At 61.8% G+C, this 56,340-nt stretch carries 54 protein-coding genes, 1 tRNA gene and 1 pseudogene (2 of these 56 running past the window's edge); 36 read left to right on the top strand and 20 right to left on the bottom strand.

From position 1 onward, the window contains the following. A protein-coding gene (locus tag Q7C33_RS15535) for a hypothetical protein (protein ID WP_323155041.1) crosses the window boundary here: on the top strand, positions 1–288 show its 3' portion. Its footprint begins 105 nt before the window's first position; only the last 288 of its 393 coding nucleotides appear in the window; its start codon lies off the left edge, out of view; its stop codon occupies positions 286–288. Between the two features lie 40 nt (positions 289–328). On the opposite strand, the gene Q7C33_RS15530 is transcribed toward Q7C33_RS15535, so the two are convergent. Further along, on the bottom strand, positions 329–553 hold the full coding sequence (locus Q7C33_RS15530) for a YgdI/YgdR family lipoprotein (RefSeq protein WP_030138722.1): 225 nt from the start codon (positions 551–553) through the stop codon (positions 329–331). Between the two features lie 221 nt (positions 554–774). On the opposite strand from Q7C33_RS15530, the gene Q7C33_RS15525 reads away from it, so the two are divergent. The 3 genes from Q7C33_RS15525 (at position 775) to Q7C33_RS15515 (ending at position 7,082) form a co-directional block, all read left to right on the top strand. Next, positions 775–2,427 (top strand): VRR-NUC domain-containing protein, encoded by a 1,653-nt coding sequence (locus Q7C33_RS15525; RefSeq protein WP_407683722.1) that lies wholly within the window; start codon positions 775–777, stop codon positions 2,425–2,427. Next, positions 2,424–4,811, top strand: coding sequence for an ATP-dependent DNA helicase (locus tag Q7C33_RS15520; protein ID WP_407683721.1), 2,388 nt, complete (start codon positions 2,424–2,426; stop codon positions 4,809–4,811). The genes Q7C33_RS15525 and Q7C33_RS15520 overlap by 4 nt, the downstream gene beginning before the upstream one ends. Positions 4,812–5,147: 336 nt before the next feature. Further along, the gene (locus tag Q7C33_RS15515; protein WP_407683720.1) at positions 5,148–7,082 is read left to right on the top strand and encodes a hybrid sensor histidine kinase/response regulator; all 1,935 of its coding nucleotides are present in this window, start codon (positions 5,148–5,150) and stop codon (positions 7,080–7,082) included. A 14-nt stretch (positions 7,083–7,096) separates the two neighbouring features. Here Q7C33_RS15515 and Q7C33_RS15510 read toward each other — a convergent pair whose 3' ends face one another. From Q7C33_RS15510 to Q7C33_RS15500, 3 genes are all read right to left on the bottom strand, one after another. Continuing rightward, a complete protein-coding gene (locus Q7C33_RS15510) occupies positions 7,097–7,327 on the bottom strand; it encodes a hypothetical protein (protein WP_030138726.1) in 231 nt (76 codons plus the stop codon). 70 nt (positions 7,328–7,397) lie between these two features. Continuing rightward, entirely contained in the window at positions 7,398–8,729 is a 1,332-nt protein-coding gene (locus Q7C33_RS15505; RefSeq protein ID WP_407683719.1) for an OprD family porin, read from the bottom strand. A 35-nt stretch (positions 8,730–8,764) separates the two neighbouring features. Then, positions 8,765–9,172, bottom strand: a complete 408-nt coding sequence (locus Q7C33_RS15500; protein WP_407683718.1) for a helix-turn-helix domain-containing protein — start codon at positions 9,170–9,172, stop codon at positions 8,765–8,767. 267 nt (positions 9,173–9,439) lie between these two features. Here Q7C33_RS15500 and Q7C33_RS15495 point away from each other — a divergent pair, with 267 nt between their 5' ends. Continuing rightward, complete coding sequence (locus Q7C33_RS15495; RefSeq protein WP_407683717.1) at positions 9,440–10,429, top strand: MBL fold metallo-hydrolase; 990 nt, start codon at positions 9,440–9,442, stop codon at positions 10,427–10,429. A gap of 137 nt (positions 10,430–10,566) precedes the next feature. Continuing rightward, a complete protein-coding gene (locus Q7C33_RS15490; RefSeq protein ID WP_217861936.1) occupies positions 10,567–11,346 on the top strand; it encodes an EAL domain-containing protein in 780 nt (259 codons plus the stop codon). A gap of 122 nt (positions 11,347–11,468) precedes the next feature. On the opposite strand, the gene Q7C33_RS15485 is transcribed toward Q7C33_RS15490, so the two are convergent. Beyond that, the gene (locus Q7C33_RS15485) at positions 11,469–13,187 is read right to left on the bottom strand and encodes an amidase (RefSeq protein ID WP_407683716.1); all 1,719 of its coding nucleotides are present in this window, start codon (positions 13,185–13,187) and stop codon (positions 11,469–11,471) included. A gap of 376 nt (positions 13,188–13,563) precedes the next feature. Between Q7C33_RS15485 and Q7C33_RS15480 the strand changes: the two genes are divergently transcribed. The 9 genes from Q7C33_RS15480 (at position 13,564) to Q7C33_RS15440 (ending at position 22,165) form a co-directional block, all read left to right on the top strand. Then, positions 13,564–14,568, top strand: a complete 1,005-nt coding sequence (locus Q7C33_RS15480; RefSeq protein ID WP_323155033.1) for an ArsJ-associated glyceraldehyde-3-phosphate dehydrogenase — start codon at positions 13,564–13,566, stop codon at positions 14,566–14,568. A gap of 9 nt (positions 14,569–14,577) precedes the next feature. Beyond that, positions 14,578–15,798 carry an organoarsenical effux MFS transporter ArsJ gene (gene arsJ / locus Q7C33_RS15475; RefSeq protein ID WP_407683715.1) on the top strand — a complete coding sequence of 407 codons (1,221 nt, stop codon included), beginning with the start codon at positions 14,578–14,580 and terminating at the stop codon, positions 15,796–15,798. Between the two features lie 70 nt (positions 15,799–15,868). Continuing rightward, positions 15,869–16,546 carry a thermostable hemolysin gene (locus Q7C33_RS15470; protein WP_198797314.1) on the top strand — a complete coding sequence of 226 codons (678 nt, stop codon included), beginning with the start codon at positions 15,869–15,871 and terminating at the stop codon, positions 16,544–16,546. Then, positions 16,536–18,011, top strand: a complete 1,476-nt coding sequence (locus tag Q7C33_RS15465) for an AMP-binding protein (protein ID WP_217861940.1) — start codon at positions 16,536–16,538, stop codon at positions 18,009–18,011. The genes Q7C33_RS15470 and Q7C33_RS15465 overlap by 11 nt, the downstream gene beginning before the upstream one ends. Positions 18,012–18,013: 2 nt before the next feature. Continuing rightward, positions 18,014–18,688, top strand: a complete 675-nt coding sequence (locus Q7C33_RS15460; RefSeq protein WP_407683714.1) for a TenA family transcriptional regulator — start codon at positions 18,014–18,016, stop codon at positions 18,686–18,688. Beyond that, a complete protein-coding gene (locus Q7C33_RS15455; protein WP_030138737.1) occupies positions 18,675–19,484 on the top strand; it encodes an SDR family oxidoreductase in 810 nt (269 codons plus the stop codon). Before Q7C33_RS15460 ends, Q7C33_RS15455 begins: the two co-directional genes overlap by 14 nt. Beyond that, the gene (locus tag Q7C33_RS15450; protein WP_407683713.1) at positions 19,481–20,125 is read left to right on the top strand and encodes a tetratricopeptide repeat protein; all 645 of its coding nucleotides are present in this window, start codon (positions 19,481–19,483) and stop codon (positions 20,123–20,125) included. The genes Q7C33_RS15455 and Q7C33_RS15450 overlap by 4 nt, the downstream gene beginning before the upstream one ends. A gap of 13 nt (positions 20,126–20,138) precedes the next feature. Continuing rightward, the gene (locus tag Q7C33_RS15445) at positions 20,139–20,801 is read left to right on the top strand and encodes a response regulator (RefSeq protein ID WP_030138739.1); all 663 of its coding nucleotides are present in this window, start codon (positions 20,139–20,141) and stop codon (positions 20,799–20,801) included. Further along, a complete protein-coding gene (locus tag Q7C33_RS15440; RefSeq protein ID WP_407683712.1) occupies positions 20,798–22,165 on the top strand; it encodes a sensor histidine kinase in 1,368 nt (455 codons plus the stop codon). Before Q7C33_RS15445 ends, Q7C33_RS15440 begins: the two co-directional genes overlap by 4 nt. A gap of 23 nt (positions 22,166–22,188) precedes the next feature. Here the strand turns inward: Q7C33_RS15440 and Q7C33_RS15435 are convergent, their stop codons facing one another. The 4 genes from Q7C33_RS15435 to Q7C33_RS15420 form a co-directional block, all read right to left on the bottom strand. Further along, positions 22,189–22,614 (bottom strand): DUF6691 family protein, encoded by a 426-nt coding sequence (locus Q7C33_RS15435; RefSeq protein ID WP_323155028.1) that lies wholly within the window; start codon positions 22,612–22,614, stop codon positions 22,189–22,191. A 2-nt stretch (positions 22,615–22,616) separates the two neighbouring features. Continuing rightward, on the bottom strand, positions 22,617–23,051 hold the full coding sequence (locus Q7C33_RS15430) for a YeeE/YedE family protein (protein ID WP_198797320.1): 435 nt from the start codon (positions 23,049–23,051) through the stop codon (positions 22,617–22,619). 239 nt (positions 23,052–23,290) lie between these two features. Further along, positions 23,291–24,214: a universal stress protein gene (locus Q7C33_RS15425; protein ID WP_407683711.1), complete on the bottom strand. Its 924-nt coding sequence runs from the start codon at positions 24,212–24,214 to the stop codon at positions 23,291–23,293. 171 nt (positions 24,215–24,385) lie between these two features. After that, entirely contained in the window at positions 24,386–24,652 is a 267-nt protein-coding gene (locus Q7C33_RS15420) for a hypothetical protein (RefSeq protein ID WP_323155026.1), read from the bottom strand. A 49-nt stretch (positions 24,653–24,701) separates the two neighbouring features. On the opposite strand from Q7C33_RS15420, the gene Q7C33_RS15415 reads away from it, so the two are divergent. Continuing rightward, the gene (locus Q7C33_RS15415; protein WP_407683710.1) at positions 24,702–25,952 is read left to right on the top strand and encodes an MgtC/SapB family protein; all 1,251 of its coding nucleotides are present in this window, start codon (positions 24,702–24,704) and stop codon (positions 25,950–25,952) included. 176 nt (positions 25,953–26,128) lie between these two features. Here Q7C33_RS15415 and Q7C33_RS15410 read toward each other — a convergent pair whose 3' ends face one another. Next, positions 26,129–26,692 carry a GNAT family N-acetyltransferase gene (locus Q7C33_RS15410; protein ID WP_407683709.1) on the bottom strand — a complete coding sequence of 188 codons (564 nt, stop codon included), beginning with the start codon at positions 26,690–26,692 and terminating at the stop codon, positions 26,129–26,131. A gap of 218 nt (positions 26,693–26,910) precedes the next feature. Here Q7C33_RS15410 and Q7C33_RS15405 point away from each other — a divergent pair, with 218 nt between their 5' ends. Together Q7C33_RS15405 and Q7C33_RS15400 are read left to right on the top strand one after the other, a co-directional pair. Continuing rightward, positions 26,911–27,804 (top strand): universal stress protein, encoded by an 894-nt coding sequence (locus Q7C33_RS15405; protein ID WP_407683708.1) that lies wholly within the window; start codon positions 26,911–26,913, stop codon positions 27,802–27,804. 83 nt (positions 27,805–27,887) lie between these two features. Next, positions 27,888–28,778, top strand: coding sequence for a universal stress protein (locus Q7C33_RS15400; protein ID WP_030138747.1), 891 nt, complete (start codon positions 27,888–27,890; stop codon positions 28,776–28,778). Between the two features lie 123 nt (positions 28,779–28,901). On the opposite strand, the pseudogene Q7C33_RS15395 reads toward Q7C33_RS15400, so the two are convergent. Continuing rightward, positions 28,902–29,021, bottom strand: a pseudogene (locus Q7C33_RS15395) (Crp/Fnr family transcriptional regulator); the annotation flags it as partial. Between the two features lie 284 nt (positions 29,022–29,305). Between Q7C33_RS15395 and Q7C33_RS15390 the strand changes: the two are divergent. The 7 genes from Q7C33_RS15390 (at position 29,306) to Q7C33_RS15360 (ending at position 36,101) form a co-directional block, all read left to right on the top strand. Then, positions 29,306–30,037 carry a GntR family transcriptional regulator gene (locus Q7C33_RS15390; protein WP_030138748.1) on the top strand — a complete coding sequence of 244 codons (732 nt, stop codon included), beginning with the start codon at positions 29,306–29,308 and terminating at the stop codon, positions 30,035–30,037. A 134-nt stretch (positions 30,038–30,171) separates the two neighbouring features. Beyond that, the gene (locus tag Q7C33_RS15385; RefSeq protein WP_198797326.1) at positions 30,172–31,461 is read left to right on the top strand and encodes an MFS transporter; all 1,290 of its coding nucleotides are present in this window, start codon (positions 30,172–30,174) and stop codon (positions 31,459–31,461) included. A gap of 30 nt (positions 31,462–31,491) precedes the next feature. After that, entirely contained in the window at positions 31,492–32,322 is an 831-nt protein-coding gene (locus Q7C33_RS15380; protein ID WP_407683707.1) for an amidohydrolase family protein, read from the top strand. A 187-nt stretch (positions 32,323–32,509) separates the two neighbouring features. After that, on the top strand, positions 32,510–34,693 hold the full coding sequence (locus Q7C33_RS15375) for a PAS domain-containing sensor histidine kinase (protein WP_407683706.1): 2,184 nt from the start codon (positions 32,510–32,512) through the stop codon (positions 34,691–34,693). Further along, positions 34,690–35,076 carry a response regulator gene (locus Q7C33_RS15370; protein ID WP_407683705.1) on the top strand — a complete coding sequence of 129 codons (387 nt, stop codon included), beginning with the start codon at positions 34,690–34,692 and terminating at the stop codon, positions 35,074–35,076. The genes Q7C33_RS15375 and Q7C33_RS15370 overlap by 4 nt, the downstream gene beginning before the upstream one ends. After that, the gene (locus tag Q7C33_RS15365) at positions 35,073–35,516 is read left to right on the top strand and encodes an HIT family protein (protein ID WP_323155023.1); all 444 of its coding nucleotides are present in this window, start codon (positions 35,073–35,075) and stop codon (positions 35,514–35,516) included. The genes Q7C33_RS15370 and Q7C33_RS15365 overlap by 4 nt, the downstream gene beginning before the upstream one ends. A gap of 69 nt (positions 35,517–35,585) precedes the next feature. Continuing rightward, entirely contained in the window at positions 35,586–36,101 is a 516-nt protein-coding gene (locus tag Q7C33_RS15360) for a hypothetical protein (RefSeq protein WP_198797330.1), read from the top strand. An 18-nt stretch (positions 36,102–36,119) separates the two neighbouring features. Here the strand turns inward: Q7C33_RS15360 and Q7C33_RS15355 are convergent, their stop codons facing one another. Next, positions 36,120–36,989 (bottom strand): AraC family transcriptional regulator, encoded by an 870-nt coding sequence (locus Q7C33_RS15355; protein WP_407683704.1) that lies wholly within the window; start codon positions 36,987–36,989, stop codon positions 36,120–36,122. Positions 36,990–37,239: 250 nt separating this feature from the next. Between Q7C33_RS15355 and Q7C33_RS15350 the strand changes: the two genes are divergently transcribed. Beyond that, a complete protein-coding gene (locus Q7C33_RS15350) occupies positions 37,240–38,403 on the top strand; it encodes a (R)-mandelonitrile lyase (protein WP_407683703.1) in 1,164 nt (387 codons plus the stop codon). On the opposite strand, the gene Q7C33_RS15345 is transcribed toward Q7C33_RS15350, so the two are convergent. The 4 genes from Q7C33_RS15345 to Q7C33_RS15330 all read right to left on the bottom strand — a co-directional run bounded on the left by Q7C33_RS15345 (position 38,391) and on the right by Q7C33_RS15330 (position 41,193). Beyond that, a complete protein-coding gene (locus Q7C33_RS15345; protein WP_030138757.1) occupies positions 38,391–39,284 on the bottom strand; it encodes a LysR family transcriptional regulator in 894 nt (297 codons plus the stop codon). The genes Q7C33_RS15350 and Q7C33_RS15345 overlap by 13 nt on opposite strands. Positions 39,285–39,368: 84 nt before the next feature. Beyond that, positions 39,369–39,662, bottom strand: a complete 294-nt coding sequence (locus Q7C33_RS15340; RefSeq protein WP_030138758.1) for a hypothetical protein — start codon at positions 39,660–39,662, stop codon at positions 39,369–39,371. Between the two features lie 30 nt (positions 39,663–39,692). After that, complete coding sequence (locus tag Q7C33_RS15335) at positions 39,693–40,721, bottom strand: alpha/beta hydrolase (protein ID WP_407683702.1); 1,029 nt, start codon at positions 40,719–40,721, stop codon at positions 39,693–39,695. A gap of 25 nt (positions 40,722–40,746) precedes the next feature. Next, complete coding sequence (locus Q7C33_RS15330) at positions 40,747–41,193, bottom strand: cyclophilin-like fold protein (RefSeq protein WP_407683701.1); 447 nt, start codon at positions 41,191–41,193, stop codon at positions 40,747–40,749. Positions 41,194–41,320: 127 nt separating this feature from the next. Between Q7C33_RS15330 and Q7C33_RS15325 the strand changes: the two genes are divergently transcribed. The 5 genes from Q7C33_RS15325 (at position 41,321) to Q7C33_RS15305 (ending at position 47,617) form a co-directional block, all read left to right on the top strand. Continuing rightward, on the top strand, positions 41,321–42,250 hold the full coding sequence (locus Q7C33_RS15325) for a LysR family transcriptional regulator (RefSeq protein WP_051065912.1): 930 nt from the start codon (positions 41,321–41,323) through the stop codon (positions 42,248–42,250). Between the two features lie 240 nt (positions 42,251–42,490). After that, positions 42,491–42,973, top strand: coding sequence for a formate dehydrogenase subunit gamma (locus Q7C33_RS15320; protein ID WP_030138762.1), 483 nt, complete (start codon positions 42,491–42,493; stop codon positions 42,971–42,973). Continuing rightward, a complete protein-coding gene (locus Q7C33_RS15315; protein ID WP_407683700.1) occupies positions 42,967–44,526 on the top strand; it encodes a formate dehydrogenase beta subunit in 1,560 nt (519 codons plus the stop codon). Before Q7C33_RS15320 ends, Q7C33_RS15315 begins: the two co-directional genes overlap by 7 nt. After that, complete coding sequence (gene fdhF, locus Q7C33_RS15310) at positions 44,523–47,399, top strand: formate dehydrogenase subunit alpha (protein WP_407683699.1); 2,877 nt, start codon at positions 44,523–44,525, stop codon at positions 47,397–47,399. Before Q7C33_RS15315 ends, fdhF begins: the two co-directional genes overlap by 4 nt. Then, complete coding sequence (locus tag Q7C33_RS15305) at positions 47,396–47,617, top strand: formate dehydrogenase subunit delta (protein ID WP_030138765.1); 222 nt, start codon at positions 47,396–47,398, stop codon at positions 47,615–47,617. The genes fdhF and Q7C33_RS15305 overlap by 4 nt, the downstream gene beginning before the upstream one ends. A gap of 211 nt (positions 47,618–47,828) precedes the next feature. Here Q7C33_RS15305 and Q7C33_RS15300 read toward each other — a convergent pair whose 3' ends face one another. Further along, positions 47,829–48,149: an isochorismate lyase gene (locus tag Q7C33_RS15300; protein WP_217859355.1), complete on the bottom strand. Its 321-nt coding sequence runs from the start codon at positions 48,147–48,149 to the stop codon at positions 47,829–47,831. 379 nt (positions 48,150–48,528) lie between these two features. Beyond that, on the bottom strand, positions 48,529–48,810 hold the full coding sequence (locus Q7C33_RS15295; protein ID WP_030138768.1) for a hypothetical protein: 282 nt from the start codon (positions 48,808–48,810) through the stop codon (positions 48,529–48,531). Between the two features lie 529 nt (positions 48,811–49,339). On the opposite strand from Q7C33_RS15295, the gene Q7C33_RS15290 reads away from it, so the two are divergent. Together Q7C33_RS15290 and Q7C33_RS15285 are read left to right on the top strand one after the other, a co-directional pair. Beyond that, positions 49,340–49,414 (top strand) — tRNA-Lys (locus Q7C33_RS15290). A 24-nt stretch (positions 49,415–49,438) separates the two neighbouring features. After that, positions 49,439–51,751, top strand: a complete 2,313-nt coding sequence (locus tag Q7C33_RS15285) for a hypothetical protein (protein WP_407683698.1) — start codon at positions 49,439–49,441, stop codon at positions 51,749–51,751. Positions 51,752–51,815: 64 nt separating this feature from the next. Here Q7C33_RS15285 and Q7C33_RS15280 read toward each other — a convergent pair whose 3' ends face one another. After that, a complete protein-coding gene (locus tag Q7C33_RS15280) occupies positions 51,816–52,955 on the bottom strand; it encodes an epoxide hydrolase family protein (protein WP_407683697.1) in 1,140 nt (379 codons plus the stop codon). Positions 52,956–53,061: 106 nt separating this feature from the next. On the opposite strand from Q7C33_RS15280, the gene Q7C33_RS15275 reads away from it, so the two are divergent. Both Q7C33_RS15275 and Q7C33_RS15270 read left to right on the top strand, forming a co-directional pair. Then, positions 53,062–53,739 (top strand): hypothetical protein, encoded by a 678-nt coding sequence (locus tag Q7C33_RS15275; protein ID WP_407683696.1) that lies wholly within the window; start codon positions 53,062–53,064, stop codon positions 53,737–53,739. A gap of 35 nt (positions 53,740–53,774) precedes the next feature. Next, positions 53,775–54,392 (top strand): hypothetical protein, encoded by a 618-nt coding sequence (locus tag Q7C33_RS15270; protein WP_407683695.1) that lies wholly within the window; start codon positions 53,775–53,777, stop codon positions 54,390–54,392. On the opposite strand, the gene Q7C33_RS15265 is transcribed toward Q7C33_RS15270, so the two are convergent. Next, positions 54,389–55,633: an acyl-CoA dehydrogenase family protein gene (locus Q7C33_RS15265; protein ID WP_407683694.1), complete on the bottom strand. Its 1,245-nt coding sequence runs from the start codon at positions 55,631–55,633 to the stop codon at positions 54,389–54,391. The genes Q7C33_RS15270 and Q7C33_RS15265 overlap by 4 nt on opposite strands. A 382-nt stretch (positions 55,634–56,015) precedes the next feature. Between Q7C33_RS15265 and sfnG the strand changes: the two genes are divergently transcribed. Beyond that, positions 56,016–56,340 carry the start of a dimethylsulfone monooxygenase SfnG gene (sfnG, locus tag Q7C33_RS15260; protein WP_407683693.1) on the top strand. Its footprint extends 773 nt past the window's final position, so the window shows 325 of its 1,098 coding nt (coding positions 1–325); the start codon lies at positions 56,016–56,018; the stop codon falls past the right edge of the window.

The raw sequence follows: 56,340 nt of genomic DNA, 5'->3' as shown, positions 1-56,340 counted from the left end.
TCGGATCAATTGCCGGCCGGACAGGTTGATAAATCCGTTGAGACGCCTTCCGGAAAGTCATATTTCAAGGTGCCCCCAGTAGGATCATGGGGCGCAGTGATCCCGAGCGATGCAATGAAGCCGCCCATGACCGGAAATATAAGCATCGACCAATCAGCCCAGCAGGACCATGAGCGCTGCCGGCGCACGCAGAACCAGGCACTGCGTCGAAACGGCGGCTGGGGAGGATGGGCAGGATGCCCGAGCATCAGTATCGAGCCGGAGATCAGTACCGGTTTTACCCGGTGAACCCCAGGCCAGCCCTATCGTCGAGAGGGTGCGGATTCCATCAGTCTCCCTTGCGTATGGTGGCCACTTCGTCGGCGCGGACCCGGACTTTCTTGCCCGAAATGTCTTCGAACTCGTAGAAGCCATCGGCGGTGCGGGTATTGGGCGTGTCCTCGGTCAAATACTGGGTACCGTTCTGCAGCGTCACCACGGTGGGTGTCGCACAGCCGGCCAAAGCCAGGAACGCCATGGCAGCCAGGGGCAGGCCCAGAAACCTGATGTTCATAATCCATAACCTCTTGATCAGAAGGGCGTGGCCGGTCTGATTCGACCGGGCCATCACTGAGTTAACCGCCATTTGTCCCGCTTGCCGTAGGAAAGTTCATCGCCGCTTGAGGGATTTCACCTTTAATACTAGGAGACCGCTCATCTTTTGCAGTTGCCTGGGCCCTCGGTAGCTGATATCTGTACGCATAACCAGTATCCAGCTTTTGTGGCCCCGCTCCCGTGACAGCCAACCCCCTCGACGATCCCTTCTATTACCTGAACAACTTCCAACGCGTACTCGCCTGGCTGAGCCAGCGTTACGGGGATGTGCTCAGCGTTGAAGAACAGCAATTCATCGATGCTTTCGCGGCCCTGCCGCGTTCGTCCCAAGGCCTGTTGGTGCGGCTGGTGATGCGTAAGGGCCTGCATTTTCGCCACAGCAAGCTTCACTACGTGGAGATCGGCGAGATCAGCGCCGCCGTAGCGCCGTTGTTGGCGCTGGGTTGGGTCGAGGAGCACGCCAACCTGAGCCTGGTCGAGCTGTTCGATGTGCTGCTCAAGCCGGAAATCCTCCTGTGCCTGGGGCACTTGATCGAGCAGCCCAAGGCAAGAAAGACCGAGTGGTTGCTGGCCCTGGCCGATTGCTTCAGCGAACCCCAGCCATTTCGCGACTGGTGCCCACAGCTTGAAGAACGGCTGTTCAGTATCACGGTCATGGACCTGTGCGATCGCCTGCGACTGATGTTTTTTGGCAACCTCTACCAGGACTGGTCGGAGTTCGTGCTGGCGGACTTGGGCATCTTTACCTATGAAACCGTCGAGTTCAGCGCTGAGTCCCGGGGTTTGCGCAGCCGCCAGGACATCGATGCCTGCCTGTTCCTGCATGAATGCCAGCAACGCTTCGAAACCGGCGAACCGCTGGAAACGATCGCCGATCACGTCAGCGCGTTGGTCTTGGACAATCCTTGGCTGGAGCGACGCCAAGGCAAATTGCTGTTCCAGATGGGCCAGCATGGCGAGCGCATCGGCGATTTTGCCTTGGCGTTGTGTATTTATCGCGACTGCACTTATCCCGGCGCGCGGCTGCGGATGATTCGTGTGCTGGAGCGCATTGGCGAATACACGCTGGCCCTCGAATTGGCCGAGACGGCGGTGCAATCGCCGCAAAGCGCGGCGGAGTGCCAGGCCTTGCTGCGGATCGTGCCCCGGCTGCGGCGCAAGCTGGGTGGACCGCCGGTACCGCGAGCCGTCGCCCGGGAAGTGGAACGGTTGGATCTGCATTTGCCTCGCGTCGATCCCATGTTGTCGGTGGAATATTGCGTCCAGGCCCACCTGCATGAAGAAGCCGCTCCGGTGCATTACGTCGAGAACAGCCTGGTCAACTCGCTGTTCGGCCTGCTGTGCTGGCCGGCGATTTTCGCGCCGCTGCCGGGGGCTTTTTTCCATCCGTTCCAGCGCGGGCCGGTGGACCTGCTCAACGAAGATTTCCATGAGCGCCGCGCCGAGCTGTTCGCGGTGTGCTTCGCCGAGTTGGATGACGGTCGCTACCGGGACACCATCCGCCGTCGTTACGTGCAAAAGTGGGGCGTACAGTCACCGTTCGTATTCTGGGGCTCGCTGTCCGAGGCGCTGCTGGATCAGGCCCTCGACTGCCTCCCGGCGGAACACCTCAAGCACTGGTTCAACCGCCTGTTGCTGGACATCAAGGCCAACCGCGCCGGCATGCCCGACCTAATCCAGTTCTGGCCGCAGCACAAGACCTATCGCATGATCGAAGTCAAAGGCCCCGGCGATCGCTTGCAGGACAACCAACTGCGCTGGCTGGAGTTTTGCCATGAGCACCGGATGCCCGTCGCCGTCTGTTACGTGCAATGGGCGGAGCAGGGTGCATGACCGATCTGCCGAGCTACAGCATTGCCGTACGGGCGTTGTGTGAATTCACCGCCAAGGTCGGCGACCTGGATTTGCGCTTCACGCCGTCTCCCACCGCGCTGGAGGGGATTGTCGGTCACCGCACCGTGGCCTCGCGGCGCAGCGAGGGCTATCAGGCCGAGGTGAGCCTCGAAGGCATCTACCAAACCTTGCGAGTGAAGGGCCGGGCAGACGGCTACGATCCTGGTCGTAACTGCCTCGAAGAGGTCAAGACCTACCGGGGCGACCTGGGCAAGCAACCCGACAACCATCGCCAGTTGCATTGGGCCCAGGCGAAGATCTACGGCTGGCTGATGTGCCAGAAATTGCAGGTGTCGCAGATTGACGTCGCATTGGTGTATTTCGACATCGTCAGTGAAAAGGAGACCTGCCTGACCCACAGCTTCGAAGCATCGCAGCTCCAGATGTTCTTCGAGCAGCAGTGCGCCCTGTTCCTGGCCTGGGCCGAACAGGAATTGCACCATCGCCAGGCGCGCAACCGCGGCGCCCAGGCCCTGGCCTTTCCCCATGCCGGCTTCAGGCCCGGGCAACGGCACTTGGCCGAGTCGGTGTTCAAGGCGGTCAGCACCGGTCGTTGCCTGATGGCCCAGGCGCCGACCGGGATCGGCAAGACCGTTGGCACGCTGTTCCCGATGCTCAAGGCTTTGGCGCCCCAGCGACTGGACAAGGTGTTTTTTCTCACGGCGAAAACCCCGGGACGCAAATTGGCCCTGGACGCGGCCCGGCTGATTACCGACAGCGCCCCGGCCATGCCGTTGCGGGTATTGGAAATGATCGCCCGGGACAAGGCCTGCGAGCATCCGGACAAAGCCTGCCATGGCGAATCGTGCCCGTTGGCCCGTGGTTTTTATGATCGCCTGCCACAGGCCCGTGCGGCGGCGAGCCAGGTAACGCTGCTGGATCAGGCCGCCTTGCGCGACATTGCGCTGGATCACGATATCTGCCCGTACTACCTGAGCCAGGAAATGGCCCGTTGGGCCGACGTGGTGGTGGCTGACTACAACTATTACTTCGACTTCAGTGCCTTGCTCTTCGGGCTCGCCCAGGCCAATGGCTGGACCGTCGCCACCTTGGTGGACGAAGCCCACAACCTGGTGGAGCGCGGACGGCAGATGTACAGCGCGACCCTCGACCAGGCCGCGTTGACGGCGCTGTTGAAGACGGCTCCCGAGCCGCTGAAGAAAGCCCTGCAAAAGGTCAATCGCCAGTGGAACGCCCTGCATGCGCCACAGGTTGCCGCTTACCAGGCCTATGAAAAACCGCCGGACAAATTGCTCCAGGCATTGGGAGCCTGCACGACCGCTATCGGTGATTACCTCAACGACCATCCGCAGGGCTTGGATAGCGGCCTGCAAGCCTTCTATTTCGACGCCTTGCAGTTCGGCCGGGTCGCCGAGTCGTTCGATGAGCACTTCCTGTTCGACATCCACAAGCGCGAATCCGCGCGCCAACGCAGCTTCTCCGCGCTGTGCCTGCGCAACGTGGTGCCGGCTGGTTTCCTGCGGCCCCGGTTCACCGCGTCGCGCAGCAGTGTGCTGTTTTCCGCGACCCTGAGCCCCCGACGCTACTACACCGACATGTTGGGTACGCCAGCGGACACGGTGTGGATCGATGTCGAATCGCCGTTCCAGGCCGAACAGCTGGATGTCCAGGTGATCAGCCGGATTTCCACCCGGTTTGCCCATCGCCAGGCCTCCCTCGAACCGATCGTCACGTTGATGGCCCGCCAGTTTGACGAGCGTCCCGGTAATTACCTTGCGTTCTTCAGCAGCTTCGATTACCTGCAGCAGGTGGCGGGATTGTTTGCCGAGCGATTCCCGCACATTGCCACCTGGAGCCAATCGCGTGGCATGGGGGAAGCGCCCCGGCAAGCGTTTGTCGACCGGTTCAGCGAGCACAGCCAGGGCATCGGCTTTGCGGTGCTGGGCGGTGCGTTCGGCGAAGGGATCGACCTACCGGGCTCGCGCCTCATCGGCGCATTCATCGCGACCCTGGGGCTGGCGCAGTTCAACCCGGTCAACGAACAGATCAAGCAGCGCATGGCGGCCATTTTTGGCGATGGCTATGACTACACCTACTTGTATCCCGGCCTGCAGAAAGTCGTGCAGGCGGCTGGCCGCGTCATTCGCACCCAGCAGGATCGCGGGGTGGTGATGCTGATCGATGACCGGTTCGCAGAGACCAAGGTGCAGCGTTTGCTGCCGCTGTGGTGGTCAGTCAGGCCAGAACAACGCCCCCCAACCTGCGAGCTTGCTCGCGAAAGCGGTGGGTCAGCTGCAGTGATGTTGGATGTGCGGACGCCTTCGCGAGCAAGCTCGCTCCCACAGGTTTTGCGGTACACATGAATTTTGTGCCTGCTGAAGATCCATTGTGGGAGCGAGCTTGCTCGCGAAAGCAGAGGGTCAGTTTGCGTGATGTTGAATGTGCCGACGCCTTCGCGAGCAGGCTCGCTCCCACAGGTTTTGCGGTACACATGAATTTTGTGCCTGCTGAAGATCCATTGTGGGAGCGAGCTTGCTCGCGAAAGCAGAGGGTCAGTTTGCAGTGATGTTGAATGTGCTGACGCCTTCGCGAGCAGGCTCGCTCCCACAAGGATCGTATAGCCACACATAAATCAGGTTTTTCCTGACGCGACACTTGTTCCATACTCCACGCAAATTCCCTCGGATGCCTCGGCCGACATGCTTGAGAACGACCCCAAGACCCCTCGCATCAACGAAGAACAGCGCTTTCGCCTGTTGATCGACGCGGTGGTCGACTATGCCATCTACATGACCGATCCGTCGGGGATCATCACCAGTTGGAACTCCGGCGCCCGGCGCTTCAAGGGCTACGAAGAGTCGGAAATCCTGGGGCAGCATTTTTCGCGCTTCTACACCGAGCAGGACCGTGCCGACGGCCTTCCGCAGCGGGCACTGGACACGGCAGTGCGCGAAGGGCGCTTTGAAGGCGAAGGCTGGCGCGTGCGCAAGGACGGCACATTGTTCTGGTCCCACGTGGTGATCGATCCGATCATCGACAGCCAGAGCGGCACATTGCTCGGCTTCGCCAAGATCACCCGCGACCTGACCGATCGCAAGATGGCCGAGGAAACCCTAAAGCAAAGCGAACAACAGTTTCGTCTGCTGGTGCAGAGCGTCACCGACTATGCCATCTACATGCTTGACCCTGACGGCCGCGTGACCAACTGGAACCAAGGCGCGCAGCGCATCAAGGGATATCTGCCGGCCCAGGCCATCGGCCAGCATTTCTCGATGTTCTATACCCCCGAGGACCGCGACGCGGGTGAGCCGCAGCGCGCCCTGAGTGTCGCCGCCACCGTGGGGCGTTTCGAAAAGAGGGGGTGGCGGGTGCGTAAGGATGGCACGCGGTTCATGGCCCATGTGGTCATCGATGCGATCCGCAGCGACACCGGCACCTTGCTCGGATTTGCCAAGATCACCCGCGATATCACCGACGCCACGAAGGCCCAAGAGGCACTGGAGCAAGCCCGCGAGGCCCTGTTCCAATCGCAGAAACTACAGGCCATCGGACAACTCACCGGGGGCATTGCCCATGACTTCAATAACCTGTTGACGGTGATCCTCGGCAACCTGGAAATCGTCCGCAAGCGCATGCCCAACGAGCCGAAGCTCGCCCAGTTGCTGGACAACGCCACCCAGGGCGCGCTGCGGGGTGTTTCGCTGACCCAGCGCATGCTGGCCTTTGCCCGCCGGCAGAAACTGACCTCCGAGCCGGTGGAATTGGTCGCGCTGGTGCAGGGCATCAGTGGCTTGCTGCAAAGCTCACTCGGGCCGTCGATCCATATCCAGGCCCAATTTGCCGAGGCCTTGTCGCCGGTGCTGGCCGACGTCAACCAGTTGGAACTGGCGATCCTCAACCTGGCGACAAACGCCCGGGACGCCATGCCGCAAGGCGGTCGAATACTGATCCAGGCGCAGGAACGGTTGGGAGAGGAGGTCGGAGCACCGGACAGGCCGCTGGCGCCTGGACGCTATGTCTGCCTGGCGATCACCGACGAAGGCGAGGGGATGGATGAGGCGACACTGGCCTTGGCCGTCGATCCGTTTTTTACCACCAAGGGCGTCGGCAAGGGCACCGGCCTGGGGCTGTCCATGGTCCACGGCCTGGCCGAGCAGTTGGGCGGTCGGCTGCTGCTCAAGAGCGAAAAAGGCGTCGGTACCACCGCTGAGCTGTGGCTGCCGGTCGCTGGCGACGCGGTAGCGGACAAGCCTCCGACCATCGAAACCGCGGCCCCGCCGGTCAATGGGCTGAGGGTGTTGATCGTGGATGATGACAGCCTGGTCCTGACCAGTACCCGGTTGCTCATTGAAGACCTCGGCCACCAAGTTCTCTGCGCGTCGTCGGGCGCCCAGGCGTTGGAGCTGTACGAGCGCAACCAGCATTTCGACCTGGTGATTACGGACATGGCCATGCCCCAGATGGACGGGGCGCAGTTGGCCAGATTACTGCGCGACCGTCAGCCGACCCTGCCGATCATCCTCGCTACTGGCTACGCCGAACGGCTGGAGGGCTTCGCCACGCAACTGCCACGGTTGATCAAGCCGTTCAAGCAAATTGATCTGGTGCAGGTCATTGGGCAGACGATGAAATAAATTGCCATCAGCGGCTACTGGGTATTTTTCCTGAACCCGCGCAAATTCATCGCGCACAGGCAGAACTGCAGGACGATCAATGCGTAGGCGTTTGTGTGCAGGCCCCAGATGACCCAGAGGATGTTGCTGACGATAAAACAACTGAACCCCGCCACTCGTCGACGGGGCTGGCGCGAGCCGATCAGCCAGGCGGCCAGCACCGTGACGGCCATCGCTGGCCATTGAACCCATCCCAGATAATCCACGCTTTTTTCCTCTTGCCTTTGATGCTCTACAGACCCTGGCGATGGCGTGAAATGCGTTTTTTTAGCGCTTTCAGAACGGACCCAGTTTGAGCGGGTATTGAATGACGATGTACACCCTGTCGATGTCATCGCCGGCCTGAGCGCTGTTGGCGCGGTGGGTGACGTGGGAGAGCTGCAGCGACAGGTCCTTGGCCGGGCCTGACGGCACGATGTAGCGCAGATCGAGGTCGCGTTCCCAATGGCGACCGCCGTCACCCTGTTGCGGGCTGAAGGTTGCGGAATAGGCGCCGCCTTGGGGGGCATGGCTGCCATCGATACCGCTTCCCCTCACGTAGCGGGCCATGAAATTCAGGCCGGGGATGCCTAGGGCGCCCAGATCGAAGTCGTAGCGCGCTTGCCAGGAGCGTTCGCCCGGGCCGTTGAAATCGGCATACTTGATCGAGTTGGCGAGGTAGATGGAGTCGCCGCCGACGAAATCGAAAGGCGTGTCGCCGTGGACTTTCTGATAGGCCAGGGTGAACGCCTGGGCGTCGAGCCGGTATTTGCCGGAGAGGCTGAAAGCGGTGTTGTCGATGCTGCCTGCACTGGCCTGACCATGGTCGCGGGTGTAATACAGGTTGCCGTCCAGGAACAGGTCGCCAACCGTCGAATGCAGGTTGCCGTAGTACTGGCGCCAGGTGTCGCTCAGTTCCGAGGCATAGAGCGCGCCGCCCACCGTGCTGCCGCTGAACAGATCGGCGCCGATGAAATCGATGCTGGCGTGGCGGGTGGTCGCCCCGTAGCCGGAAAAATCGCCCCTGGCGGTGGACGCGTCCTGATTCTTGAACGCATTGAAATGGCCGGCCTGCAAATCGACCTCATCGAATTCCCGACTGGTGAGCAGCGCGCCGCTGGCGTATTCCGGTTGCAGGCGTTTGTCCGCTGTATCGAATACCGGTGTCGCCACGGTCATTTCACCGAGTGCCAGGGTGGTGCGCGATACGTTGAGTTTCAGCGCGCCGCCCGCACTGGAATATTCATCCTCGCTGCGACCGTCGTCGTCCAGCGGCAACAACCCGGTGCCGGCATGGCCCTTGCCACCGTCCAGCTTCAAACCCAGGAAACCATGGACGTCGACGCCTACGCCGACGGTGCCCGGCGTGAAGCCCGACTCGAATGTGGCGATGAATCCCTGGGCCCATTCCTGCTTGTAGTTCTTGCCCGACGGGCTCGGGGAGCGGTAGTCGTTATTGAGGTAGAAGTTACGGCTGAGGATCTCTAGCGATGCCCCGTCCAGGAATCCCGGCGCGGTTTGTGCGGCCATCGCCGGGGCATGCCCGGCGAGCAAGGCGAGGAGCAGGAGCGGCTTCGAAGCGGTTGTCGTTTGCCTGGCTGCGCAGGTGTTTTTTGAGGCGGGCGGCATGCGTGCTTTCCGTGTGAAAGAATTGAAGAGTCGGACTAGGCGGGCTGCGCGCGTAGCACCCGCGACCGCCAGGCAAACGGACTGATGCCTTCGCTGTCGGTGAAGATGTGGCAGAAATGCGCCTGGTCGCAAAAGCCGCATTCCTGACTGATTTGCGTCAGGGTCAGGTCGCTGGTCTGCATCAGGTGCTTGGCCCGGATGATGCGCTGGGCACGGATCCAGGCTTGTGGGGACTGCCCGGTGCTGCACTTGAACGCCCTGGAAAAATGGCTGCGGGACAGGGCGCAGGCCTCGGCCAGCCGGGCAATTTCCAAGGTGTCGCTCAGGCCGTCCAGGATCATCGCCTTGACCCGTTTTTCTCGCCAGGGCGAGAGGCCACCCGTGGTGGTCCGGCGTGCGGGACTGATGGGGGCGCTGTCGGCGACGAGCGATGCATGGGCCATGAGATGAATTCCGTGTCCACGGGAGACGTGCAGGCGTACCGCACGATCGGGTATGCGCCTCCCGCTTCAAAAAAGTCTGAACGAAGAGGCATTCTTGGTGAGGTCACGTGGACGTGCGAGTTAAACGTTGTTAATTGCGTTTCACCTCAGCGTCGCCGGGCCGCAAGTCAGCACATGGCTGCAATTTCCCAGGGGCAGGCGCGTGCATGATCGGCACCGTCTGGCTGCTGGAAGGGTGGCCGTTTGCTGACTTGGTCAAGGTGAATGATGAAACGATCTCTGGTACGCACATTACGCGGGGCAGGCCTGGCATTGGCACTGGCGTCCGACGTCGCCATGGCCCAGGCGCCGCTCCAAGGCACCCAGGTGCCCGGCTACTACCGGTTGGCGGTGGGCGATTACGAAGTGACGGCGCTGTTCGACGGCTATAACGATCTGTCGCCCAAGCTGCTCCAGGGGATGACCCAGGATCAGGTCCGCGCGTTGCTGGCCCGCCGCTCGATTGAAACACCCGGCGTACAGACCGCGTTCAACGCGTTCCTGGTCAATACCGGCAAGCAATTGATCCTGGTGGACACCGGCGCCGGCCAATGCATCGGCGCCACCGCCGGGATGCTCTCGGCCAACATGCGTGCCGCTGGCTATCGCCCGGAGCAGGTCGACGCCATCCTGCTGACCCATTTGCACCTGGACCACGTCTGTGGCCTGGTGGATGACAAGCAACAACCGATATTCGCCAACGCCACGGTCTACACGGCTAAGGCCGAAGCCGACTACTGGCTCGATCCACAAGCGCTGGCCAAGGCGCCCGCCGGTGCCCGCGAGTTCTTCAAGATCGCCCAGGATTCCACCGCGCCCTACGTCGCGGCCGGTCGCTTCAAGACGTTCGCCAATGGTCAGGCACCGGTGCCTGGCGTCGATGTCCAGCTCGAGGCCGGGCATACCCCGGGCAGTACCACTTATCGCTTCACGTCCAATGGCCAGAGCATCCTGTTCATGGGGGACCTGGTGCATAACCTGGCGGTGCAGTTCGAACACCCCGAGGTATCGATTCGTTTCGACGTCGACAATCAGCAGGCGATCAAGAGCCGCGCCAAAGTGTTCAAGGACGCGGCGACCAGCAAGACCTGGGTCGCAGCGGCGCACCTGCCGTTTCCGGGCGTGGGCCACATCACCGCGGTGGACAAGCATTTCCAATGGGTGCCCGTCGAATATGGGCCTTACCAGCGGGCATCGAAGGTGCCGATGATCGAATAAGCATTTGATTTGCGACAGCGGTCACACGATCAACGGGCCTGACAGCACTCCAGAAAGCGGGGCCCGTGCCGACTCAAAGGGTATTGCCTATAGTTTCTGCTTCACAGGGACGCCCGCTGCCGCGACGGAACATGATCATGACCCCACCTTCATCCTCTCCAACCTTCCGGTCCCTTGGTTGCGCTGAATGCCGCGACCATGAGGCGCTGGGGTTCGATTTCACCATGGCATTCCAGCCCATCTTCAATGTCCGCACGCGGTCCGCGTTTGCCTATGAGGCGCTGGTCCGGGGCGTGAACGGCGAATCGGCAGCCCATATCCTCGGGCTTGTGAACGACAGCAACCGTTACCGATTCGACCAGGCGTGCCGTGTGAAAGCGATCGAAGAGGCCGCGCGGCTGGGGATCCTGGACATTCCCGATTGCCTGCTCAGCATCAATTTCCTGCCCAACGCCGTGTATCGGGCCGAGACCTGCATACGGGCGACGTTGGAGGCAGCGCGTCAAAGCAATTTCCCGTCGAACCGGCTCATGTTCGAAGTCACGGAAGGCGAACGGGTCGATGATCCCGACCATCTCAAATCGATTTTCCAGGAGTACGAACGCCAGGGTTTTACCACCGCCATCGACGATTTCGGTTCCGGCTACTCCGGGCTGAACCTGCTGGCACTGTTCCAACCCCAAGTGCTGAAGATCGACATGGCGTTGACCCGAGGCATCGATCAGGACCCGGTCAAACAGGCCATCGTCGATGGGATCCTCCTGGTCGCCAATCGGTTGGGGATTACCGTCATCGCCGAGGGCGTCGAGACGCCGGAAGAAAGCGCCGCGCTGCTGGCGCTGGGCATCGAGCTGATGCAGGGGTTTCTGTATGCGCGGCCAGAGATCGGTCGGCTGGCGGTGGGGCGGTTCGAATAAGCGTGCGTTCGTCCCCGTAGGAGCTGCCGAGCGAAGCGAGGCTGCGATCTTTGGATCAAAAGATCGTCCGAACGCGGCCCGAGGCTTCGCCAGCTCCTACAGGGTATGTTTCAAGGTCGGGTTTAGGCTGACGGTGCTGGCGACAACGGCGGCGTCCGCGGCGGAGTCATCCGTTTCGATCCCAGCGACTCGAAGGCCGAAGCCAGTTGCAACAGTTTCGAGTCGTCATAGGCCCGGCCGGCGAACGTCAAGCCGACGGGCATGCCGATGTCCGCCATGACGCCCATCGGCACGGTGACGGTGGGCACGCCCAGGTGGCGGATGGCGAGGTTGCCATTGGCGACCCAGACCCCGTTGCTCCAGGCGATGTCGGCGGACGCTGGGTTGACGTCCGCATCCGCTGGCCCGACATCCGCCACGGTGGGGAAGATCACCGCATCCAGGCCCAGCCGTGCCATCCAATCCTCCAGATCGATCCGGCGGGTCTCTTCGAGGCCGCGCAAGCCCTCGGGCAGGGTGGGGATCTGGTCCCACGGCGTGATGCCGCGCTGGGCCATCTTCACGTACTCGTCCATGCCGGCGGCCAGGTCGTCCTCGCGGTTGGGCAGGGTGCCGGGGTCGTGGGGGAAAATCAGCGGTCCGTCGACGTCCGCCAGGCGATTGAGTTTCGGATCGCCGTTGGCCCGCAGGAAGTCATCGAACGCCCAGGCCGACAGGTCCCACAACTCATGGTGCAGGAATTCCTTGGACACCAGGCCACGGGTGAACACGGTCGGCGCGCCGGGACGGTCGCCCTCGCAGTTGGACACCAGCGGGAAATCCACCTCGATCACTTCGGCGCCTCGGGCCTCCAGGGCCTTGCGTGCGGCTTCCCACAGGGCAATCACCGAGGGGCGCGTGATGATGCGCTGCCCCGTCGGGCCACCGATGCCAGGTTTCTCAGCGGTGCCCGCCTCAGGATCGGCGTTGATGTACATGCGCGGAACGCCCAGGCGCACGCCCGCCAGCGTTTCCGGTTTGGCGGCAAGGCTTGGATAGGAGGCGGGACGAACCGAATCGACGGGAGGAATCGGCACCCAGGGTTGCAGGCGCCACAGGTCGCCTCGGGTCTCAGGGTCGTTTGCCACCACCACGTCCAGCACTTCGAGCAGGTCGGCCATGGTCCTGGCGTAGGGCACGACCACGTCCATGGTCGGTGTCAGCGGCCAGTTGCCACGCACCGAGATCACCCCGCGCGACGGCGTGTAGGCACACAAGCCATTGTTCGAGGCCGGGCCGCGTCCGCTGGACCAGGTTTCTTCAGCCAGGCCGAAGGCGGCGAAGCTGGCGGCGGTCGCGGTGCCCGCACCGTTCGAAGAGCCCGAGGCGAAAGGCGCCGTGAGGTAGGCGGCGTTGTACGGGCTTTCGGCGCGGCCATACACGCCGCGCTGCATGCCGCCGTTCGCCATGGGTGGCATGTTGGTCTTGCCCAGGCAGATGGCGCCGGCGGCGCGCAGCCGCTCGATAGTGAAGGCGTCGCGATAGGCGATCAGGTCCTTGAAGGCCGGGCTGCCGGAGGCGGCGGTCAGGCCCTTCACCAGGTAACTGTCCTTGGCCGTGTAGGGAATGCCGTCGAGTGGACCCAAGGTCTGGCCCGCGGCGCGACGGGCATCGGACGCCCTGGCTTCTTCCAGTGCAGCGGGGTTGCGGACCACCACGGCATTGAGCGCGGTGGGCGTTTCGGGGCCGTCGTAGGCATCGATCCTGGCCAGGTAGGCCTGGACCAACTCGACCGCCGTGGTCTGGCCGGATTCGAGCGCAGCCCGGAGTTGGGCGATGGAGACTTCGGTGATTTCAATCATGCTGTGACCGCTGCGGCTGGTGAATGACGTGAGGCGAGGCTCGGTTCGAACGGAGTTCTGTTGGCGTCACGTCTTTCGAAATGGGTTCTGACATCGGGTGGAGACTGTACTACGAGCGTGACTTGAGGGCACAGCCATTCACAAGATTAACGGTTATCCGTGGCGAGGGGATTTATCCCCGTTGGGCTGCACAGCAGCCCTTCAAGCAGTTTTTCTGAGGCATCAGGCTGTCACCATCAGGGCCGCTTCGCAGCCCAGCGGGGATAAATCCCCTCGCCACGAGGTTATGCGCCGGTAAAGATGCTCGACAAAAAGCGGGTCTTTCGCTCGTATGCGGAAAACCCTATATTCGCGCCACCCTCTATGAGCCCCTACCATGACTATCAAAATCGGCATCAACGGTTTCGGCCGCATCGGGCGCCTTGCCCTGCGTGCGGCCTGGGGCTGGCCTGAGTTCGAATTCGTGCAGATCAATGATCCGGCGGGCGACGCGGCGACCCACGCCCATCTGCTCAACTTCGATTCGGTGCACGGTCGCTGGCACCGTCAGGCCGACGCCGAGGGCGACAAGCTGGTCATCGACGGCCAGCGGATCAACGTCACCGCCAACAAGGCGATCACCGACACCGACTGGTCGGGTTGCGACGTGGTGATCGAGGCCAGCGGCAAGATGAAAACCGTCGCGGTGCTCCAGGCTTATCTGGACCAAGGCGTGAAGCGCGTGGTGGTCAGCGCCCCGGTGAAAGAGCCGGGCGCGTTGAACATCGTCATGGGCGTCAACCACCAACTGTTCAAGCCAGAACAGCATCGCATCGTCACTGCCGCTTCGTGCACCACCAATTGCCTGGCGCCCGTGGTGAAGGTGATCCACGAAAAACTCGGTATTCGTCACGGCTCGATCACCACCATTCATGACCTGACCAATACCCAGAGCATTCTTGACCAGCCGCACAAGGACCTGCGCCGCGCCCGGGCCTCGGGCATGAGCCTGATTCCCACCAGCACCGGCTCGGCCACCGCCATCGCCGAGATCTTCCCGGAGCTGCGCGGACGCCTCAACGGCCATGCCGTGCGCGTGCCGTTGGCCAATGCGTCGCTGACCGATTGCGTCTTCGAGGTCGAGCGCGCCACCACGGTCGAGGAAGTGAACCGCTTGCTCAAGGATGCCGCCGGCACCGAGCTCAAGGGCATTCTCGGTTTCGAAGAGCGACCACTGGTGTCCATCGACTACCGCACCGATCCGCGTTCCTCGATCATCGATGCGCTGTCGACCCTGGTCATCAACGGCACCCAGGTCAAACTCTATGCCTGGTACGACAACGAATGGGGCTACGCCAACCGTACCGTCGAACTGGCCCGGATGGTCGGCCTGGCGGGCTGAGGAGGGGCGATGAAAGTCTTGTCGGCCCTTGCGCCAGAAGTGCGGCAGTACTTGCTCGTCACGGGCAATTACTGGGCGTTCACCTTGACCGACGGCGCCCTGCGCATGCTGGTCGTGCTGCACTTCCACGCGTTGGGCTACAGCCCTTTGCAGATTGCCGCGCTGTTCCTGTTCTACGAGTTCTTTGGCGTGATCACCAACCTGCTGGGCGGCTACCTGGGCGCACGACTGGGCCTGAACCGGACGATGAACATCGGTTTGGGCCTGCAGGTTGCAGCGCTGCTGATGCTGACGGTGCCTTCCGCGCTCCTGACCATCGCCTGGGTGATGAGCGCCCAGGCATTGTCCGGCATCGCCAAGGACCTGAACAAGATGAGCGCCAAGAGCTCGATCAAGCTGTTGGTGCCGGATGGGCAGCAGGGCACGCTTTATCGATGGATCGCGATCCTCACCGGCTCGAAGAACGCGCTCAAGGGCGTTGGTTTCTTCCTCGGCGGAGCGCTGCTCGCCGTGCTCGGTTTCCAAGGGGCGTTGCTGGCGATGGCGGCGGTGCTGGCGCTGATCTGGGCCGGTAGCCTGATCCTGCTGAAAAAAGACCTGGGCAGGGCGAAAGCCAAGCCGAAGTTTCGCGACATCCTTTCCAAAAGTCGGGCGATCAACGTGCTGTCAGCGGCGCGGATGTTCCTGTTCGGCGCCCGGGACGTGTGGTTCGTGGTGGCCTTGCCGGTTTACCTGAGCAGTGTCTTTGGCTGGGATTTCTGGACAGTCGGCGGTTTTCTCGCCACCTGGGTCATCGGCTACGGCATCGTGCAGTCCCTGGCGCCGAACCTCACTGGAAAGAAGCGCGGGCAAGTGCCGGATGGACGCGCCGCTTGCCTCTGGGCGCTTGCGCTGGCGGGTCTCCCGGCAATCATTGCGCTGGGGCTGTCTCATCAAGCGGTGCTGTTGGGCGGGCTCATGGTCTTTGGTGCGCTGTTCGCGGTGAATTCGTCGCTGCACAGCTATTTGATCGTGGCGTATGCCAAGGAAGACGGTGTGTCGCTGGACGTGGGTTTCTACTACATGTCCAACGCCCTCGGTCGGTTGGCCGGGACGGTGCTGTCCGGCTGGGTGTACCAGGCGCACGGATTGGGGGCGTGCCTGTGGCTGTCGAGTGCATTCGTGGTGGTGGCCGCCCTGGTTTCCCTCGCATTGCCTCGGCATGGGCAGCCCACGACGGTCAATCCTTGATGCCCTTCAGACTCCGTTAAGAAACGGGCTCGATACTCCTCCCCATCAGCCTTGGGGAGAACGTCGGCTCATGCCCGATTTCGATTGGAACATCCACTTGCCACTGGCCTTCGGCGACGCCGGCCAAGGGCTCCGCCATTTGCACAGGGGCCTGCCGGCACACCCTCGGCGCGGCGAATTCGAAACTTTTATCCAGCAGCGTTTCCGCCAGGTCCATGGCGCCGACATTCGGCACTTCATGCCGGAGCTGTTCGGGCTCGATGACCCCAGTGGAGCGCTCTGTGCGGTGGCGGGCGTACGCCGCGCCGCGCAAGGGGCGCTGTTCCTGGAGCGCTATCTGGACGAGCCCATCGAACCCTTGATCAGCGCTGCGGCCGACCGCCCGGTGGACCGTGCCGGCATCGTCGAGGTGGGCAACCTGGCCGCCAGCGACACCGGCAGCGCTCGGTTGAGCATCATCGCGATCACTTATCTGCTGGCCATGGGCGGCCTGGAGTGGGTCGCGTTCACCGGCAACATCGGCCTGGTCAACAGCTTCCATCGCCTCGGCCTCAAGCCCGTGACCTTATGTTCGGCCGATCCGCAGCGCCTCGGCGAGGAGCGTCACCTCTGGGGCCGCTACTACGACAGCCAACCGTGGGTCCATGTTGGCAATATTCGCGCCGGCTTCATCCATCTGCGCAACACCGGCCTGTTCAATCGCCTGGGACTGCCAACCCATCTTGGGGAAACCTGCCATGTCGCCTGAAATGGAGCGCTTCAAGAACACGTTGCGCGGCCATGCGCAGCGGCGGGGGCATGCGATCGCGTTGTGGGGCGATGGTTCGCAGCTCGACTACGCGACGCTTTACGCTGAAGTGGTCTACCGCCAGCAACGTCTGCGCGAGGAAAACGCCCAGGTCGTCGCCCTGGCCCTGGACAATGGCATCGAAGCGATCCTCTGGGACCTTGCGGCGCTGTTCGAAGGGCTGACCTGCGTGATCCTGCCCGGGTTTTTCAGCCAGGCGCAGCGGCGTCACTGCCTGGAGCAGAGCCAGGCTGAACGGGTGCTCGCCGAGCCCGGGTTCGATGTCGAGTTGCGAGCTGCCGGCTACCGGCACAGCGGCGAATTCTGGCGTCGGACGTTCGACGGCCCAGGTCGCATGCCGGCGGGCACCGCCAAGTTGACGTTCACCTCCGGCACCACCGGTACGCCGAAAGGAGTGTGCCTGAGCGCCGAAAATTTGTTGCGCGTGGCCCGGGAACTGGAGCAGGCCAGCCAACCGGTCGAGGCCAGGCATCACTTGGCGTTGCTGCCCCTGGCCATCCTGCTGGAAAACCTCGGCTGTTACGCGGCGTTGTATGCCGGTGCAATGGTGAGCCTGCCGAGCCAGAAGACACTCGGCATCCAGGGTGCCAGCGGGGTCGAGCCGGCGCGGCTGTTGAGTTGTCTGGCGGAACGGCGTGCGCAGAGCCTGATCCTGGTCCCGCAATTGTTATTGCTGCTGGTCACGGCTGCCGAGCAGAAGATGTTCAACCCTCATGTGCTGCGGTTTGCCGCCGTGGGCGGTGCGCGGGTGTCCCACGATCTGCTGCAAAGGGCCCAGCGTCTCGGCTTGCCGGTCTATGAAGGTTATGGATTGTCGGAATGCGCCTCGGTGGTGTGCCTGAATCGACCACAGGCCCATCGCGCCGGCAGCGTCGGCCAGCCGTTGCCCCATGTGCAGGTGCGCCTGGCCGAGGACGGCGAAGTCCTGATCAAGGGTTCGACCCTGCTCGGTTACTTGGGTGAGCCGCCGCGCACCAGCCAGTGGTGGCCCAGCGGCGACCTGGGCGAATTCGACGAGGACGGGTTTCTTTACCTGCGCGGCCGCAAGAAGCATCAGTTCGTCACCAGTTTCGGGCGCAACGTCAATCCCGAATGGGTTGAAGCCGAACTCACCCAGGGCGGCGACATCGCCCAGGCCTTCGTTTATGGCGAAGCCATGCCCCACAACCATGCGCTGCTCTGGCCCAACCGTGCCGACTGCTCCGACCAGGCGCTTGCGCTGGCTGTGGCCAAGGCCAATGACACGCTGCCCGATTACGCCCGGGTCCATCGCTGGACGCGCCTGGACCAACCTTTCAGCGCCGCCAATGGCCTGCTCACCGCCAACGGCCGTCCGCGCCGCGAGGCCATTGTCGAGCAGTACCGAGCGCTGCTCACCGACCCCGTTCAGTCCGAGGAATCCTGATCATGAGTTTTTTCGACACCCTGCAAGAAGCCACCCGCCAGGAACGCCAGACACTGTTCAATCTGCCGATCATCCGTGACGCCCTGGCGGGCCAGGTCAGCCTGGGGAGCTACCGCAGCTTCCTGATCCAGGCTTATTACCATGTCCGTCACACCGTGCCATTGATGATGGCGTGCGGAGCGCGCCTGCCCACGCACCTGGAATGGCTGCGCAAGGCTGTCTGCGAGTACATCGAGGAAGAATACGGCCACGAGCAATGGGTGCTGGATGACATCGCCGCGTGCGGTGGCGACAAGGACGCGGTGCGCAACGGTCAGCCGTCGCTGCCCATCGAATTGATGATCAGCTACCTGTATGACCTGATCGCCCGAGGCAACCCGGTTGGCCTGTTCGGCATGGTCAACGTGCTCGAAGGCACCAGCATTGCCCTGGCGACCCATGCCGCCGACAGCATCCGCCAGCGCCTGGAACTGCCCGCGACGGCGTTCAGCTACCTCAGCTCCCACGGTTCGCTGGACATCGAGCACATGCAGACCTACCGCGCCTTGATGAACAGGCTGGACGATCCGGCGGACCAGGCGGCGGTGATCCACGCTTCCAAAGTGGTGTACCGCTTGTACACCGACATGTTCCGGGGCCTGCCTCACCATGGGGAGTCTGAACATGCGCCTGTGTGATGCCCGTGTGGTGCTGACCGGGGCCAGTGGCGGGATCGGCCTGGCGATCGCCACTGCCCTGTGCGCCAGTGGTGCGCGGGTGCTGGCCGTGGCCAGGCACAACGAAGCCTTGCTGCCGCTGATCGAGCGCTACCCCCGGCACTTGTGCTGGATCGGCGCCGACCTGACTTTCCTGGCCGATCGACGCAAGGTGCTGGCCGCCGCCGAAGCCATCGGCGGCATCAACCTGTTGATCAACGCCGCCGGCGTGAATCACTTCGCCATGCTCGAACAACTCGACGACAGTGAGATCACTGCCATGCTGGCGGTGAACATCAGCGCGCCGATCTGCCTGACCAAGCTGCTGCTCCCGCTGCTCAAGCAAGCGGACAGTGCCATGGTCGTCAATGTCGGCTCGACCTACGGCTCCATCGGTTATCCCGGCTACGCCAGTTATTGCGCCAGCAAGTTTGCCTTGCGCGGGTTTTCCGAAGCCTTGCGCCGGGAGTTGGCCGATACCCGTGTCGGCGTGCTCTACGTGGCGCCACGGGCCACCCGCACCTCGATGAACAGCCCGGCGGCCGACGCGCTCAATCGTGCGCTCAAGGCCAATGTCGACGACCCGCAAACCGTTGCGTCCGCGGTGATCCACGCGATTATCGGCGACCGTCGCGAGCTCTATCTGGGCTGGCCCGAACGCTTCTTCGTCGGCCTCAACAGCCTGCTGCCCAACCTGGTGGACCGTGGCCTGCGCAAGCAACTGCCGCTGGTTCGCCGCCTCAGTCACAAACCCGAGAACGAGCACCTCAAGCCATGAAAAAAATCCTCGCTTGCCTGTTGATCAGCGCCTTGAGCCAAAGTGTCTGGGCGCTGGAAGCGGCTGACCAGCAACGCCTCAGTGACATCCAGCAGCGCTGGGCGCACATCCAATACGAGTTGCCCGAAGGCCAGCGCGCCGAAGCGTTCGAACAACTCGCCACCCAGGCGTCGGCATTCACACAGCAACGCCAATCCGTGGCCGAGGCGTGGATCTGGTCTGGCATCGTCAACAGCAGTTGGGCCGGCGCCAAGGGTGGTATCGGTGCTCTTGGCAAGGTCAAGGACGCCAAGGGCGACCTGGAAAAAGCCTTGGCCCTCGATCCCAAGGCACTGCAAGGTTCCGCTTACACCAGCCTCGGCGCACTTTACGACCGAGTACCGGGCTGGCCCCTGGGCTTCGGTGATTCGGACAAGGCCGAGCAAATGCTCAAGCAGGCTTTGCAACTCAACCCCAACGGCATCGACAGCCTGTACTTCTGGGGCGATCACCTCTACCGTCAGAAGCGCTACAGCGAAGCCAAGGTGGCGCTTGAAAAAGCCTTGCAGGCCGCGCCGAGGCCAGGCCGGGAAACAGCCGATGCCGGGCGCCGCAAGGAAATCGACGCTTTACTGGTGGATGTGGACAAGCGGCTGAACTGACGGGGAGCGTGCGTTGCGTTTATTACTGATCGAAGACGACGTGGCGTTGGGCGAAGGCATCCGCCAGGCGCTGGTACGTGAGGGCTATACCGTCGATTGGGTGCAGGACGGCGGCAGCGCATTGCATTCACTGCTCAGCGAAGCCTTTGACCTGGCGGTACTTGATCTCGGCCTGCCGCGGATGGACGGGCTGCAAGTGCTGCGGCGCTTGCGCGACAGCGGCTCCAACCTGCCGGTGCTGATCCTCACGGCGCGCGACGCTACCGAAGACCGCATCGCCGGGCTGGATGCCGGCGCCGACGATTACCTGGTCAAGCCTTTCGACCTGGCGGAACTCAAGGCCCGGCTCAGGGCCTTGTTGCGCCGCAGTGCCGGACGCGCCCAGGCGTTGATCGAGCATGCCGGCATCAGCCTCAACCCGGTGACCCAGCAAGTCAGTTACCAAGGCAAGCCGGTGGCGCTGACGCCCAAGGAATATCAACTGCTCCATGAGCTGCTCTCGCCGCCGGGCCGGGTCATGACCCGTGACCATCTGATGCAACTGCTCTACGGCTGGAGCGAGGAAGCCGAAAGCAACACCCTGGAAGTGCACATCCATCACCTGCGCAAGAAATTCTCCACCGACTTGATCCGCACCCTCCGGGGTGTCGGTTATCTGGTGGAGGAGCGCCGATGAGCTCGATCCGGCGGCGTACCCTCACGCTGATTCTCGGCCTGTTGTTCCTTGGGCTATTGATCATCACTGTCTTCAACCTGCATGACAGCAATCATGAAATCGCCGAGGTCTACGATGCCCAGTTGGCGCAGAACGCCCGGCTGCTGCAAGGCGTCATGCGCATGCCGATGGCGAGCCAGGAACACGCGCAGTTGTACCAGGCGTTCAATTCAGCCCTGGGACAGGCGGCGCCCAGGGTCGATGGGCATCCCTACGAAAGCAAGATCGCTTTCCAGGTCTGGAATGCCCAGGGTTCGGTGCTGGTCCATACCTCCAGCGCACCGTCGTTCACCTCACCTCCGGGTGCCCCCGGTTTCAGCGAGGTCGTGGACCAGAAGAACCGCCGGTGGCGGGCATTCGTCCTCGACGACACGCAATACGGCTTGAAGATCTGGGTCGGTGAACGCGACGACGTGCGTGCCGACCTGGTCGATCGGATCGTGCGTCACACGGTTGTGCCCAACCTGATCGGCAGCGTGATTCTGGCCGCGGTGATCTGGCTGGCGATCGGCTGGGGCCTCAAGCCGTTGGTGGACATGGCGGCCAAGCTGCGCGCCCGGCATCCGGGCTCCCTGGAACCTTTGCAGTTGATGCCACTGCCGACGGAGCTTGAACCCATGCAAGCAGCACTCAATCGGGTATTGGCGCAGATCCAAGAGGTCATGGGTCGTGAGCGGCGTTTCATCGCTGATGCTGCCCATGAGATGCGCACGCCCTTGGCCGTGCTTCGCGTGCATGCGCAGAACCTGATGGAGGCGGGGAGCGAGCAAAGCCGTCGCGAGTCCTTGGAACATCTGGTCGCCGGTGTCGATCGCACCACGCGCCTGGTCAACCAACTGCTCACCATGGCGCGGCTTGAACCGCAGGCGACTGCCGATGCGGCGGTTCCCATCGATCTGCCGGCCACGGTGCGTGAGAGCCTGGTGCAGATGACGCCGTGGTTATTGAGCAAGGGGCTCGAGCCGGTGCTGGACATCAGCGATAACGTCGGTCCTGTTCGTATCGATCCGGTGGCCATCGATATCGCCTTGAACAACCTGGTGACCAACGCCGCGAATTTTTCGCCCGCGAACGGCACGATTACCGTGCGATTGGTCAAGAAGGGCGACCACTACGAGCTGTCCGTTGAAGATCAAGGGCCGGGCATCGACGAGGCCGAACGTGAACGGCTCTTCGAGCGGTTTTACAGCCGTGGCAATGACCAGGGCGCGGGGTTGGGCCTGACCATCGTGCGCACGATCGCCGATCGCCTGGGCGGTCAGGTCCGTTTGGAAAATCGCCCTGAAGGCGGGTTGTCCGCGACGTTGGAGATAGGTCGCTGTTGAGCGCGAGGCAGCCTATCTGCGATTCAGGTCCGTTGGCCCTGGCGATTTTCCAGCGCGTTGAACACCAGCATCCCGGCCAGCATCGCCCCCATGAACACCAGGATTTGCCAATGCCCGGTCAGCAGAATGGCGACAGCAGGGCCAGGACAGATACCGGCGATGCCCCAGCCGATGCCGAACACCAGGCTCCCGCCAATCAGCCGCCGGTCCAATTCACGCTTGGCCGGTAGTTGCATCGGGTTGCCCAGCACGGAATGAGTGCGTTGGCGCGCCCATGCCAGCGGGGCAATGGCGGTGCCAATCGCGCCGATCATCACCAGCGCCAGGGATGGATCCCAGGTGCCGGCAAGGTCCAGGAAACCCAACACTTTTTTCGGGTTGGCCATGCCCGCCAGGAGCAGGCCGAGGCCGAAGAGCAGGCCGGCGATGAGTGCCGTCAGTTTGCGCATGTTCAAAATCCCATCAGGTGGCGCAGGACAAACACAGTCGCAAAACCGCTGAGCATGAAACACGCCGTGGCAACCAACGAGCGCGGTGAAAGGCGTGACAGGCCGCAGACGCCGTGGCCGCTGGTACAGCCCGAACCGTAACGGGTACCGACACCCACCAACAGGCCCGCGACAGCGAGGCCGAACCCTCCACTCTGGAATTCGATCGGCGGCAACGTCGCAAACATCCCCCACAACAGCGGCGCGACGAGCAAGCCCAGCAGAAACAGGGCCTTTTCCCCAAGCCCCTCGCCGCCACGCTGCAGAAGGCTGCCGAGCAGGCCGCTGATGCCGGCGATCCGGCCGTTGGCGACCACGAACAGGCTGGCAGCCAAGCCGATCAACATACCGCCGGCCAGGGATGACCATGGCGTGAAGTTGAGCCAATCAAGATCCATCACCGTCCTCCGGCAACCACTAATCGTTTGCAAGCTGCCTGATGGCCGGCCCGTAAAGCAAGCGGCAAATGCTCAGCGAGGGGAAAAGCACGGCGGTCAGGGGCGAGGGCGGCGAATCGGGACGCGTTCATGGCTCATTTTCCTTGCTGGGGCAGGAAATGGTGGCTATCGGGCCTGCTGCTTATCGGCGGCGTTCCCAGGCGGTCGGAACCGTTGCTCCGCCGACCTTCGTGGCGCTCTCAATCAGTCTGCTGCGGCGCAATCACCCACAGGCTGCACGGCATCTTGTACAGCAGGCTTTCCAAGGTGCTGCCGATCAGTTTGTCCAGGCCGCTATGGCGCACGCGTCCCATGACGATGACGTCGATGTCATGGGCTCCGGCGTAACTGGCGAGCACCCTTGCCGGATCGCCCATGATCATGCGTCGTTGTTCCGGGGCGATGCCGTTGCGTTCAGCCAAGGCGTCGAACGCCTCGCCCTGGGACTCGTAGAGCTGTCGGGCCAGCGTGGATGAGAAGAAGGTCGAGCCGCTGCCAAAGCCGTATTCGGAGGCAGTGATGGAGGAAAGATCGTAGGCGTAGATGACTTCCAGTTCCGCATCGCAGCTCGCCGCCAGTTTGTTGGCTTCACCCAGGATCCGGTCATTGAGGCCTTGGTAGCGGCCGTCGCGATGGAACGGGTCGATGGCCGCGAGGATCTTGCGCGGGCGCGCGTGGGCCACTTTGTTGACGAAGTGCAATGGCACGTTGCACTCGCGCAACAAGTGCACGTCCAGCGGCGTGAACATCAGGCGCGAGAACCAGGATTCGGGATCCACCGTCTTGATCAGCGCCTCCATCGGCGTTTCCTTTAGGTGCACCAGGATTTCCTGCAGGGGACGCTCGACCCACGTCACTTCAGTCGTGACCTGAATGCCGAGCTTGCGCAAGGGCCTGGCTTTCTCTTCCAGCCAGTCGCGATGGCGCTCGATGTAGCCCAGGCGCATCTGTTCCAGCGCCTGCTCATTCACCAGCCCGGCCGTGGCCAGGCCTTCCAGATAATCAAAAGCAACGATGTGCAACGCGGCGCCTTCGGCCTGGGCAAGTGCGGCGGCCCGGTCAAACGCGGGGTTGTGTTCCATCAGTGGCGAAACCACCAGCATCAAGCGAGATTGCATGGACATGACATACCTCCTGGGCAAGGACCTGCCGGCGCGGTACGACGTCCGCGCGGGCATGACTTGGTATCGATCATGGGCGCGCTGAGCCTTGGTAACTTGACTTGCGTCAAACACTCTTGAAAGCGCCGGATCGACCTCGATGTCGAATGCGCCACAGCGAAACATTGATCATGGTCAATCCGCCCGGTTCAATCGGGTGCAGGCTGGTGCTTGTTCCTCAAATCCAAGCTCACCCGTGATGAGAGGTTGGTCATGATTATTCGGCTCGAAGAGCAGCAGCCAGGAACGCGCTGCCTGGTGCATTTGGATGACTGGTGCGTGGGCTTCAAGAACGTTGATGACGCGCTGTTGTTTACCAGGACGTTGCAGGCTCGAATCGACGCCCCCCATGTCTGGCCACAAGGCATGGTCACGCGCATGAATGGCGCACATATAGTGCAAGCGGCGCCCCTGCGAACGCCTGCTCACGTGTCGCCGTAGCACTACGGCCATGACCGAAGCCCTGGGCTTTGTCAACGCCGGCGCGGCGCTGGGAATCGGCCTGTTGGTGGGCCTTGAGCGGGAGCGGCGCAAGGGGGAAGGGGACAGGCGCGATTCTGCCGGCCTGCGCACGTTTGCGATTACCTCGCTATTGGGGTACGCCACGATCCGGGCCGGTGGCCCTTTATTATTGGGGTTCGTCGCGCTGGCGTTGGGCGCACTGGTCACCCTGGCGTATTGGAAAAACCTCGACAAGGATCCTGGCATCACCAGCGAGGTGGCGTTGTTTGCGGTGTTGGTGTTGGGCGCCTTGTGCGTCAGCGCTCCGGCCTTGGCCACCGCGATAGGCGTAGTGATGTCGGGGCTGCTGGCCAGCCGCCAAGTGCTGCATCACTTTGCTCGCAGCCAATTGACCGCTGTTGAGTTGCGCGATGGCCTGATGCTGTTGATCGCCGCTTTGGTCATATTGCCGCTTGCCCCGGATCGTTACCTGGGGCCTTACAACGCCATCAACCTTCGCACCCTGTGCTCCCTGACGGTCATGTTGATGGTGGTAGGCGGCCTGGGGCACGTTGCGGTTCGCACCCTTGGCACTCGCTATGGCTACGCTCTAGGCGCCATTGCGTCGGGGTTTGCCTCCGCGACGATGACCGTCGCGGCCATGGGGCACCTCGCCGCGAAGGAACCGGCCAATGTGAAAATGCTGAGCGCGGCCGCCCTGTTGGCCAACGTGGCGACCCTCGCGCAAATCGCGTTAATCGTTGGAGCGGTGGAACCTGGCTTGCTGCGTTGGATAGGTTGGCCGCTGCTGTGCGGGTTGCTGACGGTGTCGGTCTATGCCGGCGCGCTGTTGTTTGCTCGACCCAGGGTGCGGGTCGAGGAGGCGATCCAGCACGGCGGGGCCTTCAGCCTGAAACTGGCGTTGACGGTGGTCGTGGCGATGACCTCACTCACCGTTCTGTCGTCGGCAATGCTCGACGAATTCGGGCGGGTTGGCATGATCGTGACTGCCACTTTCAGCGGGTTGGCCGACGCCCATGCGTCTACGGCTTCCATGGCTTCCCTGGCCAAGTCCGGGCTATTGCCCTTCGATGACGCCGCCATGCCGCTCTTGATGGCAATGAGCAGCAACTCGGTGAGCAAATGCCTGGTTGCCTGGCTCAGCGGTGGAAGGCGGTTTGCCGGGTATGTGATTCCTGGCCAGGTATTGATGACGCTGGCGATCTGGGCGGGGCTACTACTGCCGAACCTGCCACGCTGAATGATGACCGAATGGCCGCTGGCGTTGATCATCGAGGATGCGTAGCCGAAGCCGGCGATGAAACGGGTCTTCTGCACTCCGCAGCGGGCGTCTTACAGCGGCTGGGCGATCAAGCCGCAGGCGTGGCGGTAAACCCTTGCGCGGGACCGCGATGCGGCACCCGCGCAATGTCGCGGCTAAATATAAAGACGATGGATGACCTGTCGAGTGTCGTCGGGGTCGCTGCGGGTTTCGAACCCCAGGCTGTGGGCCAGGTCCCGCATGGGGGCGTTGCTGGCGGCATCGATGGAATACATCTGGCGATAGCCATTTTTTCGAGCTGCGGCGATCAGATGCTCCATCAACAATGTCCCCAATCCTAAATGCTGCCAGTGATCGGCAACGGTCACGGCGCACTCGCATTCATGTTCAGAGGTGGCGCAGTAGCGACTGACGCCGATTTCGATCAATTGGCCATTGTCATGGACTAAGGCAACGTAGGCCAGTCGCGTCTTGCAGTCGACATCCATCAAATGATCGAGCAAGGCTGCTCCGGGCTCGTTGATTTGTGATAGGAAACGCATGTGCCGCGACTCGGGCGAGAGGCGCTTGATGAAGTCATATTCGCGCTGGCGATCCTCTTCCCGCAGCGGCCTGATCAGCACGTGCCGGCCGTCTTTCAGCGCCTGGATCCAGTGCTTGCCACTGATGCTGGCATACAGCGCGGCGGCGCGTTTGTTGTGGTCCTTGACTGTGAGCATGGAGGCCTCCATCGGGTATGAGCGTACGGTTCGGCAAACCTACGCATTCATCTCTGTTCTACGCCTTTGGCGGCAATCGATTCTGATCTGGATCAGTCCCTGCGTAGCCGCCCGTTGATTGCGCTGTAGTTGATTCAGATCAAACTGCAGGGGGCATCGCCGGGCGCACGCTGCAAAGGGAGTCGCAGATGAATTGAACAAACCGGTGGAGGTGTGCGATGGGCCAGTACCAGCGTCTGCTATTGATCGTCGAGCCCGATTTGCATCCCTCCGCAGCCATGCGCAGGGCCTGCGCCCTGGCCCGTGCCAGCGGGGCGGTGTTGCGCCTGTGCGTGTTTGTCCAACCGCCGCCTCGCACACATCTGTGGGGCGCAAAAAACGACGAGGTGACCATCCAGGGATATTTGCATCGTTATCGGCGCTGGATGGTGGAGGAAGCGACAATGCTCAGGGAGGAGGGGTTGCAAGTGGATACCGAGGTGGTCTGGACCACGCACCCGCTGCTCGACATTCTTCGCCATGTCGAGCAGTTCAAACCCGACCTGTTGATCAAGGACGTGACCTTTGAACCATTGCTCAAGCGTGTCTTCATCACACCGCTCGATTGTCATCTGCTGCGCGAATGCACGGTACCGGTGCTGCTGGTCAACCAGGCGGAGCATGGCTTGCCACGTCGGGTGGTGGCCGCGGTTGATCCCTCGGATCCTCATGCCGGTGCCTTGAACGAACGAATCGTGCAAACCGCCACCATGCTGGCCGGACAATGTGACGCCGCGTTGCATCTGTTGTATGCCTGCGACCTGTCGCCTGCAGTCAATGGCGATACCGCGTTGTTGGCTGGCGCCTGGGATGACGAGTTTGCCGATGATTTGCGTGAGTCATTGCACATGGCGTTTATCAACCTGGCCGAGCGCTGTGGCGTGCCGGCCGAGCGTCGACATTTCATCCTTGGCCTGCCTGTGCCAGTTATCCATGAGTTCGTCGACGAGATCGAGGCTGACGTGATGGTGATGGGAACCGCGCACCGCGTCGGCCTGGAGCGGTTGATTGGCAGCACCACGGAGCGGGCGCTCTATGCGTTGCCGGGCAGTCTTTTGGCGGTCAGGGGATAAACCCCAGGCCATGGCGGTCGTTCCCTAATCCCGGCATCGAGCGCCAATATGTGGCGTTCGAGTCCGGACCTGGAGATTTCATCATGAGCCAGTACCAACGCTTGTTGTTGATCCTCAACCCGGCGCAACGACACTCCGCCGCGCTTCATCACGCCGCCGCCCTGGCGGCAGCCAGCGAGGCACACCTGCACATCACTGCATTGATTCCTTCGCTGGATATCTTGTCTTTGCTTGAGGAGGGGCATCGTGAAACTGCGCGGCAGCAATATTTCCAGGACCAAAGTGATTGGCTGGAGGGAGAGGCGGACAAAATGCGCCGTCGAGGCCTGGGTGTCACCACGGAGATGGCATGGGTGGACGACATGCGCGAGCAGGTTCTGGAACATGTCGTACGTTTCCAGCCGGACTTGCTGATCAAGCAGGTCCAGCATGAATCCCTGCTCAAGCGCGCGTTCTTCACGCCGCTGGATTGGCATCTGCTACGCGAGTGCCCCATTGCGTTGTACATGGTCGGCGCAGCCGGTCACGCCTTGCCGCGCAAGGTGGTCGCGGCGGTAGACCCCTCCAGTGCGTTTGCACAGAACAGCGGGCTCAACGACCGGGTCATTCGCCAGGCTCTGGGCTTGGCGCTGCAATGTGACGCCGAGTTGCATCTGGTTTACGCCGCTGAGGTGTCCTCGGTCTACCTGAGCGATGTGGGCGGCGGCGGCCTGGCGCTGTCGCAGCTCAGCAAGGAATTGCGGCGAAGACTGGAGAAAACCTTACTCGAACTGGCCAACCTGTTCGGCGTGCCTGCCGAACGCCGGCACTTTCTACTGGGGCACCCGGTGTCGGCGCTCAGCGAGTTTGCCTTGGAGCATGACGTTGATGTGATTGTCATGGGCAGATCCCAGCACAAAGATTCGTTTGGGCTGTTGGGCAGCACGACAGAACACATCCTGTACCAGGCGCAGTGCAGTGTCCTGGCGGTCTGAAGAAACGGCCCTGGTGCAAACGATACGAGGTACCGCGACACCGTGGAGATCTGAGCGAGCGCCTTGCCGCGCTGGCCGCATGCCTTGGGGTGGGCTGAAGGTGAGGTAAATCGCAGGTCACGCGAGGCGTTCGACCTCACCGCCGGTCAGGCCAATAGGCAGGCACAGTTCAAGCACGCTGCAGTTCGAGCAAGCGGCCTTGAGGGCCTGCACCTGTAGAAGTCGCGGTTCGATCTCGGCCATGGCGAAGCTCCTTTGGTTGGGGCAAGCATAGAAGAGCAACGCAGCCGTGCTTGTTTTTCTCAATTCAGGCGACACCCATTGTCGACAGCCACAGCGCAGCTATCCAGGATGGGGCACCTGGGGTGGCTATTCTCCAGCCGCCCTTGGCCGCGACATTGGCGCAAGCGTCGCGACAGCGCCGTTTATCACCTCAGCCACCCCCACATTCTTGACAATCGTCGAAGCGAGGCAAATACTCGCCGCCTATATTCATATAGATGACTATATAAGAAGGCCAAAATCTTATGAACCCACTGCCCAGCGATACCCGCCTGCCGCTCTATCAACGTTTGCGCGACCAGTTGGCCGAGCAGATCGCCAATAATCGCTGGCGCCCGGGAGAGGCGATTCCTACTGAGGCGGCGCTTTCAGCCGAATACGGGCTGTCCACCGGGACGGTGCGCAAGGCGATCGATGCGTTGGTCGCCGAGGGCATCCTGGAGCGCCAGCAAGGGCGCGGTACCTTCATTCGCCGGCCGCAGTTCCAATCGTCACTGTTCCGTTTCTTCCGTTTTCAATCCGCCTCCGGTGAACGCCGGGTTCCGGAGAGCCGGATCTTGTCCGTAGAACCTGTGGCCGCGCCGTCGGCGGTGGCTCAGGCGTTGGGGCTGCCGGTGGACGCGCCGGTCATCCGCATTGTCCGGCTGCGTCTGCTGGAGGTGGCGCCGGTGCTCGCCGAGGAGATCTGGCTGCCACGCAGTCGGTTCCAGGCGCTCCTGGAGATCGACCTGAGCCAGAAAGGCCCGCTGCTTTATCCGATCTATGAAGAAACCTGCGGGCAGGTCGTGGCCTACGCGCAGGAAACGCTCACCGCCGAGTCGGTCAACGAGGTGTACGCCCGTTTGTTGCAGGTCCCGGTGAACAGCCCGGTGGTGGTGATCGAGCGCCTGGCGCGGGATTACGCCGGCAACCCGCTGGAGTGGCGCCGTTCCCGCGGGCATGCCGAGCATTTCCGCTACAGCGTCGAGATCCGCTGACCTTGGCGGGCTAGCGGATCCTGCGGCGACCAGTCGGTCGTCGCTGCCCTTGTCGTTTTGTTGTTCCTGACTGGCCTTGCAGCGGCACGGTACGCGCTCGGCTGCCTTTCGTTCCATTTATAAGGATAAAAATCATGTTCAGCTGGTATCGCCAAATCACTTCGCGGGAGCGTAAAACGTTTTGGGCGTGTTTCGGCGGATGGTCGCTCGACGCGCTGGAAGTCCAGATGTTCGGCCTGGCGATACCGGCGCTGATTGCCGCGTTCGCCTTGTCCAAGGGCGATGCCGGATTGATCAGCGGCGTCACGCTGGTCACTTCGGCCCTGGGCGGTTGGGTCGGCGGCACGTTGTCCGATCGTTACGGTCGGGTGCGCACGCTGCAATGGATGATCTTGTGGTTTTCCTTCTTCACGTTCCTGTCGGCGTTCGTCACCGGTTTCCACTCGTTGTTGATCGTCAAGGCCTTGCAGGGCTTCGGCATCGGTGGCGAGTGGGCCGCCGGCGCGGTGTTGATGGCCGAGACCATCAATCCAAAATACCGCGGCAAGGTCATGGGCACGGTCCAGAGTGCCTGGGCGGTGGGCTGGGGACTGGCGGTCGGGGTCTTCACGCTGATCTATTCGTTCGTCCCGCAGGACATGGCTTGGCGGGTGATGTTCATCGTCGGCCTGCTGCCGTCGTTCCTGATCATCTGGGTGCGCCGCAACGTCGAAGAGCCGGACAGCTTCCAGCGCCTGCAAAAGGAACAGGCCATCCCGCAGAGTTTTTTCAAGTCCCTGGCCGGCATCTTTCGTCCCGAGTTGATTCGCGTCACGTTGTTCGGTGGATTACTCGGGCTGGGCGCCCACGGTGGCTATCACGCGGTGATGACTTGGCTGCCGACCTTCCTCAAGACCGAGCGCAATCTGTCGGTGCTTAACTCGGGCGGCTACCTGGCGGTGATCATCTTTGCCTTCTGGTGCGGTTGCGTGGTCAGTGGCTTGTTGATCGATCGCATCGGCCGACGCAAGAACATCTTGCTCTTCGCGTTGTGCTGCGTGATCACCGTGCAGTGCTACGTGTTCATGCCGCTGAGCAATACCCAGATGCTCTTCCTGGGCTTTCCGCTGGGCTTCTTCGCGGCGGGCATCCCGGCGAGTCTCGGCGCATTCTTCAACGAGCTGTACCCGGCGGACGTACGCGGTGCCGGCGTCGGTTTCTGCTACAACTTCGGCCGGGTGCTGTCGGCGGTGTTCCCGTTCCTGGTCGGCCACATGAGCGACTCGATGTCCCTGGGCTCGGCCATTGGCATCGACGCCGGCATTGCCTACGGCGTGGCGGTGCTTGCGGCGCTGTGCCTGCCGGAAACCCGAGGCCGGAGCCTGGAAGCCACTGCGCCTGCGGCGTCCGACCTGGCACCCGGCGGCGAGCGCGCCCGGGCCTGATTATTTCTTATTTACGCTAGATGAAGACTCATGGTTGATCTCACCAAGACGCCGGTTACCGGCATCGATTGCCACGCTCATGTGTTCAGCCGGGAACTGGAGTGGGCGACGGTGCGGCGCTACACACCGGACTACGACGCCACGCTCGGGCAATACCTGGGTCATTTGCAAACCCACGGCCTCAGCCACGGCGTGTTGGTGCAGCCGAGCTTTCTCGGCACGGATAACCGCTACCTGCTGGCCGCCCTACGACAAGCGCCGGAGCAGTTGCGCGGGGTTGTGGTGGTGGAGCCGGGTATCGGCCGCGCTACGCTGGAGCACATGGCCCGGCTGGGGGTGGTCGGCGTTCGCTTGAACCTGATGGGCAAGGCCTTGCCCGATTTTCGCGAAGCCGCCTGGAAGGAATTGCTTGGCCATCTCGCGACATTGGGCTGGCATGTGGAATTGCATGCCCCGGTGGCGGAGCTGCCAAGCCTGATTCGTCAGTTGATCCCGTTTGGCGTGCAGGTGGTCATCGACCATTTCGGTCGCCCGGATGCGCGTCTGGGCATCGACCAACCGGGTTTTGCCGAGTTGTTGGCGCTGGGGCTCGGCGGACACGTATGGGTGAAGGTCTCGGGCATCTATCGGCTGGCGGGGACGGACCGGCGGAACCTGGAATTTGCCCGCGCCGCACTGGCCTTGCTTGAGCAGAATTTCGGCCGCCAGCGTCTGGTATGGGGCAGTGACTGGCCCCATACACAACATGAGGCCAGCGTCGGCTTCGATACCGTGATGCAACAGTTGCGGGCGTTGGAGTGTGCGGGTCCGCTCATGCGTGCGCTGATGGTCGAAACACCGCGTGCATTGTTCGGGTTCTGATGTCAGCGGAGGTGCCGTCGAATTTTCCTGAACTCGCGGGTTGGATAGGGATCTAGAATCCATTGCAGCTGCATGAAAAAATCCGCGCCGGCGTATGAAAGGATTTATCCGGGCCGGGATCGCGCCTCGGATTTTGACCGCAAGCGCTGTGTAGCAGGCATCCAGCCAGGCGGATTGAGGATCAGTAATGTCGAATATTGAAGCGTTTCCCCTGGAGACGCGCACGCCGAGCGAGTACGAAAGTCTCGTGTCAATGGGGGCCAACGCGCTCGATGCGATTCCCGGCGCGGTGTATCTCTGCGACCGCCAGGGTTGGCTGGTCCGCTACAACAGCGAGGCAGCAACCCTGTGGGGACGCACGCCAATAGTGGGTGAGGGCGGCGACCGGTTTTGCGGTTCCTATCGTCTCTACCTGCCCGACGGTACGCCGCTGGCGTTCGAAGATTGCCCGATGGCCTCGGCGCTTGAAGACGGCGCGGCGACGCGTAACCAGGAAGTGCTCATCGAGCGTCCGGACGGAACGCGGATCGTGGCACTGGTTAACATCCGCGCCTTGAAAGATGGTCATGGAATCATTCAAGGGGCAATCAACTGTTTCCAGGACGTCTCGGCGCACCACGCCCTGGAGCAAGAGCTGCGGCGCAAGAATGCCGACCTGGAAGACTTCTTCGAAAACAGCGCCGTCGGCCTGCACATCGTCAGTGGCGACGGCATCATCCTGCGTGCCAACAAGGCCGAATTGGCCCTGCTGGGGTATTCGGCGGACGAATACATTGGCCGGCCCATCGCTGATTTTCATGTCGATGAGCCGGTGATTGGCGACATCCTGGGCAAATTGAGCAGTGGCGAGTGCCTGGAAAGTTATCCCGCGCGATTGAAGGCCAAGGACGGTTCGATCAAGTACGTCACCATCACCTCCAATGGCCGGTTCGAGGACGGCAAGCTGTTCAATACGCGCTGCTTCACGGTTGACATGACCTGTGTCCACCTGGCCGAGGCGGCGCGCCAGGAGAGCGATGATCGGTTGTCCGCGACGTACGAAGCGGCAACGATTGGCATCGCCGAGGCGGGGGCGGACGGCCGACTGCTGCGCGTGAATGACGCCCTCTGCAACATGCTCGGTCGCTCCCGCGAAGAACTGCTGGACATGACGTTCCTGGACTACACCCACACCGACAGCCACGACCAGGACGCGGCCTTGTATGCGCGCCAGGTGGCGGGCGAGCTGGACCACTATGTGCTGCGCAAGCGCGCCTTCAAGCCTGATGGCGAGACTGTCTACCTGGACATCCACAGCTCCTCCGTGCGGGATACGCATGGCGGATTCCGCTATGGCGTGCGGGTACTCCAAGACGTCACGCTGGCGCGGCGGATGGAAAACCAGGTCCGTGAAAGCGAACGGCACATGCGCAATCTGCTCGAGGCATTGCCGGCGGCGGTCTACACCACCGACGCCCAAGGACGCATCACTTTTTTCAACCGGGCGGCTATCGAGTTGTCGGGGCGCACGCCTCAATTGGGCGACCTGTGGTGCGTGACCTGGAAATTGTTCAACACCGACGGAAGCTTCCTGCCCCACGACCAATGCCCGATGGCCGTCGCCCTGAAGGAAAACCGACCGATACGCGGGGTCGAGGCCATCGCGGAGCGTCCCGACGGCAGTCGCGTGCCGTTCACACCATACCCGACGCCGCTGCACGATGCCGAGGGCAACCTGGTGGGCGCGATCAACATGTTGGTGGACATCACCGAGCGCAAGCAGGCCGAAGACCGGCAGAAAACCCTGATCGACGAGCTCAACCATCGGGTCAAGAACACCCTCGCCACCGTGCAATCCCTGGCGGCCCAAACCTCACGCAACGCGGAAAGCGCCAAGGAGGGCTACAACCGCTTCGAGGCACGCCTGCTCGCCTTGTCGCGCGCCCACGATCTCCTGACGAGGCGGCATTGGGGACAGACGCCCCTGGCGTCGCTGGCCCAGGAAGTACTGCTGCCGATATTCGGCGCCGAGCCCGGCCGTGTCACGATCGAAGGCGATGCCATTGATGTCGATACCCGCGTAGCGCTCAGCCTCACGATGACCCTCAACGAACTGGCAATCAACGCCCTCAAGTACGGCGCGATGTCCGTCGAGACAGGCAGGCTTTCGGTGAATTGGAACGTCCAGGCGCAATCGAACGGAAACTTGTTGACCTTGGATTGGCGTGAGCAGGGCGGGCCTCTGGTGTCACCACCGGAACGCGAAGGGCTGGGATCGCGTTTGATGAAGCGCTGCATCGAGCGCGACCTGGGTGGGATATTCGTGCTGACCTATGCCCCAGAGGGCGTTCTCTGTCGCTTCTCGTTCATGGTCACTGAGCATTCGGCATGACCCTTTTTGCGGGTATCAGGGTCCTGCTCGTGGAGGACGAAGGCACGGTCGCGATGTTGATCGAGGAAATGCTTGAGGACCTGGGATGCACAGTGGTGGCGTCCGTGCCACGGCTCGCCCTGGCACGGGAGAAGGCGGGTACGGCGCAAGTCGACCTGGCGATCCTGGACGTCAATCTCGCCGGGGAACGGGTGTTTCCGGTGGCGCAAATCCTTCGTGGTCGTGGGGTTCCGTTCCTGTTCAGCACCGGATACGGCGCGAGCGGCCTGCCCGAGGAGTTTGCGCAAAGTCCGGTTTTGCACAAGCCGTTTTCAGAAAGCGAATTACAGCTGAAGATAGCGCTGACATTAAACAAACAAGCACGGTCCAAGGAGCAACCATGAGTTTGAACGGCCAATACGATTCGCAGAATATCTTCGCGATGATTCTTCGCGGTGAAGCACCCGCCTACAAGATTTACGAGGACGCCGATGTATTGGCCTTCCTGGATATTTTCCCTCAGTCGCGCGGCCATGTGCTGGTGATTCCCAAGGCATCCCAGGCTCGCAACATCCTCGAAGTGGAACCCGCGGTTCTCGGCACGTTGATGTCAGCCGTGCAGCGCCTGACCCGCGTCATCGTTGACGAATTGCAGCCGGACGGTGTGCAGATCGCTCAGTTCAACGGCGCACCGGCCGGGCAGACGGTCTATCACATCCATGTGCACATCATTCCGCGCTGGGAAGGCGAGGCGCCTGGCGTCCACGGGCAGGGGAAGGCCGATCCCCAGGAGCTCGAGGCGTTGCAGGCGCGGTTGGTGGAGCGTATTCGTTCGGTGGGCTGAGGCCGTAGCGCTTGTCTGGTTTGAACGCTAACATCCGCGCTGACCTCCCAACACCGCGGACCCCACTCGATGAAATTGCGCCTGCTCACAGCTGCCTTGTTTTTCGCCTGCACCCTGGCCCACGCCGCCGAGCCGAAAATCCCCAAAGCCCTGGAACAACAGGTCGGGCACTTGGTGGCGCTGCTCAAGGACAGCTATGCCACCGGCTACCCCGAAGCGACGCTGGTGCAGACCCTGGACACCGGTGAGGACAGCCAGGTCACGCTCGCGGTCTTTACCCTCGAGGGTTTCGGGATGGGTAACAACTACAGCCAGTACCTGGCGGTCTTCAATCCCGAGGAGAACGAAGAAGGCGTGCCGCATTACAGTCTGTTGGACGTGATGCGCATCGGCGGTGACAGCTGGCGGGCGATCGATAAGCTGGACGCCAAGCTGGTCAGCGACCCGGCGGGTGAGCAGACCTTGATCGACATCCCCGTGATGGAAAATACCGACGACGATGCGCCGAATTTCCCCAGCAGGGCGGCGGTCATCCACCTTTCCCTGGATGGCTCACCCTCCCTGCGGTTGATGGAGATCAAATAAGGCGATGTCGTGATGCCGCTATTGCAGCGGAACATACACATCGGTTTGCCATTGATCCTGTGGCGTCTCTGGGTAGACGCTCAGGTAGTGGAAGAACAGCGGCTGGTCCCGAAGCTCTTCGCCGCTTGCGGGAAGCCAGTCGCGGTAGATCGGGTAGATCGTTTCGCCGATGTGATCCGGTGACCCCGCGTGGCGAACCACGACATAGCGGCCGCCAGGTATGACGAGCGGCCGGACGCCGAACTCGTTCGGTGTCACTTCCTCGTCAATCTCACCACAGATCGCGAAGCGGAAAGCGTGTGGCGGTGTCGTATCGGGATTGCCGTAAGGGATGCCGAACGTGCGGCTTGTCGCCACCGGCGATTGTCCGCTGCGCATGCGCCACTCGATGAACTGGCGCACGCTTTCATTAACGAGCCCCGGAGGTCCGCGGTGCTCGAGCGTCGCTACCTTGATTTCAGGGCATTCAACGATTCGAACGTGCATGAGGATATTCCTTGAGAAATGGGGGATGGCAAACACCGTATTCCAGACCTGCCAGTTCGGATTCTTCCTGAACACACTCGGCGCCATGCCGAACGCTCGTCCGAACGCCCGGCAAAAGGCCTCGGGACTCCGAAAACCTGCATCCAGTGCCGCGTCCAGTACCGAGTAATCTGCGTTCGCGATCAGGCGATGTGCCGCGCGTCGCAGCCGCATCAGTTGCACATAACGTGAAACGGGCACGCCGGTGAACGCGGTAAATTGCCGATGGAAGTGAAACACCGAGAAGTTCGCCACCTCACTCAGCGCCTTTACCGACAGATCCCCTTCGAGATGGGCATCGATGTAGGCCAGGACGGCGTCGAAACGTTTTGTGTAAGCGAATTCGCTCGGTTGTTCAGGCACGGGTAAAGGCTCTTGGAAGTGCGGTCGGCGTAGAGTCGACGATTGGCCATGGGCCTGCCTAGCCGCGTTTGCTCAAAAGAGCGTAGCTCGGCCGTCGAGATTGGGGGCGTTCGCCAACGAGCGTCAATGACGATCAGCGGTTATACGAATTTATGTAGTTTTGATATGAGTCCTATGCCATTGGCACGGTTTATCGATCAATGCTGCGTGGGTAGTTTGTTCTCGACGATATCCATCGAGAGGCAACCCAATGAAGGCAAGCACCTTGTATTTCGCGTTATGCGCGGCGGCGCCTTTTGCCGACGCCGCCGGCCAGGAAGGCGCCGGCGGGTCGCGCACGTCACAGCAGATCAGCCGAGCGGGCAGCCAGGCCTCGGCCGCAGGGCCTGAGGATTATTTCACCGGTCGCGTGCGGGTTGATCCGTTGTTTCCTGCCACAGGCGAAATCAATGCCTCCGCGGCCTACGTCAGCTTTGAACCTGGCGCGCGCTCGGCCTGGCATACACATCCCGCCGGCCAGCGATTGGTGGTGGTATCCGGCATTGGCCTGACGCAGGAGTGGGGCAAGCCGGTGCAGCAGATTCGCCCGGGAGACGTGATTGTCTGTCCGCCGGGCGTCAAGCATTGGCACGGCGCTGCGCCAGACAGCGCCATGACCCACCTGGCCGTGACCGGCGCGGTGGATGGCAAGAATGTGCAATGGATGGAAAAAGTCAGCGAAGAGCAATACGAAACCGGCGCAACACCGACGCCGCCGACCGCGCCGGATAACGTGACGGTTTCACAAACCCTGTCGGCCAAGCAGCAAGCCATCCCGGTGATTGCCGCCGCCATGGCGACGAGCAACATGCCGGCGCTCAATACCGCATTGAATCAAGGGCTGGATGCGGGCCTGACCGTCAGCGAGGCCAAGGAAATCCTGGTGCAGCTCTACGCCTACAGTGGTTTTCCCCGCAGTCTCAACGCGCTGGGTGAACTGATGAAAGTCGTGGAGGCGCGCAAGCAACGTGGCGTGCAGGACGAGCCGGGGCGTGAACCCGCTGGCCCGATTCCCACCGGCGACGCATTGCTGGCGGCAGGCAAGGCCAATCAGACGCGCATTGCCGGCGCCCCCGTCCAGGGACCGTTGTTCGATTTCGTCCCAGTCATCAACCAATACCTGCAGACGCATTTGTTTGGCGATATTTTCGAACGCGACAATCTGGACTGGCAAAGCCGTGAGCTGGCGACGGTCGCCGCCTTGGCGGTTACCCCAGGCGTGGAGTCGCAACTGCGCTCGCACATGGCCGCCAGCCTGCGAGTCGGCCTGAGCTCGGCGCAATTGCGGCAAGTGATCCAGTTATTGGAAGAGCAGGGCGACGCCGCTGCGGCCAAGCGTGCTGCTCAAGCGTTGGAGGCCAGTCAGTCCTCGTAACGCAAGGCGTCGCGCAACAGCGTGAAGGCCGGTGAATTCTGGCGGCGGCTGGGGTAATAGAGGTGATAGCCGGAAAACGGCTCGCACCAATCCTCCAGCACGCGGATCAACCGGCCTTGCGCCACGGCGTCCTCTACCAGATCCTCAGGCATGAAGGCCAGGCCCAATCCCTGGATCGCGGCCTCCAGGCGCATGGCAATCGTGTTGAATACCAGTTGGCCCTCCACCCGCACTTGCACTTCCTGAGCGTTTTTCTCGAATTCCCAGACGTAGAGGCCGCCATGAGTCGGCATGCGCAGGTTGATGCAATTGTGGGCCGTAAGGTCATTGGGAGTCCGAGGCACGGCGTGCCGGGCGAAATACGCCGGGGAGCCCACGACTGCCATGCGCATGTCCGGGCCGATGCGCAGGGCGATCATGTCCTTGGCGACCTGGGGACCCAGCCGCACCCCGGCGTCGAAACCCTCTGCGACGATATCCGTAAAGCCGTAGTCAACGATGATTTCGATATTAAGGTCGGGATTGTCGGGTAACAGCTTGGCGAGAACGGGCTGCAAAACAGTGATTGCCGAGTGCTCGCCCGTGGTGATGCGCAACTTGCCGGCCGGCTTGTCGCGAAACTCACTGAGCATCGCCATTTCCTGGTCGATCTCCTCAAGCCTCGGCGCGACCACCTGCAATAGTCGTTCGCCCGCTTCGGTGGGCGCGACACTGCGCGTGGTCCGCGACAACAACCGGACCCCCAGGCGCTCCTCCAACTGACGCATCGCCCGGCTCAGCGCTGGTTGCGACATGCCGAGCTTGGCGGCGGCGCGGGTGAAGCTGCGCTCCCGGGCGACGACGGAGAAGATGGCGAGTTGGTCGTAGCGTTCTGTGGTCATTGATCCGCCTCGGGTATGAGCAGGCAGGGATTATGAACAGGAACGACTGGAATGACCCAGCCCCGAATCATCGAAAACTCAGGGTTACGCACATCCAATATGCACGCGATACCGGATACACCGGTCAAACCGGTCTTCCGGGTTTTCGTAAGCTTCCAACTTTTCCAGAAAACCCGTGCGCTCAAGAACGGCCAAGTCCTTGAGCGTCCAGTCAAAAGGAAAGTCGCCGGAGAACGTCTTGCCTTGATGTTCAACCCAGTGATCGACCGGGAAGGGCATGTAGCCGAGCCATTCGGATTGATAGGTGATTTGGTCGCAGTCGCCTGCGATCACAACGGCGCGGATCCGATGCTTGATGAAGGCTACACGTTCATCCATGGTTTTTCCGATCCTGGTTGATGCTCGAATTCATTTCAGGTTGTTCTGGAAGAAACTCGTCAACTTGTCAAACGGAATCAGATCGACCCGATCATAAAGATCAACATGCCCAGCCCCAGGAATGATCACCAGTTCCTTGGGCTGGCCGGCGAGCTTGTAGGCCTCTTCGCTGAACTCCCTGGAGTGCGCATCGGCGCCAGCAATGAACAACATAGGGTGAGGCGAAATGGTCTCGATGTCATTGAGTGGATAGAAGTTCATGAACTTGATGTTGCTGGTCAGCGTCGGGTGCGTGGTCAGGTCTTTCGACGAGCTGGCCGGCGTGAACTCGCCGCGCGGGGTGCGGTAGAAGTCGTAGAACTCCCGTTGGATCGGGTGGGTATTTTCATCCAGCTCATGCACCGTACCGCTGGTGTACAGAGTTTCGCCGCCGGCGAACTCGACATTACGCTGCTGTGTCGCTTGAGCGATGACGGCCCGGCGTTGATCGAGCGTCTGGGAATGCTTCAACCCGTTGCGATTGACGCCGCCCATGTCATACATGCTCACGGTGGCGATGGCTTTCATGCGCGGGTCGATCTTCGCGGCGCTGATGACGAAGCTGCCGCTGCCACAAATACCGATGGCACCAATGCGCTCCTTGTCGACGAAGGGCTGGGCGCTGAGAAAGTCCACCGCCGCGCTGAAGTCCTCGGCGTAGATATCCGGCGAGACCGCATTGCGCGGCTGGCCCGCGCTTTCGCCCCAGAATGAAAGATCCAGGGAGAGGGTCACGAAGCCTTTTTCCGCCATCTTCGTCGCATATAGATTCGCGCTCTGTTCCTTCACAGCGCCCATTGGATGGCCCACGAAAATCGCCGGATTGCTTTTCTTGCCATTGAGGTTCTTCGGAATGAACAGGTTTCCCGCGACGTTCATTTGATACTGGTTCTTGAAGTTGACCTTTTGCACGGTGACTTCGTCGCTGGTGTAGAAGTTGTCAGCGCCGTTGGACATATCGGCTCCTATTGCTGAAAGAGAACTGAACAGAAGGGTTAATAAAACGATGATCTTTTTCATGGGGAATCCTGTCGGTGCGAAGTAATCAGTTCTGGGAAAACGTCACCTGCACGTCTCGCCGGCCCAACGCTTGCGCCAGTCTGGCGGCATCGTCCATACGCCCCAGCCGGGTGTAGGCGTAGGTTGAGTCGAAGGTCGTGTAGAAGACGACCAGGGTGTCGGTGCCGTACAGCATTAGGTCGCCGTTGTGGATCGTTCCCGGCTTGCTCGCGTCAGCGGGTAGCTTCTGGGGAAGGGAGGCGTATTTCTCGTTGCGGTTCAGATCACTCATTTCCAACGTCAGCGGTAATAACGTGACAAATGCACGGGTGGCCGCGTTGTCAGCCAAGGTAATGGCAAAGCGTTGTTCGCCGACGGTCATCCACATGTCAGGTTGCTCCGTTATCGAAGGTGCCGATGCGGCATCGGAAGTTGTCCCGTAGCTGCCAAGCACCAACGCTGACGCCAGCAAACCCAGCCAGACCGGTCTCATCGCGATGCCCCGAATTCGTTTCTGTTCATGGGAGCAATGGTGACGCGCGGACACTTGCGCGACTAGCTAATGAATGCTTAAAGAGGCTATAAGCACGGCTAATCAATAACTCTTGAAGCGTTTCGCCATGGTCAGAAGAAATCTCAACGATCTACTGTCTTTCGTGACGGTGGCGCGCGAAGGCAGTTTCACCCGTGCCGCCAATGCGCTGGGCGTCACGCAATCGGCGCTGAGCCAGGCCATCAACGGCCTGGAATCGCGCTTGCAAATCAGGCTGCTGACGCGGACCACCCGCAGCGTTTCGCCAACCCTCGCCGGCGAACGCTTGCTTCAGGCCATCGGCAATCGCTTCGACGAGATAGAGACGGAACTGGACAGGCTCACGGAGCTGCGCGACAAGCCCGCCGGCACCGTGCGCATTACCTGCGGGGATCATGTCCTGCGCACGACCTTGCTGCCGAAACTGACCGGGCTGCTGCACGAATACCCGGACATCAACGTCGAGTTTGATGTCAGCTACGGCTTTCGCGACATCGTCGCAGACCGTTTCGACGCGGGTGTGCGCCTGGGCGACACCATCGACAAGGACATGGTGGCGGTGCCGATCGGCCCCCCCTTGCGGATGGCCGCGGTGGCTTCGCCGGCGTACTTCGCCAGCCGCGCCATCCCCGGGCATCCTCGCGACCTGATGAACCATCGCTGCATCAACCAGCGCATGCCGACCTCCGGCGGGCTTTATGTCTGGGATTTCGAGCAGCGAGGCAAGCAAGTGAACGTGCGCGTGGACGGCCAGCTCATCTTCAACACGTCGACGCACATCGTGCAGGCGGCAGTGGCCGGGCTGGGCATTGCCTACCTGCCGGAAGAAGAATTTGAACCGTACCTTCAGGACGGCCGATTGGTGCGCATCTTGGAAGCGTGGTGCCCGCCATTCTCAGGCTACTATTTGTACTATCCGAGCCGGCGCCAACCGTCACCTGCGTTTACACTGGTTGCCAATGCGTTGCGCAAGGACACCCAGGGGGATGCCTCGAAACCTTTGCCTGCTGGCCCATAAGGCTAAAAAGCACCAGTCGTCGTTTTCAGGATACGTTTAGTCGTCCATATGCAATCGCCAGTCCCCGGGAGTGGCAAGCTGTGAAGATGCCCCGGACCCAGTGCGCCAAAGACACTTGGCCGGAGAGCGAGAATGGCGATCGGAATGCCACGCTACCGTGACGTGGGCCGGACGCCGCCGCCAAGACTCCGAACGACCAGCGCCACGCGGCGCTGTCGTTCGAGATGCCGAGGTACGTTTATGCCTGATGAGACGCTTCACCTGCCTCTGATTCACAGCGTGCTGGCGCGCGAGAAGGACACCCCCGGTGCCTTGTTGCCGATCCTCCATGCCATCCAGGAAGGTTGCGGGTACGTTCCCGACGCCGCCGTCCCTGAAATCGCCCATGCCCTCAACCTCAGCCAGGCTGAAGTGCGCGGTGTGATCAGCTTCTACCACGACTTTCGCACCACGCCACCGGCGCGCCACACCCTGCGCCTGTGCCGGGCCGAGTCGTGCCAGAGCATGGGGGCCGAGGGCCTGGCGGCGCAGTTGCGCGAACAGCTTTCGCTGGACGATCACGGCACCAGCGCCGACGGGGCCATCAGTCTGCGACCGGTCTATTGCCTCGGCGCGTGTGTCTGCTCGCCGGCCCTGGAACTGGATGGGGAACTGCACGCGCGGTTGACCCCGGAACGCCTGCGCCAGTTGGTGAATGGTTGCCTGGAGGACGGTCCATGCTGACCCTCTGCATTCCCCGTGATTCAGTGGCCCGTGCCGTCGGTGCGGACAAGGTGGCCGATGCGCTGGTCCGCGAGGCCGAACGGCGTCAATTGCCATTGGAGGTGTTGCGCACCAGTTCCCGTGGGCTTTATTGGCTGGAACCGTTGGTGGAACTGGACACGCCTGAAGGACGCTTGGGTTTTGGCCCGGTCACGGCCCAGGACGTACCGGGCCTGCTCGACGCGCTGGCGGGTGATCCTGGCAGCCATCCATCGGCATTGGGATTGGTTGAGCACATTCCTTACCTCAAGAGCCAACAACGCCTGTTGTTTGCCCGTGCCGGCATCACCCAGCCGTTGTCCCTCGATGACTACCGCGCCCAAGGCGGCTTTCTCGGCCTGGCCCGGGCGATCCAGACGGAGGGCGCCGAGGTGGTTGCCCAAGTGTTGGATTCCGGCCTGCGTGGCCGAGGCGGCGCGGCGTTCCCGGCGGGCATCAAGTGGCGCACCGTGCGCGACGCCCCGGGGCCGCAGAAATACGTGGTCTGCAATGCCGACGAAGGCGACTCCGGCACCTTTGCCGACCGCATGCTGATGGAAGGCGACCCGTTCCTGCTGATCGAAGGCATGATCATCGCCGGTATCGCCGTGGGCGCGACGATGGGCTACATCTACGTGCGTTCGGAATACCCGGACGCCGTCAGCACCCTGAACCAAGCACTGCGCATTGCCCGCGAGGCCGGTTACCTGGGCGTGGATGTGGGTGGCAGTGGCCGCGCCTTCGAACTTGAAGTCCGGGTCGGCGCCGGCGCCTACATCTGTGGCGAGGAAACCGCGCTGCTCGAATCCCTCGAAGGCAAGCGCGGCACGGTGCGCGCCAAGCCGCCGCTGCCGGCGTTGCAAGGGCTATTTGGTTTGCCGACGCTGGTGCATAACGTGGTGACGCTGGCCTCGGTGCCGGTGATCCTGGAGAAAGGCGCGCAGTTCTATCGTGACTTTGGCATGGGCCGTTCCCTGGGCACCATGCCGTTCCAATTGGCCGGCAACGTGCGTCGTGGCGGCCTGGTGGAGCGGGCGTTCGGCCTGAGCCTGCGCGAATTGGTGGAAGAGTACGGCGGCGGCACCGCCAGCGGTCGTCCGCTGAAGGCGGCGCAAGTCGGCGGGCCGTTGGGCGCCTGGGTGCCGCCGGCGCAGTTCGATACGCCGCTGGACTACGAAGCGTTCGCCGCCATGGGTGCGATGCTCGGCCACGGTGGTGTGGTGGTCGCCGATGACAGCCTGGACATGGCCAAGATGGCCCGGTTCGCCTTGCAGTTCTGCGCCGAGGAATCCTGCGGCAAATGCACGCCGTGCCGCATCGGTTCGACCCGTGGCGTCGAGGTGGTGGATCGCCTGCTCGCCAGCGCCGATGCCAATGCCCGCCAGGAACAGGCGTTGTTGCTGCATGACCTTTGCGACACGCTGCAATACGGCTCGCTCTGTGCCCTCGGTGGGATGACGTCCTACCCCGTCGCCAGCGCCCTCAAGCATTTCCCCGCCGACTTCGGTCTGGCGACCTCGGAGGCCGACCAATGATCACTATCTTCGATCCAGCCAGCGACATCGACCTGGGCACCCCGGCCCGCGAAAGCGACGTGCAGGTCAGCCTGACCATCGACGGACGGAAAATCAGCGTTCCCTCCGGCACCTCGGTGATGCGCGCGGCGGCCTTGCTTGGCACGACCATTCCCAAACTGTGCGCCACCGACAGCATGGAAGCCTTCGGCTCCTGCCGCATGTGCCTGGTGGAAATCGATGGCATGCGCGGCTATCCAGCCTCATGCACGACGCCGGTGACCGCGGGCATGGTGGTGCGCACGCAAACGTCCAAGCTCGCCACGCTGCGGCGCAACGTGATGGAGCTGTACATTTCCGACCACCCGCTGGATTGCCTGACGTGCCCGGCCAACGGCAACTGCGAATTGCAGACCGTGGCGGGGCAGGTGGGCTTGCGCGAGGTGCGCTACGGCTACGAAGGCGCCAATCACCTCGCCGAAGCCAAGGACGTGTCCAACCCGTATTTCGATTACGACCCGAGCAAGTGCATCGTCTGCAGTCGCTGCGTACGCGCCTGCGAGGAAATCCAGGGCACCTTCGCCCTGACCATCAGCGGGCGCGGCTTCGATTCTCGGGTGGAAGCGGCCGGCGGCGAGAACTTCCTCGATTCCGAATGCGTGTCTTGTGGCGCCTGCGTACAGGCCTGCCCGACGGCCACGTTGATCGACAAAAGCGTGGTGGAAATCGGCCAGCCTGAGCGCAGCGTCATCACCACTTGCGCCTATTGCGGCGTGGGTTGCTCGTTCCGCGCCGAGATGAAAGGCGAACAACTGGTGCGCATGGTCCCGGACAAGAATGGCCAGGCCAACCACGGCCACTCCTGCGTCAAGGGCCGCTTCGCCTGGGGCTACGCGACGCACCCGGATCGCATCACCAAGCCGATGATCCGCAAGCACATCAACGACCCGTGGCAGGAAGTCAGCTGGGACGAGGCGGTCACCTACGCCGCCAGTGAACTGCGGCGCATCCAGCTCAAGTACGGGCGCGACTCCATTGGCGGCATCACCTCCAGCCGCTGCACCAACGAAGAAACCTATCTGGTGCAGAAACTGGTGCGCACGGCGTTCGGCAACAACAACGTCGACACCTGTGCCCGGGTCTGCCATTCGCCGACCGGCTATGGCCTCAAGCAAACCTTGGGTGAATCCGCCGGTACCCAGAATTTCGATTCGGTGATGAAAGCCGACGTCATCCTGGTGATGGGCGCCAACCCCACCGACGCGCACCCGGTGTTCGGTTCGCAACTCAAGCGCCGCCTGCGCCAGGGCGCGCGGTTGATCGTCATCGACCCACGGCGCATCGACCTGGTGGATTCGCCCCACGCCCGCGCCGAACTGCACTTGCAACTGCGTCCGGGCACCAACGTGGCGATGCTCAACGCGTTGGCCCATGTGATCGTTACTGAAGGCCTTGTTGACGAGCCTTTCGTCAAGGCGCGTTGCGAGGCGACGGACTTTGCCCGCTGGCGCGATTTTGTCAGCCTGCCGGAAAACTCGCCCGAGGAACTCGGCCCGGTCTGCGGCGTGCCTGCCGAACAGATCCGCACCGCCGCGCGGGTCTACGCCACGGGTGGCAACGCGGCCATCTACTATGGCCTCGGCGTCACCGAGCACAGCCAGGGCAGCACCTCGGTGATGGGTATCGCCAACCTCGCCATGGCCACCGGCAATATTGGTCGCGAAGGCGTCGGCGTGAACCCGTTGCGGGGGCAGAACAACGTCCAGGGCTCCTGCGACATGGGCTCGTTCCCCCACGAACTGCCCGGCTACCGGCACATCTCCAATGAAGCGGTCCGCGCCCAGTTCGAGCAGGCCTGGAACGTGACCCTGCAACCCGACCCCGGCCTGCGCATCCCGAACATGTTCGAGGCGGCGCTGGACGGCACCTTCAAGGCGCTTTACTGCCAAGGCGAGGACATCGCCCAGAGTGATCCGAACACCCAGCACGTGACCGCTGCACTGTCCGCGTTGGAATGCGTGATCGTCCAGGACATCTTCCTCAACGAAACGGCCAAGTTCGCCCACGTGTTCCTGCCGGGCAGCTCGTTCCTGGAGAAGGACGGCACCTTCACCAACGCCGAACGCCGCATCTCCCGCGTGCGCAAGGTGATGGACCCGTTGGCCGGCAAGGCCGACTGGGAAGCCACCATCGCCCTGGCCGAGGCCTTGGGCTACAAGATGGATTACCGCCATCCTTCGGAAATCATGGATGAAATCGCCCGTTTGACGCCGACCTTCAGCCGCGTCAGTTACGCCGAACTGGAGCGCCACGGCAGCCTGCAATGGCCGTGCAACGACGCCGCGCCGGACGGCACGCCGACCATGCACATCGAGGAGTTCGTGCGCGGCAAAGGGCGCTTCATGCTCACCGGCTATGTGCCCACCGAAGAGAAGGTCAACAGCCGTTATCCGCTGTTGCTGACCACCGGGCGCATCCTCAGCCAGTACAACGTCGGCGCCCAGACCCGGCGCACCGACAACGTCGCCTGGCATGAGGAAGATCGCCTGGAAATCCATCCGACCGACGCCGAGAACCGCGGGATTGTCGACGAAGACTGGGTCGGCATCGGCAGCCGCGCCGGGCAGACCGTGCTGCGGGCCAAGGTGACCGAGCGGGTGGCGCCGGGCGTGGTCTACACCACGTTCCACTTCCCCGAATCGGGGGCCAACGTGATCACCACCGACAACTCCGACTGGGCCACCAACTGCCCGGAATACAAGGTGACGGCGGTGGAAATCGTGCGGGTCAGCCAGCCTTCGGAATGGCAGAAGCGTTACCAGGCCTTCAGTGATGAACAAAGTCGCCTGCTCAGGGAACGCCGCCATGCCGAAAAAGCCGAGGTGCGCCGATGAGCTCGCAGAACCTGATCAAGATGGCCAACGAAATCGCCCGGTACTTCGCCACCGAGCCTGACCAGGCGCTGGCGGTGAATGGCATCCGCCAGCACATCAAGAACTTCTGGACGCCGGGCATGCGCCGGGACCTGGGGGCGTGGCAGGAAAAACACCCGGATGCGGTGCTGCATCCGTTGGTGTTGGCGGCGTTGAAAGAACCGGAGGGAGCCACTTAAGCAAAACTATCTGTGCCCCTGTGCCCCTGTGCCCCTGTGCCCTTGTGCCCTTGTGGCGAGGGGATTTATCCCCGCTCGGCTGCGCAGCAGTCGTAACCAGTCAGCACGGTTCATTAGATGCAACGCGGTGCCTGGTATGGGGTTGCTGCGCAACCCAGCGGGGCGGTGCGACGTTTCGCTAAATCCCCTCGCCACAGTATTATGAGATGGCTCAGGTCTGGGGCTGCTGCGCCGTCCAGTGTTTCATCTCTTCAGCAATAAAATGATTCACCAGGTCGCTGTACATTTTCTCGATGGCATCCGGGCTCAATCCCTCGGCCTCGGCCCATTCCCGCCGAGTCGTCAACATTGCCTTGAAGCGCTCCGGTGCACGTACCGACGTGGCCGATGTCTTGAACTTCGACGCCGCGAGCACGTACTGAAAGCGTTTGCCCAGCAGCTTGATGACGTCTCGGTCGAGGGTATCTATTTCCTGGCGGATTTCTTCCATGCCGGTGCATTGCGCAGGGGATAGCTGGTTTTTTACTTCCATTTAGGTTTATTCCATTTGTGGTAGATGGTCTATTTGCTGTGGCAGCTTACTCGGGATATTGGCTCTACAGTCGGCCTGGATGTTTTTGGGTTTGGCGTAACCGACCTGATTCTTACGGTCATACTCCGATCCATTGTGGGAGCGAGCCTGCTCCGGGCGGCGTTCCGACGAAAGCGGTGGGTCAGCTTGCATCTGCATTCGCTGTGCCGCCGTCATCGCGAGCAAGCTCGCTCCCACAGTGGATCTTTAGCGAATATAAAACTTATGCGCTCCACAGATCTCTTGTGGGAGCGAGCTTGCTCGCGATGACATTCGATCAGTCACTATCCGTGGTTGCTGACACGGTGCCATCGCGAGCAAGCTCGCTCCTACAGTGCTGTTAGCCTTCTAGGCCGCGTTGTTCGATGACGCCGAATACGTCCGTCGCGTCTTGCACGAGGATCCGGGCAACGTTGGTCAGGGTGTTGATGTCGCTGGTGGAGGAGTCGCGCAGGCTGGAGCAGGCTACCAGGGTCAGGAAATCGAGCGTGGCGTGCAGGCGTTCGCTGACGCAGGCGTGAAGTTCGGGCAGTGGGGCTTGAGTGTCGATCAGCAGGACGGGCTGGGTCGTAGCGGTTTGGGTCAGAGGGGTGTAGCGGGGTAACTGTTGATTAGCTGTCATGAGATTACTTCCTTCAATAAAAGAAATGCCCCCTTTTCGCTGCGAAACAAATGGGTGGCAGTTGCGCGCAGGTTCGCAGACCGAGGAAGGAAAACTCGGCAGACCCGAAAGTCTCCCGCGCGCAACCGCCATAAAATGAAAGCGGGCAAGTTTGCCTGAATTTCACTCGACGGTGCATTTCCTTTGTGATCGGGCTGCGAAACCCAGTCACTGACGAAAGCCAGCGACGCCCCAACTATAGAAGTCGATCCCACCCCCCACAACCGACTTGTAGGACGCCCCCGATCCCCCGTGGCGAGGGAGCTTGCTCCCGCTCGGTGGCGAAGCCGCCGCAAAACCGGGCTATGCGGTGTACCTGGACAAAATGGAATCGCTGATTTGGGGCCGCTTCGCAGCCCAGCGGGAGCAAGCTCCCTCGCCACGGGTCGTCATTTCCTACGAGATTTTCGGACCGCAAAATCGCGCCACATATCCTGTCATCCAAGACGCTTCACATCTCGGTGATGCTGACCGACAATGCCCGCTCTGCTCCGGGGTAGTTCAGCGGTAGAACACCTGGCTCTTAACCGGGTGGGCGCTGGTTCGAATCCAGCCCCCGGACCCATTATTCGCAGGGTCATCAACGCGCATGCTCAAGGACGACACTGAATCTGACGGAATACCCGACATTGGCGTGGGCTATGCGGCCCTCCAATTGTCCAAGGCATTCGTCGCCCAAAGCGCCGATCCCGAGCCAGAAGCCCAGGCCAAAGTGGCTCAGCGGATCGCCCGTTGGCAGCAGGTGTTAGCGCACGCCGCGCAGAGGACTCTGCGGTACGGCGCCCGGATGCCGATAGCCGATATTCCTGTCTGGGTGACGTTGGATGTTGCCACGGGCGGATTTGCCACGGGGCAGCTGCTGGCCGGTGGTGAGCTGAATGAGCACGAGCAAGCGTTGGCTGCATCGATCCCGGGCATCCGTTCCGGCTTCGAACGTCTGGACCTCAATGCGTGGTATCTGACGGATGAAGGGCTCGACGTATTGCGGAGCTATCTGGCGACGGGCAATTATCGTGTCGACGTTCCGGAGGAGTCGGCCTTGCTGGGCGTTGCGTGGCTGCTGGACCAACGTCAAGTGGATGAAGCCTGGGCACTCATCGAGACCATCACCCCGTTCTTCGATCGGCTGCGCTTCTTTCCATCGCCTTGTGCAAAACCGCAATCTTCTTCGGCGCAAGTCCATGTCTTCAATGTCGGTGATATTCGCCAGCGGCTCTTGAAGTTGCGGGCTCAGCCACGACTGGCGGTCCAGAAGCAGGTCATTGAAATCTGCCTGCCGCTGTACGACGCCGCTGTCTCCCATTTCCTTTTGACTTACCAGGATGAGTGGCCGTGCAGGGTTTATCCCGAGGGCTGGCCCGAACGGGCTGCTTCGCTTTGCACGCGTTTCTATGCGTTCCGCGATGCCGAAGGGCACACCATTGGCGCTTCTAAACCACGCCTCTCGGAACTGTTCGCACTGCTCGAACAATGCGCTGGCGACTCAAGCTCGCTGACAGGCCGACAAGTCGGCCGAATTCGTCAGATCGTCGGGGATTTTGTGCGCAAGCATGGCCTGCCCGAATCCGGCCCTCATCGTGAATACCGGTCAAGACAGCGCGAGGATGTCGCCGCGCCGGGGCACCCTGTGCTCGCCAAAGCTGTTGCCAAGCGAATGGAGTGTTATCCGGCCGATGACGGCGTATCGGACTTGACGCCCTTGCTTGAGCCGATCACCGCAGAGGAGGCAGCCGTATTCGCCCTTGCCGACGGGGCTGACCTTCCGAAGTCGATTCGCCAGCGCGTGGAGCGCTGCGGTAGCGGTACGATTGCCGAACTGATCGAACGCGGCTTGATTACGTCGGGCGACACCGTCGCGCGGGTATTGCCGGCGACGACCGCTGACATACGTAGCGCCGGGTTTCCCGACCCGATACTGGGCAATCTCTACGCGGCGACTTATCGTGCTTTTCGCCGGCGCCGCTCGTTGTTATTGGTCGATCTTCAAAGCCAGGTCAGGCTGGACGAGCTGCCCTGGGTGGCGCTCATGGAAGGCCAACGACAACGTCACTCTCTCGACGCGGACATCGCTCGGCAGGCGCTTATCGAGGCATCAGCGCTGACGCTGACTGCCTTTCCCCAGGCGATCCTGCCCAACAAGCTGCTCAAGGAACTGCGTGCCCTCGCCGAAACAGCCGGGCTGGACCTTCCATTCGTGGACGAAGTCGCTTCGGACATCTTCATGGGCGAGTTTTCCAACAAGTTCATCGACGCCGCCAGGCGGGCGGGCAGGGCGCTGACCGGTACCCTGTACGCCCGTTACTACGATATCGATACCCATATGCTGGCGACGCTTCCCGACAAACCCAAGTCGAGATCGAGCCAACCCTTCTGGCGACGTTCGTCAACAGGCACCGACGCCTTGACGACCTTGTGCGCGCGGCGTGCAAACGCAGAGCTGGGTACCTGGCGTCCCGCAACCAACGGCACCATCATTGAACAGCAACAGATAGTCACCACGCAGAACCTCGCGCTGCTGTTCTGCGAGCTAGACCTGAAAACACTGTTGCATCCACGCTTGAGCTCACTCGCCCAGGCCTGTTTTGAATGGATCTGCAGACGCCAGCAGATGCGTATCGAGCAGTATCACGGGCGCTTGATCATGCTCAAGAACACGGCTTACGCCTGGCGCCAGATGATTTTTTACCTGTCGATGCTCGACGAATCCGAAATGCTGTCGGCTATCGAAGGCATCGAAGCGCATTTGCGTAGTCAGCCGGCGGCTTTCCAGGACAAGTTTCGACCTGCAATGGTTGGGCTGCGCCTGGCAGCAGCGGGACGTCGCTTGTCGCAACAGGATCGGACCATCGAGGGGGCGCGTGTTTTCCTGGGGTGGACGACTGAGTCGCATTGGTTGCGATAAGACGTGCGCTGACGAAGGGCAAGCCGGCTGAAGATTGCCCTGCTCATCGCAAGGCAATAGGTGCTTAACGGTAGTCCCGGAAAAACACCCGAATATCCTCCGCCAACAACTCAGGCTGCTCCAACGCCGCAAAATGACCGCCCCGGGGCATTTGCGTCCAACGCTGGACGTTATAGCCACGCTCCACCCAACTGCGTGGCGGCAGCGGCAGCTCCTTGGGAAACAGCGTGACCCCCAACGGCGGCTTTATTCGCTCACCGCTGGCAAGCACCAGAGGCCGGCGGCTGCCTTCCACGTACGGGCGAAACGACGAGCCAATGCAGTTGGTCAGCCAGTAGAGCGTCACATTGGTCAGCAACCATTCGCGGTCGATGGGGGCGCTCGGATCGCACCACGACAGAATCTTCTCGCCCATCCAGGCGAGCAATCCCGCAGGTGAGTCATTCAAGCCCACGGCCAGGCTTTGCGGCTTGGTGCGCTGGATGTGCGCATAGGCACCTTCGGCTTCGCTGAATGCCGCGGCGCGTTGCTGGAACGCGGTTTCTTCTTCGGTCAAAGGTGGGTCGGTTTCGCCCAGGGGCGGGCGGTAGGCGCCGGGGATGTAGTTGAGGTGGATGCCGGTCAGGCGCTCGGGAAAGCGCAGGCCCAACCAACTGGTGACCGCCGCGCCCACATCGCCACCCTGGGCACCGAACCGCTCATAACCGAGCCCGGCCATCAGCTCGCGCCACAAACCGGCCACTTCATAAGGCCCGCAACCGGTTTGCTTGAACGGCGCGGAAAAGGTGTAGCCCGGCAAGGACGGCACCACTACGTCAAAGGCATCGGCCGGGTCGCCGCCGTGGCTGGCGGGGTCTGTCAGCAGTTCGATGATGCGCTGCATCTCGATGAACGAGCCGGGCCAGCCATGGGTGAGCACCAGCGGCATGGGATTGGGCCCGATCCCGCGCTGGTGGACGAAATGAATCTCTTGCTCGCCCAGGGTGGCGAGGAACTGTGGCAGGCGATTGAGTACTGCTTCCTGAGCGCGCCAGTCGAAGGTTGTCGACCAGTGGGTGATGAGGTCGCGCAGCACCTCCGCGTCCATGCCTTCGTTCCAGCCCACGCTGGCCAAGGGCTGCGGCAACCGGGTGTTTCGCAGGCGATGACGCAGGTCATCAAGAGCCTGTTCGGGAATGTCGATAGAGAAAGGCTCAATGCGCATGGTTATACCTGCGTCAGTGTTTGTCATGAATTATCACCGTGGAGAGGGATATCCAATAGAATGATGGCGATGTAATATCGCCAGCCATTCCCATGGCTTTAATAACGTGAATAAAAAGCTACGCAATTCTGCGCTTTCGCTTTTCGTCAGTGCAGTCTTCATCACTTTGTTTCCCCGTTATGTCGACATCGCATTGTCTATTGAATATTACGTCGTTGGCGGGATAGTTCTCGCCATACTGGTGGTGTTTCATTGGGCGCTTCATCGAGGGGCCATGGCCGACAATAGGGCTTTCCTGGAGCAGATACAGCGAAATCCCACGGTACGAATTACACACCGGTTATCAGAGGAACATCTCGCAGCGAAGCTGCAAGTGGGAGCATTGATACCTTACCCGGTGAAGAGCGGTCGACTTCCCCAATGGTTGGCCGAGCTACAGGACGGCAAAAGCCCGGCGACCTGGATCTCCATAGGCGAGCCGCAAGACGTCAGATCCATCTTTCTTGGCTCGTACTTTCAAAAAGGGTGGACGAGAGCCATCTCGTTCGAGGTGCCGAGCGCTGACGTAGTGATGCCTCCGATTTTCCTCAAGCATCTGTTTGGTTGCTCTCAGCAACGATTGCTCAAGCGCGTCGAGATCCCGCATGACGCCGATCTGTACCGGCGCACTGGAAGCCGATGGTCGAAGTTGTCTGCTGCGGAGCGTGAGGAGCTGATTGCGCCGATAGCACACATCATTTCTTTGCCTGACGCATCTCAACATAAGCAACCGGAGCCTGCGTAAGGCTTCGTCAACTCGACCCTCCAAAGGAAGCAACCATGCCCGGCATCTCCGACGTCGCGACGGCCTTCAGCAATTTCATGCGCTCGTGGGAGGCCGATCGCAAACATCTGCCTTCCTCTGTCAGCGCCCTTGCCAATGGGTTCGAGGGCTGGTTGAAATTCGAGTTCTACTTCTGGCTCATTCATGCCTGCGGGCTTCGTGGGCCGGACAGTGAGCTGGCGGACGTCGGAGTCGAATATAAGGTCGCGCTCGATCAACGTTGGGCGCAGATGGATATCGCCACCAAGCAATGCGATTTGTGGATTCGCGACAGCGATGAAAAACGCTTCCACTTCATCGAACTCAAGACCCCTTTTGCCAACGGCAATCAGGGAAAGATGTTCAACAGCGCGGCCATGGATTATTGGTATATGACGCGGCTCAAGGCCCAGGCGGAGAGGGTCGCCACGGGCAGCGTGATCATTCTAGGCGTGAATTTTGACGAGGCATGCTGGGAGGCACACGTGGACGGCGTTGAAAAGTATGCAGGCTACGTCGAACACTCATCCAGGAAATCCGATCGGATCCCGGGAATACCCGGGTTGAGGTGGGCAGTGTTGACCATGCGATACCCACCTTTACGTGAAATGCCTGTCTCCGGTCCTATCGTCTAGCGCTGCTTCGACCCCCCTCCAATCTGCCAGACATACGGCGGCTCTGCCCCATTGATCTCCCAATCCCCAATGATGCGTTCCTTGTAGATCAGCGGATTATGGGACGCCGCGGTGCGGGCGTTGCGCCAGTGGCGGTCGAGGGCTTTGCCGGTGCTGGTGGCGGATGCGCCGAGGGCGTTGAACAGGTCGCTGGTGGCGCGCAGCGTCAGGTCGGCGACCACCACTTGGGCCTGGGCCGATTCGAGTTCGGCGAGGATGTTGGCGGTGTGCTCGGCTTCGGTGTCCTGGCCGAAGCGACGTTCATAGGCTCGCTGCGAGGCGCTGGCGGCGCGCAGGGTCGTGGCTTCGGCGGCGTAGACCTGGGCTGATGCCTTGCCGATCACTTGCTGGACTTGGACGTCCTGGCTCACTTCGCTGGCGTTGCCGGTGCTGAACACACGGGTGCGTTGGCGCACGTGTTCGCTGAAGTCCTGGACGGCGGCGCGGCCGGCGCCCGTCTGCACGGCGAGCAGGACCAGTTGATAGAACGCGGTCTGGTATTTGAAACGGGTGGAAAAATCGATGAGGTTTTCAGCCTCCACCACGGCATTCTCGAACACCGATGTGCCGCTGCCGGTGGTGCGCTGGCCGAAACCGTCCCAGTCATCGCTTTGCTTGACACCCGGTTGGTGGACATTGACGGCGGCGATCACATCGGCACCGTTGTCGTCGCGTTGGGCATAGAGGTCGATCCAGTCGGCGAAGATGCTGCCGGTGCTGTAGTACTTGGTGCCGTTGGCCACCCATTGCTCGCCCTGGCGGGATACGCGAGTGATGACCTGGCCGAGTTTCACCGCGCCGATTTCGGTCCAGGCGTTGCCCACCAGGTCACCGTCGACGAAGCGCTTGAACCAGACGTCTTGCGGGCTGCTGGCGTGGGCATTCAGACGATCCTCGACAAAGGCGAAGTGGCCGCGCAGGGCCTGGGGCAGGTTGGAGTCGGCCTCGGCCAACTCGATCAGCAGTTGCAACAGCTGCGGCAACGAAGCCCCGGCGCCGCCGAATTCGACCGGAATCCGCACGGCACCGAAGCCCGCTTCCTTCAACCATTTCACCTGTTCGAACGGCAGGCTGCGTGATTGTTCACGCTCCAGGGCGCCGGCCTGGATGCGCGCGAAAATCGGCCGGAACCGCTCGGCCAGGGCTTCATAGTCGGTGCCGGTGGAAAGAACTGGTGGCAAGTGTTGTTGCTGTGCGGTCATGGCGGTGTTCCTTCTGATGGCGAGGGGACGGGCAGGGTGAAAACCTGCCGTTGCCGACAACCTTTGCACGCTCCATGCCCGGTGCTTGAAGCCAACGAAAACGGGGCGTTCGCCGGGTTTCCCAGCACAAAGGCTGTCGTCCGGCGGACAATCTGTTGGGTGACTGTATGTCAGGCAACAATGCGTATTTCCAGCAGCGGCACGCCGGGTGTTGGCTGTGCAACAGCGATCCAACAGCCTGCCTGTCGCACGACAGCCATGAAAATCAGAAAACTTACTAAACTGTTGAAAGTAAAGGATAAATATAAGTGGCACGGTTGCTGCTCTAGCCGTTGTACAGAGGCGACGACGCCTATATCTCAACGAGCTGGGAGTACACGCAATGAGCCAGGACACGATCAAGTTTGCCTACTGGGTGCCTAACGTCAGCGGCGGACTGGTGGTCAGTAAGATCGCGCAGCGCACCGACTGGGGCATTGACTACAACCGCAAGCTGGCGCAGATCGCCGAGGACGCCGGTTTTGACTATGCCCTGACCCAGATCCGTTTCACCGCCGGTTACGGCGCCGAATACCAGCACGAATCGGTGGCGTTCAGTCACGCGCTGCTGGCGTCCACCACGCGCCTCAAAGTCATCGCGGCGGTATTGCCGGGGCCGTGGACGCCTTCGGTGCTGGCCAAGCAGATCGCAACCATCGACCAGCTCA

The organism is Pseudomonas sp. BP11-1-1, from assembly GCF_052112105.1.
Taxonomy (GTDB): domain Bacteria; phylum Pseudomonadota; class Gammaproteobacteria; order Pseudomonadales; family Pseudomonadaceae; genus Aquipseudomonas; species Aquipseudomonas alvandae.
Note: the sequence above shows the minus strand (reverse complement) of the source record. Positions and strands in the feature narration are given on the sequence as shown.

Coding starts and splice junctions, on each gene's coding strand:
- Q7C33_RS15515 (WP_407683720.1), top strand. CDS start 5,148: ATGCTTGAGAACGACCCCAAGACCCCTCGCATCAACGAAGAACAGCGC.
- Q7C33_RS15415 (WP_407683710.1), top strand. CDS start 24,702: ATGACCGAAGCCCTGGGCTTTGTCAACGCCGGCGCGGCGCTGGGAATC.
- fdhF (WP_407683699.1), top strand. CDS start 44,523: ATGATCACTATCTTCGATCCAGCCAGCGACATCGACCTGGGCACCCCG.
- Q7C33_RS15340 (WP_030138758.1), bottom strand. CDS start 39,662: ATGGATGAACGTGTAGCCTTCATCAAGCATCGGATCCGCGCCGTTGTG.
- Q7C33_RS15385 (WP_198797326.1), top strand. CDS start 30,172: ATGTTCAGCTGGTATCGCCAAATCACTTCGCGGGAGCGTAAAACGTTT.
- Q7C33_RS15375 (WP_407683706.1), top strand. CDS start 32,510: ATGTCGAATATTGAAGCGTTTCCCCTGGAGACGCGCACGCCGAGCGAG.
- arsJ (WP_407683715.1), top strand. CDS start 14,578: ATGAAAGTCTTGTCGGCCCTTGCGCCAGAAGTGCGGCAGTACTTGCTC.
- Q7C33_RS15470 (WP_198797314.1), top strand. CDS start 15,869: ATGCCCGATTTCGATTGGAACATCCACTTGCCACTGGCCTTCGGCGAC.
- Q7C33_RS15330 (WP_407683701.1), bottom strand. CDS start 41,193: ATGAGACCGGTCTGGCTGGGTTTGCTGGCGTCAGCGTTGGTGCTTGGC.
- Q7C33_RS15320 (WP_030138762.1), top strand. CDS start 42,491: ATGCCTGATGAGACGCTTCACCTGCCTCTGATTCACAGCGTGCTGGCG.
- Q7C33_RS15280 (WP_407683697.1), bottom strand. CDS start 52,955: ATGCGCATTGAGCCTTTCTCTATCGACATTCCCGAACAGGCTCTTGAT.
- Q7C33_RS15450 (WP_407683713.1), top strand. CDS start 19,481: ATGAAAAAAATCCTCGCTTGCCTGTTGATCAGCGCCTTGAGCCAAAGT.
- Q7C33_RS15380 (WP_407683707.1), top strand. CDS start 31,492: ATGGTTGATCTCACCAAGACGCCGGTTACCGGCATCGATTGCCACGCT.
- Q7C33_RS15400 (WP_030138747.1), top strand. CDS start 27,888: ATGAGCCAGTACCAACGCTTGTTGTTGATCCTCAACCCGGCGCAACGA.
- Q7C33_RS15460 (WP_407683714.1), top strand. CDS start 18,014: ATGAGTTTTTTCGACACCCTGCAAGAAGCCACCCGCCAGGAACGCCAG.
- Q7C33_RS15500 (WP_407683718.1), bottom strand. CDS start 9,172: ATGGCCCATGCATCGCTCGTCGCCGACAGCGCCCCCATCAGTCCCGCA.
- Q7C33_RS15390 (WP_030138748.1), top strand. CDS start 29,306: ATGAACCCACTGCCCAGCGATACCCGCCTGCCGCTCTATCAACGTTTG.
- Q7C33_RS15270 (WP_407683695.1), top strand. CDS start 53,775: ATGCCCGGCATCTCCGACGTCGCGACGGCCTTCAGCAATTTCATGCGC.
- Q7C33_RS15370 (WP_407683705.1), top strand. CDS start 34,690: ATGACCCTTTTTGCGGGTATCAGGGTCCTGCTCGTGGAGGACGAAGGC.
- Q7C33_RS15265 (WP_407683694.1), bottom strand. CDS start 55,633: ATGACCGCACAGCAACAACACTTGCCACCAGTTCTTTCCACCGGCACC.
- Q7C33_RS15435 (WP_323155028.1), bottom strand. CDS start 22,614: ATGCGCAAACTGACGGCACTCATCGCCGGCCTGCTCTTCGGCCTCGGC.
- Q7C33_RS15315 (WP_407683700.1), top strand. CDS start 42,967: ATGCTGACCCTCTGCATTCCCCGTGATTCAGTGGCCCGTGCCGTCGGT.
- Q7C33_RS15425 (WP_407683711.1), bottom strand. CDS start 24,214: ATGTCCATGCAATCTCGCTTGATGCTGGTGGTTTCGCCACTGATGGAA.
- Q7C33_RS15285 (WP_407683698.1), top strand. CDS start 49,439: ATGCTCAAGGACGACACTGAATCTGACGGAATACCCGACATTGGCGTG.
- Q7C33_RS15530 (WP_030138722.1), bottom strand. CDS start 553: ATGAACATCAGGTTTCTGGGCCTGCCCCTGGCTGCCATGGCGTTCCTG.
- Q7C33_RS15490 (WP_217861936.1), top strand. CDS start 10,567: ATGACCCCACCTTCATCCTCTCCAACCTTCCGGTCCCTTGGTTGCGCT.
- Q7C33_RS15410 (WP_407683709.1), bottom strand. CDS start 26,692: ATGCTCACAGTCAAGGACCACAACAAACGCGCCGCCGCGCTGTATGCC.
- Q7C33_RS15430 (WP_198797320.1), bottom strand. CDS start 23,051: ATGGATCTTGATTGGCTCAACTTCACGCCATGGTCATCCCTGGCCGGC.
- Q7C33_RS15405 (WP_407683708.1), top strand. CDS start 26,911: ATGGGCCAGTACCAGCGTCTGCTATTGATCGTCGAGCCCGATTTGCAT.
- Q7C33_RS15350 (WP_407683703.1), top strand. CDS start 37,240: ATGAAGGCAAGCACCTTGTATTTCGCGTTATGCGCGGCGGCGCCTTTT.
- Q7C33_RS15335 (WP_407683702.1), bottom strand. CDS start 40,721: ATGAAAAAGATCATCGTTTTATTAACCCTTCTGTTCAGTTCTCTTTCA.
- Q7C33_RS15495 (WP_407683717.1), top strand. CDS start 9,440: ATGAAACGATCTCTGGTACGCACATTACGCGGGGCAGGCCTGGCATTG.
- Q7C33_RS15520 (WP_407683721.1), top strand. CDS start 2,424: ATGACCGATCTGCCGAGCTACAGCATTGCCGTACGGGCGTTGTGTGAA.
- Q7C33_RS15300 (WP_217859355.1), bottom strand. CDS start 48,149: ATGGAAGTAAAAAACCAGCTATCCCCTGCGCAATGCACCGGCATGGAA.
- Q7C33_RS15325 (WP_051065912.1), top strand. CDS start 41,321: ATGGTCAGAAGAAATCTCAACGATCTACTGTCTTTCGTGACGGTGGCG.
- Q7C33_RS15505 (WP_407683719.1), bottom strand. CDS start 8,729: ATGCCGCCCGCCTCAAAAAACACCTGCGCAGCCAGGCAAACGACAACC.
- Q7C33_RS15485 (WP_407683716.1), bottom strand. CDS start 13,187: ATGATTGAAATCACCGAAGTCTCCATCGCCCAACTCCGGGCTGCGCTC.
- Q7C33_RS15305 (WP_030138765.1), top strand. CDS start 47,396: ATGAGCTCGCAGAACCTGATCAAGATGGCCAACGAAATCGCCCGGTAC.
- Q7C33_RS15365 (WP_323155023.1), top strand. CDS start 35,073: ATGAGTTTGAACGGCCAATACGATTCGCAGAATATCTTCGCGATGATT.
- Q7C33_RS15360 (WP_198797330.1), top strand. CDS start 35,586: ATGAAATTGCGCCTGCTCACAGCTGCCTTGTTTTTCGCCTGCACCCTG.
- Q7C33_RS15455 (WP_030138737.1), top strand. CDS start 18,675: ATGCGCCTGTGTGATGCCCGTGTGGTGCTGACCGGGGCCAGTGGCGGG.
- Q7C33_RS15465 (WP_217861940.1), top strand. CDS start 16,536: ATGTCGCCTGAAATGGAGCGCTTCAAGAACACGTTGCGCGGCCATGCG.
- Q7C33_RS15295 (WP_030138768.1), bottom strand. CDS start 48,810: ATGACAGCTAATCAACAGTTACCCCGCTACACCCCTCTGACCCAAACC.
- Q7C33_RS15440 (WP_407683712.1), top strand. CDS start 20,798: ATGAGCTCGATCCGGCGGCGTACCCTCACGCTGATTCTCGGCCTGTTG.
- Q7C33_RS15480 (WP_323155033.1), top strand. CDS start 13,564: ATGACTATCAAAATCGGCATCAACGGTTTCGGCCGCATCGGGCGCCTT.
- Q7C33_RS15345 (WP_030138757.1), bottom strand. CDS start 39,284: ATGACCACAGAACGCTACGACCAACTCGCCATCTTCTCCGTCGTCGCC.